Annotated in this window: 55 protein-coding genes, 1 tRNA gene and 1 pseudogene (1 of these 57 running past the window's edge); 34 read left to right on the top strand and 23 right to left on the bottom strand. The window is 63.8% G+C overall.

Annotated features, from left to right (window positions below):
* Positions 1–545: the 3' portion of a class I SAM-dependent methyltransferase gene (locus AC1RRJ_RS18575; RefSeq protein ID WP_493125416.1), read on the top strand. Its footprint begins 520 nt before the window's first position; 545 of the gene's 1,065 nt are visible here — the last part of the coding sequence; its start codon lies off the left edge, out of view; its stop codon occupies positions 543–545.
* Positions 546–564: 19 nt separating this feature from the next.
* On the opposite strand, the gene obgE is transcribed toward AC1RRJ_RS18575, so the two are convergent.
* Together obgE and AC1RRJ_RS18565 are read right to left on the bottom strand one after the other, a co-directional pair.
* On the bottom strand, positions 565–1,617 hold the full coding sequence (gene obgE, locus AC1RRJ_RS18570; RefSeq protein ID WP_493125414.1) for a GTPase ObgE: 1,053 nt from the start codon (positions 1,615–1,617) through the stop codon (positions 565–567).
* A 180-nt stretch (positions 1,618–1,797) separates the two neighbouring features.
* Complete coding sequence (locus tag AC1RRJ_RS18565; RefSeq protein WP_493125733.1) at positions 1,798–2,406, bottom strand: TetR/AcrR family transcriptional regulator; 609 nt, start codon at positions 2,404–2,406, stop codon at positions 1,798–1,800.
* 73 nt (positions 2,407–2,479) lie between these two features.
* Between AC1RRJ_RS18565 and AC1RRJ_RS18560 the strand changes: the two genes are divergently transcribed.
* Together AC1RRJ_RS18560 and AC1RRJ_RS18555 are read left to right on the top strand one after the other, a co-directional pair.
* Positions 2,480–3,376 carry a metal-dependent hydrolase gene (locus tag AC1RRJ_RS18560; protein WP_493125412.1) on the top strand — a complete coding sequence of 299 codons (897 nt, stop codon included), beginning with the start codon at positions 2,480–2,482 and terminating at the stop codon, positions 3,374–3,376.
* A 126-nt stretch (positions 3,377–3,502) separates the two neighbouring features.
* Positions 3,503–4,033, top strand: a complete 531-nt coding sequence (locus AC1RRJ_RS18555) for a GNAT family N-acetyltransferase (protein ID WP_493125410.1) — start codon at positions 3,503–3,505, stop codon at positions 4,031–4,033.
* Here the strand turns inward: AC1RRJ_RS18555 and AC1RRJ_RS18550 are convergent.
* Both AC1RRJ_RS18550 and AC1RRJ_RS18545 read right to left on the bottom strand, forming a co-directional pair.
* Positions 4,030–4,476, bottom strand: a complete 447-nt coding sequence (locus tag AC1RRJ_RS18550; RefSeq protein ID WP_493125408.1) for an NfeD family protein — start codon at positions 4,474–4,476, stop codon at positions 4,030–4,032. The genes AC1RRJ_RS18555 and AC1RRJ_RS18550 overlap by 4 nt on opposite strands.
* A 1-nt stretch (position 4,477) precedes the next feature.
* On the bottom strand, positions 4,478–5,389 hold the full coding sequence (locus AC1RRJ_RS18545) for an SPFH domain-containing protein (RefSeq protein ID WP_088472494.1): 912 nt from the start codon (positions 5,387–5,389) through the stop codon (positions 4,478–4,480).
* An 83-nt stretch (positions 5,390–5,472) separates the two neighbouring features.
* On the opposite strand from AC1RRJ_RS18545, the gene AC1RRJ_RS18540 reads away from it, so the two are divergent.
* Positions 5,473–6,276: an HpcH/HpaI aldolase/citrate lyase family protein gene (locus tag AC1RRJ_RS18540; protein WP_493125406.1), complete on the top strand. Its 804-nt coding sequence runs from the start codon at positions 5,473–5,475 to the stop codon at positions 6,274–6,276.
* A gap of 68 nt (positions 6,277–6,344) precedes the next feature.
* Positions 6,345–7,847 carry a M28 family peptidase gene (locus AC1RRJ_RS18535; RefSeq protein WP_493125404.1) on the top strand — a complete coding sequence of 501 codons (1,503 nt, stop codon included), beginning with the start codon at positions 6,345–6,347 and terminating at the stop codon, positions 7,845–7,847.
* A gap of 57 nt (positions 7,848–7,904) precedes the next feature.
* Here AC1RRJ_RS18535 and AC1RRJ_RS18530 read toward each other — a convergent pair whose 3' ends face one another.
* On the bottom strand, positions 7,905–9,278 hold the full coding sequence (locus AC1RRJ_RS18530; RefSeq protein WP_493125402.1) for a class II 3-deoxy-7-phosphoheptulonate synthase: 1,374 nt from the start codon (positions 9,276–9,278) through the stop codon (positions 7,905–7,907).
* A 274-nt stretch (positions 9,279–9,552) separates the two neighbouring features.
* On the opposite strand from AC1RRJ_RS18530, the gene AC1RRJ_RS18525 reads away from it, so the two are divergent.
* From AC1RRJ_RS18525 to AC1RRJ_RS18480, 10 genes are all read left to right on the top strand, one after another.
* Positions 9,553–10,230 (top strand): Crp/Fnr family transcriptional regulator, encoded by a 678-nt coding sequence (locus AC1RRJ_RS18525; protein WP_493125400.1) that lies wholly within the window; start codon positions 9,553–9,555, stop codon positions 10,228–10,230.
* Between the two features lie 4 nt (positions 10,231–10,234).
* On the top strand, positions 10,235–10,585 hold the full coding sequence (locus AC1RRJ_RS18520) for an ArsC family reductase (protein ID WP_493125398.1): 351 nt from the start codon (positions 10,235–10,237) through the stop codon (positions 10,583–10,585).
* Entirely contained in the window at positions 10,582–11,658 is a 1,077-nt protein-coding gene (locus tag AC1RRJ_RS18515) for a glycerophosphodiester phosphodiesterase (RefSeq protein WP_493125396.1), read from the top strand. Before AC1RRJ_RS18520 ends, AC1RRJ_RS18515 begins: the two co-directional genes overlap by 4 nt.
* Positions 11,655–12,584, top strand: a complete 930-nt coding sequence (locus AC1RRJ_RS18510) for an aldo/keto reductase (RefSeq protein WP_493125394.1) — start codon at positions 11,655–11,657, stop codon at positions 12,582–12,584. The genes AC1RRJ_RS18515 and AC1RRJ_RS18510 overlap by 4 nt, the downstream gene beginning before the upstream one ends.
* 74 nt (positions 12,585–12,658) lie before the next feature.
* Positions 12,659–13,522 (top strand): 3-methyl-2-oxobutanoate hydroxymethyltransferase, encoded by an 864-nt coding sequence (panB, locus tag AC1RRJ_RS18505; RefSeq protein WP_493125392.1) that lies wholly within the window; start codon positions 12,659–12,661, stop codon positions 13,520–13,522.
* A 112-nt stretch (positions 13,523–13,634) separates the two neighbouring features.
* Positions 13,635–14,441 (top strand): tetratricopeptide repeat protein, encoded by an 807-nt coding sequence (locus AC1RRJ_RS18500; RefSeq protein WP_493125390.1) that lies wholly within the window; start codon positions 13,635–13,637, stop codon positions 14,439–14,441.
* A 1-nt stretch (position 14,442) separates the two neighbouring features.
* On the top strand, positions 14,443–15,777 hold the full coding sequence (locus tag AC1RRJ_RS18495) for an outer membrane protein assembly factor BamB family protein (RefSeq protein WP_493125388.1): 1,335 nt from the start codon (positions 14,443–14,445) through the stop codon (positions 15,775–15,777).
* Between the two features lie 45 nt (positions 15,778–15,822).
* Positions 15,823–17,196, top strand: coding sequence for a ribosome biogenesis GTPase Der (gene der, locus AC1RRJ_RS18490; protein ID WP_493125386.1), 1,374 nt, complete (start codon positions 15,823–15,825; stop codon positions 17,194–17,196).
* Positions 17,193–17,426, top strand: a complete 234-nt coding sequence (locus tag AC1RRJ_RS18485; RefSeq protein ID WP_493125384.1) for a sulfurtransferase TusA family protein — start codon at positions 17,193–17,195, stop codon at positions 17,424–17,426. The genes der and AC1RRJ_RS18485 overlap by 4 nt, the downstream gene beginning before the upstream one ends.
* Positions 17,427–17,543: 117 nt before the next feature.
* Positions 17,544–17,948 (top strand): Hpt domain-containing protein, encoded by a 405-nt coding sequence (locus AC1RRJ_RS18480; protein WP_493125382.1) that lies wholly within the window; start codon positions 17,544–17,546, stop codon positions 17,946–17,948.
* Here the strand turns inward: AC1RRJ_RS18480 and AC1RRJ_RS18475 are convergent.
* Positions 17,945–19,195, bottom strand: coding sequence for a DUF418 domain-containing protein (locus AC1RRJ_RS18475; protein ID WP_493125380.1), 1,251 nt, complete (start codon positions 19,193–19,195; stop codon positions 17,945–17,947). The genes AC1RRJ_RS18480 and AC1RRJ_RS18475 overlap by 4 nt on opposite strands.
* A gap of 129 nt (positions 19,196–19,324) precedes the next feature.
* On the opposite strand from AC1RRJ_RS18475, the gene AC1RRJ_RS18470 reads away from it, so the two are divergent.
* Entirely contained in the window at positions 19,325–20,104 is a 780-nt protein-coding gene (locus AC1RRJ_RS18470; protein WP_493125378.1) for a Coq4 family protein, read from the top strand.
* Positions 20,105–20,133: 29 nt separating this feature from the next.
* Here AC1RRJ_RS18470 and AC1RRJ_RS18465 read toward each other — a convergent pair whose 3' ends face one another.
* The 4 genes from AC1RRJ_RS18465 to AC1RRJ_RS18450 form a co-directional block, all read right to left on the bottom strand.
* Positions 20,134–20,871 carry a DUF72 domain-containing protein gene (locus AC1RRJ_RS18465; RefSeq protein ID WP_493125376.1) on the bottom strand — a complete coding sequence of 246 codons (738 nt, stop codon included), beginning with the start codon at positions 20,869–20,871 and terminating at the stop codon, positions 20,134–20,136.
* Between the two features lie 134 nt (positions 20,872–21,005).
* Entirely contained in the window at positions 21,006–23,249 is a 2,244-nt protein-coding gene (gene purL / locus AC1RRJ_RS18460) for a phosphoribosylformylglycinamidine synthase subunit PurL (RefSeq protein WP_493125374.1), read from the bottom strand.
* Positions 23,250–23,337: 88 nt separating this feature from the next.
* Entirely contained in the window at positions 23,338–23,637 is a 300-nt protein-coding gene (locus AC1RRJ_RS18455) for a hypothetical protein (RefSeq protein WP_493125372.1), read from the bottom strand.
* Positions 23,638–23,769: 132 nt separating this feature from the next.
* Positions 23,770–24,432 carry a hypothetical protein gene (locus tag AC1RRJ_RS18450; RefSeq protein WP_493125370.1) on the bottom strand — a complete coding sequence of 221 codons (663 nt, stop codon included), beginning with the start codon at positions 24,430–24,432 and terminating at the stop codon, positions 23,770–23,772.
* A 72-nt stretch (positions 24,433–24,504) separates the two neighbouring features.
* On the opposite strand from AC1RRJ_RS18450, the gene AC1RRJ_RS18445 reads away from it, so the two are divergent.
* The 5 genes from AC1RRJ_RS18445 to queA all read left to right on the top strand — a co-directional run bounded on the left by AC1RRJ_RS18445 (position 24,505) and on the right by queA (position 28,132).
* Positions 24,505–24,768 (top strand): exodeoxyribonuclease VII small subunit, encoded by a 264-nt coding sequence (locus AC1RRJ_RS18445; protein WP_493125368.1) that lies wholly within the window; start codon positions 24,505–24,507, stop codon positions 24,766–24,768.
* A 4-nt stretch (positions 24,769–24,772) separates the two neighbouring features.
* The gene (locus AC1RRJ_RS18440; protein WP_493125366.1) at positions 24,773–25,696 is read left to right on the top strand and encodes a polyprenyl synthetase family protein; all 924 of its coding nucleotides are present in this window, start codon (positions 24,773–24,775) and stop codon (positions 25,694–25,696) included.
* Positions 25,696–26,202, top strand: coding sequence for a pantetheine-phosphate adenylyltransferase (coaD, locus tag AC1RRJ_RS18435; RefSeq protein WP_493125364.1), 507 nt, complete (start codon positions 25,696–25,698; stop codon positions 26,200–26,202). Before AC1RRJ_RS18440 ends, coaD begins: the two co-directional genes overlap by 1 nt.
* Positions 26,203–26,288: 86 nt before the next feature.
* Positions 26,289–27,062, top strand: coding sequence for a peptidylprolyl isomerase (locus AC1RRJ_RS18430; RefSeq protein WP_493125362.1), 774 nt, complete (start codon positions 26,289–26,291; stop codon positions 27,060–27,062).
* Positions 27,063–27,085: 23 nt separating this feature from the next.
* Positions 27,086–28,132, top strand: a complete 1,047-nt coding sequence (queA, locus tag AC1RRJ_RS18425; protein WP_493125360.1) for a tRNA preQ1(34) S-adenosylmethionine ribosyltransferase-isomerase QueA — start codon at positions 27,086–27,088, stop codon at positions 28,130–28,132.
* Here queA and AC1RRJ_RS18420 read toward each other — a convergent pair.
* Positions 28,111–28,863 carry a MerR family transcriptional regulator gene (locus tag AC1RRJ_RS18420; protein WP_493125357.1) on the bottom strand — a complete coding sequence of 251 codons (753 nt, stop codon included), beginning with the start codon at positions 28,861–28,863 and terminating at the stop codon, positions 28,111–28,113. The genes queA and AC1RRJ_RS18420 overlap by 22 nt on opposite strands.
* Positions 28,864–29,115: 252 nt before the next feature.
* Here AC1RRJ_RS18420 and AC1RRJ_RS18415 point away from each other — a divergent pair, with 252 nt between their 5' ends.
* From AC1RRJ_RS18415 to AC1RRJ_RS18405, 3 genes are all read left to right on the top strand, one after another.
* A complete protein-coding gene (locus AC1RRJ_RS18415) occupies positions 29,116–30,051 on the top strand; it encodes an alpha/beta fold hydrolase (protein WP_493125355.1) in 936 nt (311 codons plus the stop codon).
* 153 nt (positions 30,052–30,204) lie between these two features.
* Positions 30,205–31,206, top strand: coding sequence for an NAD(P)H-dependent glycerol-3-phosphate dehydrogenase (locus AC1RRJ_RS18410; RefSeq protein ID WP_493125353.1), 1,002 nt, complete (start codon positions 30,205–30,207; stop codon positions 31,204–31,206).
* Positions 31,207–31,388: 182 nt separating this feature from the next.
* Complete coding sequence (locus tag AC1RRJ_RS18405; protein ID WP_493125351.1) at positions 31,389–31,724, top strand: hypothetical protein; 336 nt, start codon at positions 31,389–31,391, stop codon at positions 31,722–31,724.
* An 808-nt stretch (positions 31,725–32,532) separates the two neighbouring features.
* Here the strand turns inward: AC1RRJ_RS18405 and AC1RRJ_RS18400 are convergent.
* Positions 32,533–33,684 (bottom strand): acyl-CoA dehydrogenase family protein, encoded by a 1,152-nt coding sequence (locus AC1RRJ_RS18400; RefSeq protein WP_493125349.1) that lies wholly within the window; start codon positions 33,682–33,684, stop codon positions 32,533–32,535.
* A 19-nt stretch (positions 33,685–33,703) separates the two neighbouring features.
* Positions 33,704–34,261, bottom strand: coding sequence for a TlpA family protein disulfide reductase (locus AC1RRJ_RS18395; RefSeq protein WP_493125347.1), 558 nt, complete (start codon positions 34,259–34,261; stop codon positions 33,704–33,706).
* Positions 34,262–34,331: 70 nt separating this feature from the next.
* Here AC1RRJ_RS18395 and argH point away from each other — a divergent pair, with 70 nt between their 5' ends.
* From argH to AC1RRJ_RS18375, 4 genes are read left to right on the top strand one after another with little or no spacing between them, the layout of a single operon-like run.
* The gene (gene argH / locus AC1RRJ_RS18390; protein ID WP_493125731.1) at positions 34,332–35,702 is read left to right on the top strand and encodes an argininosuccinate lyase; all 1,371 of its coding nucleotides are present in this window, start codon (positions 34,332–34,334) and stop codon (positions 35,700–35,702) included.
* A 4-nt stretch (positions 35,703–35,706) separates the two neighbouring features.
* A complete protein-coding gene (locus AC1RRJ_RS18385) occupies positions 35,707–35,955 on the top strand; it encodes a hypothetical protein (protein ID WP_493125346.1) in 249 nt (82 codons plus the stop codon).
* Positions 35,956–35,971: 16 nt separating this feature from the next.
* The gene (gene lysA, locus AC1RRJ_RS18380; RefSeq protein ID WP_493125345.1) at positions 35,972–37,231 is read left to right on the top strand and encodes a diaminopimelate decarboxylase; all 1,260 of its coding nucleotides are present in this window, start codon (positions 35,972–35,974) and stop codon (positions 37,229–37,231) included.
* A 2-nt stretch (positions 37,232–37,233) separates the two neighbouring features.
* Positions 37,234–38,010, top strand: coding sequence for a precorrin-2 dehydrogenase/sirohydrochlorin ferrochelatase family protein (locus AC1RRJ_RS18375; RefSeq protein WP_493125344.1), 777 nt, complete (start codon positions 37,234–37,236; stop codon positions 38,008–38,010).
* Between the two features lie 496 nt (positions 38,011–38,506).
* On the opposite strand, the gene AC1RRJ_RS18370 is transcribed toward AC1RRJ_RS18375, so the two are convergent.
* The 4 genes from AC1RRJ_RS18370 to AC1RRJ_RS18355 all read right to left on the bottom strand — a co-directional run bounded on the left by AC1RRJ_RS18370 (position 38,507) and on the right by AC1RRJ_RS18355 (position 41,997).
* Positions 38,507–38,926, bottom strand: a complete 420-nt coding sequence (locus tag AC1RRJ_RS18370; protein ID WP_493125343.1) for an addiction module antidote protein — start codon at positions 38,924–38,926, stop codon at positions 38,507–38,509.
* Positions 38,927–39,225: 299 nt separating this feature from the next.
* On the bottom strand, positions 39,226–40,995 hold the full coding sequence (locus tag AC1RRJ_RS18365) for a sensor domain-containing diguanylate cyclase (protein WP_493125342.1): 1,770 nt from the start codon (positions 40,993–40,995) through the stop codon (positions 39,226–39,228).
* Between the two features lie 245 nt (positions 40,996–41,240).
* Complete coding sequence (gene bfr, locus AC1RRJ_RS18360) at positions 41,241–41,723, bottom strand: bacterioferritin (protein ID WP_493125340.1); 483 nt, start codon at positions 41,721–41,723, stop codon at positions 41,241–41,243.
* Positions 41,724–41,823: 100 nt separating this feature from the next.
* Positions 41,824–41,997 carry a (2Fe-2S)-binding protein gene (locus AC1RRJ_RS18355; protein ID WP_493125338.1) on the bottom strand — a complete coding sequence of 58 codons (174 nt, stop codon included), beginning with the start codon at positions 41,995–41,997 and terminating at the stop codon, positions 41,824–41,826.
* 193 nt (positions 41,998–42,190) lie between these two features.
* Between AC1RRJ_RS18355 and purS the strand changes: the two genes are divergently transcribed.
* Together purS and purQ are read left to right on the top strand one after the other, a co-directional pair.
* Positions 42,191–42,421: a phosphoribosylformylglycinamidine synthase subunit PurS gene (purS, locus tag AC1RRJ_RS18350; RefSeq protein ID WP_493125336.1), complete on the top strand. Its 231-nt coding sequence runs from the start codon at positions 42,191–42,193 to the stop codon at positions 42,419–42,421.
* A gap of 19 nt (positions 42,422–42,440) precedes the next feature.
* Entirely contained in the window at positions 42,441–43,106 is a 666-nt protein-coding gene (purQ, locus tag AC1RRJ_RS18345; protein ID WP_493125334.1) for a phosphoribosylformylglycinamidine synthase subunit PurQ, read from the top strand.
* On the opposite strand, the gene AC1RRJ_RS18340 is transcribed toward purQ, so the two are convergent.
* Together AC1RRJ_RS18340 and AC1RRJ_RS18335 are read right to left on the bottom strand one after the other, a co-directional pair.
* Positions 43,068–43,463 carry a hypothetical protein gene (locus tag AC1RRJ_RS18340; protein ID WP_493125332.1) on the bottom strand — a complete coding sequence of 132 codons (396 nt, stop codon included), beginning with the start codon at positions 43,461–43,463 and terminating at the stop codon, positions 43,068–43,070. The genes purQ and AC1RRJ_RS18340 overlap by 39 nt on opposite strands.
* Positions 43,464–43,467: 4 nt before the next feature.
* Positions 43,468–44,217 (bottom strand): queuosine precursor transporter, encoded by a 750-nt coding sequence (locus AC1RRJ_RS18335; protein WP_493125330.1) that lies wholly within the window; start codon positions 44,215–44,217, stop codon positions 43,468–43,470.
* A gap of 69 nt (positions 44,218–44,286) precedes the next feature.
* Between AC1RRJ_RS18335 and AC1RRJ_RS18330 the strand changes: the two genes are divergently transcribed.
* From AC1RRJ_RS18330 to AC1RRJ_RS18320, 3 genes are all read left to right on the top strand, one after another.
* A tRNA-Arg gene (locus AC1RRJ_RS18330) sits at positions 44,287–44,363 on the top strand.
* A gap of 386 nt (positions 44,364–44,749) precedes the next feature.
* Entirely contained in the window at positions 44,750–47,134 is a 2,385-nt protein-coding gene (locus tag AC1RRJ_RS18325) for a TonB-dependent receptor plug domain-containing protein (protein WP_493125328.1), read from the top strand.
* Between the two features lie 13 nt (positions 47,135–47,147).
* On the top strand, positions 47,148–48,416 hold the full coding sequence (locus AC1RRJ_RS18320; RefSeq protein WP_493125326.1) for an aminotransferase class V-fold PLP-dependent enzyme: 1,269 nt from the start codon (positions 47,148–47,150) through the stop codon (positions 48,414–48,416).
* Positions 48,417–48,755: 339 nt separating this feature from the next.
* On the opposite strand, the gene AC1RRJ_RS18315 is transcribed toward AC1RRJ_RS18320, so the two are convergent.
* From AC1RRJ_RS18315 to AC1RRJ_RS18305, 3 genes are all read right to left on the bottom strand, one after another.
* Complete coding sequence (locus tag AC1RRJ_RS18315) at positions 48,756–50,375, bottom strand: N-acyl-D-amino-acid deacylase family protein (RefSeq protein ID WP_493125324.1); 1,620 nt, start codon at positions 50,373–50,375, stop codon at positions 48,756–48,758.
* 135 nt (positions 50,376–50,510) lie between these two features.
* Positions 50,511–51,680, bottom strand: coding sequence for a YkvI family membrane protein (locus AC1RRJ_RS18310; RefSeq protein ID WP_493125322.1), 1,170 nt, complete (start codon positions 51,678–51,680; stop codon positions 50,511–50,513).
* On the bottom strand, positions 51,677–52,723 hold the full coding sequence (locus tag AC1RRJ_RS18305; protein ID WP_493125320.1) for an N-acetyltransferase DgcN family protein: 1,047 nt from the start codon (positions 52,721–52,723) through the stop codon (positions 51,677–51,679). The genes AC1RRJ_RS18310 and AC1RRJ_RS18305 overlap by 4 nt, the downstream gene beginning before the upstream one ends.
* Before the next feature lie 345 nt (positions 52,724–53,068).
* Here AC1RRJ_RS18305 and AC1RRJ_RS18300 point away from each other — a divergent pair.
* Positions 53,069–53,220, top strand: a pseudogene (locus tag AC1RRJ_RS18300) (IS3 family transposase); the annotation flags it as partial.
* 29 nt (positions 53,221–53,249) lie between these two features.
* Here the strand turns inward: AC1RRJ_RS18300 and AC1RRJ_RS18295 are convergent.
* Positions 53,250–54,311: a pyridoxal-phosphate dependent enzyme gene (locus AC1RRJ_RS18295; RefSeq protein ID WP_493125318.1), complete on the bottom strand. Its 1,062-nt coding sequence runs from the start codon at positions 54,309–54,311 to the stop codon at positions 53,250–53,252.
* Positions 54,312–54,570 lie beyond the last annotated feature (259 nt).

Genomic DNA, 54,570 nt, shown 5'->3' with positions numbered 1-54,570 from the left:
GCAGCGGGGTGAAGGTCGCGGATGTGGGCTGCGGGGTCGGTTTCTCGACGCTGCTGATGGCCGACGCTTATCCCGAAAGCCGGTTCGTCGGTTTTGATTTTCATGGCCCCTCGATCGAGGAGGCGCGGCGCCACGCGGCGGATCATGGCTATGGCGACCGGGTCCGCTTCGAAGTCACGACGGCAAAGGACATCGACGAGGATGAATTCGACCTCATCACCATGTATGATTGCCTGCACGACATGGGCGACCCGCGCGGCTGCGCGGCGCATATGCGGCGGATATTGGCGCCGGACGGCATCTGGATGATCGTCGAGCCGATTGCGGGCGATGCCCCCGCCGACAATATGAACCCGGTCGGGCGGCTCTATTATAACGCGTCGACGATGATCTGCGTGCCGACCTCACTCGATCAGGAGGTCGGCGAAGCCTTGGGCGCGCAGGCGGGCGAGGACCGGCTGGCGCGGATAGTTCGTGAGGGCGGCTTCGAGACCGTGCGGCGCGCGGCCGAAGGGCCGTTCAACATGGTGCTTGAAGCGCGCTGATAGTCGACCAGTTAGTCGATCAGATCGGCGACCAGTCGCTCGCCGTTTCGTCGCTGTCATCTTCGGCATCGGCGCCCGGTTCGGGCATGCCGATGGCCTCGAGCAGTTTGTCGAGCACCGCTTCGACCCCGGCGCCGCTCGCGCCGGACAGCGCCATCACCGGATGGCCGCTCTCTTCGGCGAGTTCGGCCGACAGCGCGGTGATCAGTTCGTCGTCGAGCGTATCGACCTTGTTGAGCGCGACGATCACCTGCTTGTCGACGAGGTCGGCGCCATAGGCCTCGAGCTCGTCGCGGACGATGCGGTAGCTGGTCGCGACATCTTCGTCATTCGCATCGACGAGGTGGAGCAGCACGCGGCAGCGTTCGATATGGCCGAGGAAGCGGTCGCCCACCCCTGCGCCGTCCGCTGCGCCCTCGATCAGGCCGGGAATGTCGGCGACGACAAATTCATTGCCCTTGTGACTGACGACGCCGAGCTGGGGGCGCAGCGTGGTGAAGGCATAGGCGCCGACCTTCGCCTGCGCATTGCTCACTGCGTTGATGAAGGTGGACTTGCCCGCATTGGGCAGACCGACGAGGCCCGCGTCGGCGAGCAGCTTCAGCCGCAGCCACACCCACATTTCCTCGCCCGGCCAACCCGGGCCGTGCTGACGCGGAGCGCGGTTGGTGCTGGTCTTGTAGCTGGCATTGCCGCGGCCGCCGTCGCCGCCGCGCAGGAAGACGAAGCTCTCGCCTTCCATGGTCAGGTCGGCGAGCAGGCTGCGGTCTTCGTCATCGGCGAGGACCTGGGTGCCGATCGGCACCTGAATGACCAGATCGGGGCCGCCCGCGCCGGTGCGGTCGCGACCCGCGCCGGGGGTGCCGCGTTTCGCCTTGAAATGCTGAGTATAGCGAAAGTCGATCAGCGTGTTGAGGCCCGCGACCGCCTTGAAGATGATGTCGCCGCCCTTGCCGCCATTGCCGCCGTCGGGGCCGCCATATTCGACATATTTCTCGCGCCGGAAACTGACGGCGCCGGGGCCGCCGTCGCCGGACTTGATGAAAACCTTGGCTTGATCGAGAAAATGCATGGAGGGGCCTTTGAGGCGAAAGCAGGGAAACTACACACCAACCTCCGTTCGTGTCGAGCGAAGTCGAGAGGCCCGGCAGTCATGCGTGACCGGGGGGCATCTCGACTTCGCTCGATGCGAACGGGTTGGATGGCGAAAGGCGCCTTTAGGGGAAGAACGTCGAAAAGGCTAGTTCTGCCGTTATCCTTGCGGCGCCTCGGCCTGCTCGGCCCAAAATTTGGCGATCCGTCCGGTGATGAGCTCGGTCGCAAGCACCCGCGACGTGTCGCGCGGCAGGTCGAGCGCTTCGGCCATCGGCCCGCCAAGCTGAGCGTCGCCAAGCGCCATCAGCACAAGTGCGAGCGTATCTTCATGCATCAGGCGCTTTTCATGCGCGTCGGGCGCCATGCCGTCGATCAGGCGGTGGATCGCATCGACGATCGGGTCGAGCGCATCGTCATTGCCCGTCGCCGCCATCCAGGTCGCGAGCGCGCCGGCGCCGCCGCTGTTGAAGGCGTCGAAGGTCAGGTCGACGATTTCGCGCACATTGCGTTCGCCCGGCGGCGATTCGGCCATCTTCCTGCCGATCGTCGCGCACACGGTTTCGGCGAGATAGGCGGCGAGCGCCTTTTGCAACCCTGCGGCGCTGCCGAAATGATGCAGCAGATTGGCATGGGTGCGGTCGACCCGCCCGGCCACCGCCTTCAATGTCACCGCCTGCGGTCCCGCCTCGATCAGGATCAGGCGCGCGGCCTCGAGCGCGACGGCGCGGCTCTCCTCCGGGCTCAGGCGCTTCTTTGCAATTGACACCACTGTAAGTAACCTTTAAATCTTGCCCCACGGCGCCCCCGCGCCAACCCCGCTTTCCGACGGTGAGAAACATATGTCCAGCCTTTCCCGCTCCCCGACCCCCAAGGATCTGTCGATCAACCCGCGTGACCGGCGTTTCGGCCGCGAGGACACGCAGGGCCGCTGGTGGCTGAACGGCGATCCGATCGCTTCGGTCTTTCACACTGCGCTGTCGGTAACCTTCCCGAAAGGCGAGGCCATGTTCATCGAGGCGGTGAAGGCGCACCGCGACGGCGTCGATGAAAAGCTCGCCCGCGAAATCCGCGCTTTCACCCAGCAGGAGGTGATCCACAGCCGCGAACATGTCGTCTTCAACAAAAAGGCGATGGAGGCGGGTTACGACCTGTCTGAGCTGGAGGGCGATATCGACGAGGTGATGGAAATCATCAAATCGCGCCCGCCGATCGTCAACCTGATGGCGACGATTGCGCTCGAACATTATACCGCGATGATGGCGTCGGTGATGCTGCGCGACGAGCGGATGTACGAAGGCGGCGAGCCCGAATGGGCCGCGCTTTGGAAATGGCACGCGATCGAGGAAATCGAGCACAAGGGCGTCGCCTATGACACCTGGCTGCACGCGACGAAGGATTGGAGCCGCTGGAAACGCTGGTGGACCAAGTCGGCGATGATGATGCTCGTCACGATGCGCTTCTGGCCGCGGCGCGTGAAGGGGATGAAGGCGCTGCTGCGGCAAGACGGCCTGACCGGCTGGCGCGTTACTGCGCGCATCTGGTGGTATCTGATCGGCACCCCGGGTGTGCTGCGCAAAAGCTTCCTGCCCTGGCTCAGCTATTTCATGCCGGGTTTCCATCCGTGGAACCATGACGACCGCGCTCTGATCAAGAAATATGAAAGCGATTATGCCGACGCGATCATGCCGGCCTATGCGTCGGCGGCGCCCAAGGAATTGGCGGCTGCGGCCGCCTGACCTCTTGTTCCCGTGAAGGCGGCGCGCGGAGCGGCTCTCTCCCTCTCTCCGTTCCCCGATCCCGCCTTCGCGGGGGCGTATGATCGCCAATTGACCTGACCGCCCGGCGTGCGGCATGTCGGCGCGATGTTCACTGCCCCGCCTACGCTTGAAACCGAGCGGCTTCGCCTGCGACCCCACCGCCTGTCGGACAGGGATGTCCATATTGCAATGTGGGCCGACACGCGCGTGACGCGCTTCATCGGTGGCGAGCCGCGTGCGCCCGATGTCAGCTGGGCGAAATATCTGAGCTCGGCCGGGTTATGGCCAGTGATGGGCTTTGGTTATTGGGTGTTCGGCGACAAGGCGACCGACCGGCTGATCGGGCAGGGCGGCCTGTCCTATTTCTGCCGTGGCATCCCCGAACTCGAAGGTCTGCCCGAGGCGGGCTGGGCGTTCGATGCCGATCATTGGGGCTCGGGTCTCGCGACCGAAGCGATGGGCGCGGCGCTCGGCTGGGCCGACGCGAACCTCGACGCGCCGGAGGTGCGCTGCATCATCGATCCCGGCCATGTGGCATCGGAGAAAGTGGCAGCGAAGCTGGGCTTCCGCCGTATCGGCGAGAGCGATGCGCTGGGGAATGTCGTTACGATCTATTCGCGGCCCAAGGGCGGCTAGGCCCGCTCGACCACCAGCATACCGCCCTCAGCGCTGACGACGCGGACCTTCGCGCCCTCGGCCACGTCGGGGCCGCGCACGGGCCATTCGCCGTCGCCGACCTTGGCGCGGCCGCGGCCGTCCTCGATCGCTTGCGTGACCGTCAATACCTCGCCGACCAGTCGACCCGCGCGCTGGTTGAGATGCGGGTCGGTGGTGGTGATCGGATTGGCCTTCAGCCAGCGCCGCGCGCCGTAGAGGGTGACGAACGACAAGACGGCAAAGATGCCGAGCTGCGCCGGGACGGCGAGCGGGACGATCCAGGCGATGACCCCGGTGACGATCGCTGCGGTGCCAAGCCAGATGAGGAAAAAGCCCGGCATGACGATTTCGGCCGCCGCGAGCAGTACGCCGAGCGACAGCCACGCCCAATGCGGTTCCATGTTGGTCAGCCAGTCGGGCATGTCAGCTTCCCTTACGCTCGATCGCGTCGCGCGCGAGTTCGCCGATCCCGCCCAATGTGCCGATCAGCTGCGTCGCCTCGACCGGGAAAAGGATGGTCTTGGCGTTCGGGCTGGTCGCGAACTGGCTGATCGCTTCCACATATTTTTGCGCGATAAAGTAATTGATGGCCTGTGCATTGCCGCCGGCGATCGCGTCCGACACCATCTGGGTAGCTTTCGCTTCGGCCTCGGCTTCGCGCTCGCGGGCTTCGGCGTCGCGGAAGGCGGCTTCGCGGCGGCCCTCGGCCTGCAGGATCTGGCCCTGCTTTTCACCCTCGGCGCGCAGAATTTCGGAGGCGCGCATGCCCTCGGCTTCGAGGATGTTGGCGCGCTTTTCGCGCTCGGCCTTCATCTGCCGCGCCATGGCGTTCGAAATATCGGCGGGCGGGCGAATGTCCTTGATCTCGACGCGGGTGATCTTGACCCCCCAAGGCGAGGTTGCCTCGTCGACGACGACCAGCAGACGCGCGTTGATATGATCGCGCTTCGACAGTGTCTCGTCGAGGTCCATCGACCCCATCACGGTGCGCAGGTTCGTCGTCGTCAGGTTCATGATCGCGAGATAAAGATCGCTGACCTCATAAGCTGCCCGCGCGGCGTCGAGCACCTGAAAGAACACCACGCCGTCGACGGCGACCATCGCATTGTCCTTGGTGATGATTTCCTGGCCCGGAATGTCGAGCACCTGCTCCATCATGTTGACCTTGCGACCGACGCGGTCGACGATCGGCATGATGAAGTTCAGCCCCGGCTGTGCGGTGTGCGTGTAACGCCCGAAGCGTTCGATCGTATAGGCATAGCCCTGCCGCACGGGGGTCAGCGCCCAGACGAGAAACACCAGCGCCAAAACCACCAGTGCGAGTGCGAATTCCATCGATCATCCCCTTGCGCAAATTTCAGGTCGCGAGCCCGTCTTCCTTATTGCGGCAATGGTTTGGCTGCGCCACAGAAAAGCGCATGACCTCTTTTGCCCCCCGTTCGCTGCTCTACGTCCCCGGCTCCAATGCGCGTGCGCTCGAAAAGGCGCAGGGGCTCGGCGCCGACATGCTGATCATCGATCTGGAGGATGCGGTGCCCGCCGATCGCAAGGAGGACGCGCGCGCCGCGATGCGCACGGCGGTGACGGCGGGTTTTCCAGGCAAGCGTGTCGCGGTGCGGATCAATGGCACCGGCAGCGCCGAACAGGCGGCGGATATTGCGGCTCTTGCGGGCCTGACGCTCGATGCGGTCGTTTTGCCAAAGGTCGATGCCTCCGCCGACCTTGGTCCTGCGCGCGGCCTTGGCGCGCCGCTGTTCGCGATGATCGAGACCCCGGTGGCGATCTATGCCGCGCGCGACATTGCCGCCGACCCCGCCGTTGCGGGCCTTATCGCGGGGCTCAACGATCTGGCGCATGAATTGAAACTGCCCGACGGGATGGATCGCGGGGCGATGAGCCATGCGATCCAGGCGATCGTCCTCGCTGCGCGCGCGGGCGGTGTCTGGTGCTTCGACGGGGTTTATAATGCGATCGACGATGCCGCCGGTTTCGCCGCCGAAGCGGGCGAGGGGCGGCGGCTGGGCTTCGATGGCAAGACGTTGATCCACCCGTCGCAGGTGGGGCCGTGCAACAGCGCCTTCGCGCCGTCAGAGCGCGAGATTACCGCTGCCGAAGCGCTCGTCGCCGCCGCGACCGGCGGGGCGCAGCGGCACGAAGGGCGGATGATCGAGGACATGCATGTCGCGGCGGCGCGCGCGCTGCTGGAACGCGCCGGCCGCTAACCTCGTGCTTGCGTCATTCGACGAACGCGCCTTGCCTGCCCGGAACGTCCATGCCATTCGACGGCGCCATGCAGACGATCAAGTTTCATGCCGCGTGCGCGGCCGTCGCCCTGGCTTTTGCCGCACCTGTCACCTTTGCCAAGGACGGCGATGCGCCGGTCACCGAGGCGCAACTCGCCGAGCATATCAAGGTCCTGGCCAGCGATGCCTTTGAAGGCCGCGCGCCGGGGACCGAGGGCGAGGACCGCACGATCGCTTATGTCGTCGGCGAATGGGCGCGGGCGGGGCTGGAGCCAGTGCCGGGCAGCGCGACGCCCTGGTTGCAGCCGGTGCCATTTGTCGAGACGCAGGCGCTGACTGGAACGGCGAAGTTCAAGATCAACGGCAGCGATTTCGCGCCGGGGGAGGATGGCATCATCCTGACCGGCCGCGATGCGTCGGTGGCGCTGGCAAACGTCCCGGCGATCTTCGTTGGCTATGGTGTCGACGGCGCGGGCAAGGTGAACGCCGACGTCAGGGGCAAGCTGGCGATCATGTTGTTCGACAACGCCCCCTTTGGCGAGAAATTGCCGCGCTATCGCGAGCGGCGGCAGATGCTGGCCGATGCCGGCGCGGCGGGCGTTCTGGTGATCGCGACCGACGCGGTGCCGTGGGCGCAGCTGCGCGAATCGCTGGGCAGCAAGGCGATGCGGCTCGCCAGCGCTCCTGTTGGTGCGCCGGTCAGTGGTTTCCTGTCGATTGAGGGCGCCGACGCGCTGCTGAGTAAAGCGGGGCAGGACGGAGGCGCGCTGCGCGACGCGGCAAAGTCGCGCAAGTTCCGCGGCGTCGCCCTTCCGGTGACCGCTGATTTCGCGGCGACATCAGCCACCCGCGCGTTCGCCAGCAACAATATCCTGGCGAAGCTGCCGGGCGCGAAGCCCGACGGCAAGGCGGTGCTGTTCCTTGGCCATTGGGACCATCTGGGCATTTGCGCGCCCGACAGCGCCGAAGATCGTATCTGCAACGGCGCAGTCGACAATGCGAGCGGCATTGCGGTGCTGATCGAGGTTGCCAAGCGGCTGGGCGGCGGCGTGCGGCCCGACCGCGACATTTATTTCCTCGCCACGACGGCGGAGGAAAAAGGGCTGCTCGGCGCGCAATATTTCGCCGACCATCCCGTGGTGCCGCTGGGCGACATCACCGTCGCGCTCAACATCGACACGATCGCGATTTCACCGCGCGGAACGCCGGTTGCGACGATCGGACATGGCAAGCCTGCCTATGATGCGGTGGTGCGCAGCGTTGCGACAAAGCTCGGCCGCAAGCTCGACGAGGATGGCGAGGCAGATGCCTTTGTCCAGCGGCAGGATGGCTGGGCACTGGGTGCCAAGGGCGTGACCTCGTTGATGGTCGGCGGCAGTTTTTCGGACATGCCGCTGCTCGAGAAATTCCTCGAGGGCGATTATCACGGGCCGGGCGACAATTTCTCCGACAAGATTCCGCTGGGCGGTGCCGCCGAGGATGCCGACCTGCATGTCGCGCTGGGGCGGGCGTTTGCCGATACCAAGGCGTGGTCGGGGACCGGCAAGTAAGAAACGATCGTCGCCCCCGTCTTCGCGGGGGCGACGCCATTTTCATGTTGCGGGTGTTTACGCCGCCTGCTTCGCGCGCTCGGTCATTTCCTGATTGAGCATTTCGGCCAGCAGAAAGGCGAGTTCCAGCGACTGGCCCGCGTTCAGGCGCGGGTCGCAGTGGGTGTGATAGCGGTCGGCGAGATCCATCTGGGTCACGTCCATCGCGCCGCCGGTGCATTCGGTGACATTCTGGCCGGTCATTTCGATGTGGATGCCGCCGCCATGCGTGCCTTCGGCGCGGTGGACGGCGAAGAAGCCGCGCACTTCGGCGAGGATGCGCTCGAACGGGCGCGTCTTGTAGCCGTTACCGGTCTTGATGACATTGCCGTGCATCGGGTCGCAGGACCAGACGACGGGGTGGCCCGATTGCTTCACGGCGCGGACGAGGCTGGGCAGGTGCGCCTCGATCTTGTCGTGGCCATAGCGGGTGATCAGCGTCATGCGCCCCGCGACATGATTGGGGTTCAGCGTGTCGAGGAGGCGCAGCAGGGCGTCGGGCTCGAGGCTCGGCCCGCACTTCATGCCGACCGGATTGCCGATGCCGCGCAGATATTCGATATGCGCCGAACCTTCGAAGCGGGTGCGGTCGCCGACCCACAGCATGTGGCCCGAGGTGTCGTACCAGCCGCCGGTCAGACTGTCCTGACGCGTCAGCGCCTGCTCATAGGGGAGCAGCAGCGCTTCGTGGCTGGTGTAGAAGCTCGTGCCCTTGATCTGTGGCACGGTTTCGGGGGTGACGCCGCACGCTTCCATGAAGGCGAGCGCTTCGGAAATCCGCTCGGCGGTTTCCTGATATTTCTTGGCCCACGGGCTGCGGTCCATGAAGTCGTGCGTCCACGCATTGACCTGGTGCAGGTTCGCATAGCCGCCGTTCGCGAAAGCGCGCAGCAGGTTCAGCGTCGCCGCCGACTGGTTATACGCCTTGACCATGCGCTGCGGATCGGGTTCACGGCCCACGGCTTCAAAGCCGATGTCGTTGATGATGTCGCCGCGATAGCTGGGCAGCGACACGCCATCGATATCTTCCATGTCGGCCGAGCGCGGCTTGGCGAACTGGCCCGCCATGCGGCCGAGCTTCACGACCGGCATTTTCGACGCGAAGGTCAGCACCACCGCCATCTGGAGCAGGACGCGGAAGGTGTCGCGGATATTGTTCGGATGGAATTCGGCAAAGCTCTCGGCGCAGTCGCCGCCCTGAAGCAGGAACGCCTTGCCCTCGGCGACGCGGCCGAGTTCGGCGGTCAGGTCGCGCGCTTCGCCCGCGAACACCAGCGGCGGATAATTGCTGAGCTCGCGTTCGGCGGCCGCCAGTGCGGCTTCGTCGGCGTAGGTGGGAAGCTGGCGCGCCTCGTGTGAGCGCCAGCTATGCGGTTGCCATGGTTGCGTCATCTGTCCGTCTTCTATGTTTTCCGTGCGAATCGAGCGCTGCCATGGCGCGAATGCGCCCTGGAAGCAATGTGTGCAGGGTTCGAAGGCGCGAAAATTAGCATTTTCGCCGGTTTTGCGCACCTATGCTTTTCTTGGAGGCCAAAAACTGTTAGTTTCTTACGGTTTTCGGGATGCCTCCTTGAATGTGCGTTCAAGGCGTTCGGCAATCGGTAACGTTCTCCGCCTAGATACACATAGTGATCTAAGGGGTCACGCGACGCGGAACGATCTGGTTATGGCGAATTTCGATCCTTATTGGTTCGGATATGGGGCGTTGCTGCTGTTGCTTGCGGCGAGCTTTGCCGCGCGTCTCGACCATGTTCGGCTGGCGTTGGCGACCGCTGCGTTGCTGGCCTTGCCGGTGGCGATCTTGCACTGGAAAAGCATCGGACTGGCCATATTGCTGGTGGCGATCTTGCTCGCCAATGTTGCTCTGTCGGCGCGGCTGTGGCTGCGCGATGCAAAGATCGTCTTTTCGGCCGAGGAACAGGAATTGCGCCGCCAGCACTTCGACGGTCTGAGCGCTGTCGCAGTGCGGCAGCTAATGGATCAGGGGAACTGGATTTCGGCGCGGCGCGGGGATGTGCTGATCCGCGAGAATCAGGCGGCGCCCAGCCTGTTCTATCTGGCCGAGGGGGAGGCGGTGATCCAGCGTGACGGAGCCGAGGTTGGAATGGTCACGGGCGGCGCACTGATCGGCGAGGCGACGGTTCTCGACGGCGCTCATGCCACCGGCACCGTGACCCTCGTCGGCAATGCGCGGCTATGGTTCGTGCCTGCAGCAGCGTTGCGCGCCTATCTGGCGGCGAACCCCGAAATCGCCGGGGCGCTGCACGAAGGTTTTGCGCGGGCGCTCCGCGGAAAATTGGCGAACGCAAACACTCGCATTGCCGATCGCTCGCCGCTATTGTGATCGCATGGCACTGACACTCTATGGAATTTCGAACTGCGATACGGTGAAGAAAGCGCGCGCCTGGCTCAGCGAGCAGGGCGTCGGCTATCATTTTCATGACGTGCGCAAGGATGGGCTCGACCCGGACCGGCTCAAGGGCTGGGTTGAGGCGCTTGGCTGGGAAAAATTGCTCAACAAGAGCGGGACGACCTTTCGCAAGCTGCCCGACGCGCAGAAGCAGGGGCTCGACGTCGCATCGGCCACCGCATTGATGCTCGATCAACCCGCGATGATCCGGCGCCCCGTCGTCGAATCGGCGGACGGGATTAGCGTCGGATTCTCGGCGGCCGACTGGCAGGCGCGTTTTGCAGCATGATCCGCTGGCTGGCGGCTCCGTTCGCGGTGCTGCTGCTTGCCGGCTGCGCGGTTGAAGAGGTGACGGCGCAGCCGACCCTTGGCGGTCAGTCGCCGATTGTTATCGCCCATCGCGGTGCATCGGGCGAACGGCCCGAGCATACGCTCGCCAGTTATCGACTCGCGATCGAGCAGGGCGCCGATTTCATCGAACCCGACCTGGTGCTCACCAGGGACGGCGTACTGGTGGCGCGGCACGAGAATGAGATTTCGGAAACGACCGACGTTCGCGATCATGCCGAATTCGCCACGCGAAAAACGACCAAGGCGATCGACGGAATTCAGACCACCGGCTGGTTTACCGAGGACTTCACGCTTGCCGAACTGAAAACGCTGCGCGCACGCGAACGCTTGCCGAAACTGCGCGGTACCGAATTTGACGGGCAGTTCGATATTCCGACCTTCGAGGAAATATTGACGCTGCTTGCCGAAGCGAACGAGGGGCGCGCCAAACCCGTCGGCGTTTATCCCGAAACCAAGCATCCCGGCTATTTCGCTTCAATTGGCCTGCCGCACGAGGCGCCCCTGCTAACGACCCTCGATCGTTTCGGCTATCGCGGCCGCAGTGCTCCGGTCTTCATCCAGAGCTTCGAGGTTGGAAACCTCAAGGCGCTGCGCAAGAAGAGCGAGCTGCCGCTGATTCAATTAATGGCAGGCGCAGGCGGTCCTCCCGATATGCCCGGCACCAGCTATGCCGCGATGGCGTCACCTGCGGGGCTCAAGGCCATTGCGGCCTATGCCGACGGCATCGGCCCGGACAAGGCGATGGTCATTCCGCGCGGTGCGCTCGGCGCATTGGGTGATCCGACAAGCCTGGTGCGCGATGCCCATGTGGTGGGGCTGAAGGTTCATCCCTGGACTTTTCGCCGCGAGAATTTCTTCCTGCCGCTCGGTGCCAAGAGCGGCGTCAACCCTGCCGGGCACGGCGATCTGGGCGCCGAGATCGACGCCTATCTGAAGACCGGAATTGACGGGCTGTTCAGCGACAATCCGCGCGAAGCCGTCGCGACGGTGAAGAAAGGGCAATTGCCATGACCGACAAAGCCTTGGGCCAGAGCGGCCTTGCGATCCCGCCGCTGGTGCTGGGCGGCAATGTCTTTGGCTGGACCGCCGACCGCGCGGCGAGTTTTGCCGTGCTCGATCGCTTCGTCGAAGGCGGCGGAACGATGATCGACACCGCTGACGTCTATTCGGCGTGGGTCGATGGCCACAAGGGCGGCGAATCCGAAAGCATGATCGGCGAATGGTTGATGGCCAGCGGCGCCCGCGATCGCGTATTGATCGCGACCAAGGTCGGGATGATGTCGGGCGGGCTCAGCCCCGACGGCGTTCGTGCCGCCGTCGCCGCGTCGCTCGACCGGCTGGGTGTCGACACGATCGACCTGTATTTTGCGCACAAGGACGATCCCGACGTGCCGCTCGATGAAGTGCTGGGCGCGTTCGGCGAGTTGATCGACGCGGGGCAGGTTCGCGCGATTGGCGCGTCCAATTACACGGCCGAACGGCTGGCCGAGGCGCTGCGCGTCGCTGACGCCAAGGGCCTGCCGCGCTTCACGGCAATGCAACCCGAACTCAACCTGCTCGACCGCGATCAATATGAAGGCGCCCTGCAGCAGCTGTGCATCGCGGAGAATATCGGGGTTGTTCCTTATTACAGCCTGGGCTCGGGCTATTTGTCGGGCAAATATCGCAGCACCGACGACCTCGGCAAAAGCCCGCGCAGCTACAAGGCCAAATCCTATATGGAAGGACACGGCCCTGCGGTCCTTGCGGTAATGGACGGGATCGCCGCCGAAACCGGCGCCACCCTGTCGCAAATCGCGCTCGCGTGGGTTGCGCAGCAGCCGGGGGTGACTGCGCCGATCGCCAGCGCGACGACGGTGACCCAGCTCGACGAATTGCTGGGGAGCATGAAACTGGCATTGAGTGCCGACCAGCTCGCAGCGTTGAGCGCGGCCTGATCCGCCGCGCGACAATCGCTGCGCTGCAACAATAGCGGTTTCGCCATGCCATTTTAGCGGCTAAACCCCGCCGCATGTCTACGCTCCCCAAAACGCTCACCTTCGACACGTCGACGAGCCGAGCCAACCCGACCCCGCAGCCGATGAAGCGCCTGACGGTGCCGCGCATCCGCCAGAGCAAGGGCGGCGAGCCGCTTGTGATGCTGACCGCCTATACCGTCCGCATGGCGCAGCTGCTCGACCCGCATTGCGACATGCTGCTCGTGGGCGATTCGCTGGCACAGGTGATCTATGGCCTGCCGCACACGGTCGGGGTGACGATGGAGATGATGGCGCTGCACGGCGCTGCGGTGGTGCGTGGCAGCTATCATGCCGCTGTTATCGTCGACATGCCGTTTGGCAGCTATGAAATGAGCCCCGAACAGGCGTTCAACAATGCGGCGCGCTTGCTCAAGGAAACCGGCGCCGCCGCGGTAAAGGTCGAGGGCGGCAAGGTGCTGGCTCCGACGATCGAGTTCCTGACCCAGCGCGGCATTCCGGTGATGGGTCATGTCGGACTGACGCCGCAGGCGGTCAATATACTGGGCGGCTATGGCGTGCGCGGCAAAAGCGAGGCCGAAGCGCGCTCGATCGTCGAGGATGCCGTTGCGGTTGCGCAGGCGGGCGCTTTTTCGATCGTGATCGAAGGCGTTCTCGAATCGATCGCGATCGAGATTACGAACAAGGTCGAATGCCCGACGATCGGGATTGGCGCATCGGTGCAATGCGATGGGCAGGTGCTGGTAACCGACGATATGCTGGGCATGTTCGAGCGCGTGCCCAAGTTCGTCAAACGCTATCAGGATATGGCGGGCGTCGTCGACGGTGCGGTCAAGGACTATGCCGACGAAGTCAGGTCCCGTTCATTCCCGACCGCCGATCAAATCTACGCTGGTTGACGGTTGCCCACGGTGCCGGCGCCGGTGGCCGAGTGAATCGCTTGGCCTTTTTCGGCACCGTCGCTAAGGAAGCGGCGGGCCCCGGAGCCACGAACGAGTTATGGAGGTTTGATTGGCCCTGAGCCCGACCAACGATGCAGCGCTGTTGCAGGAAGTCGACGAGGCGGTTCGCAAGGATCAGCTCGAGACGATCGTGCAGCGCTATGGGCGCTGGATCATCGGTGGCGCCATCGCGGCGTTGCTGGCGTTCGGCGGCTATCTTTACTGGAGCCACCATCAGGAGAGTCTCCGGGGCGAAAAGGCCGAGGAACTGCTGGCAGCGTTTGAAAAGGCCGCCACGAACCAGCCGACCGCCGCGACGAGCGAACTCAAGACGCTGGAAGCGGGCAACGATGCGACCTATCGCGCCGCCGCGCTGATCCAGCAGGGCAATATGAAGGCCGCGGCTGGTGACCTGAAGGCCGCTTCCGCGATCATGGCCAAGGTCGCCGCCGACACGAAGCTCGACCCGGCGATGCGCGATCTCGCGCTGATCCGCCAGACCGCGCTGGAGTTCGACACGCTGAAGCCCGAAACGGTGATCGCGCGCATGAAGCCGATGGTCGATGCCAAGGATCCGGCGTCCAGCCTGTTCCCCAGCGCCGCCGAGTTGACGGCGATCGCGCATTATCAGCTCGGCCAGTTCGACAAGGCCGGAGCGCTTTACGGTCGTATCGCCAAATTGCCCAAGACGCCGAAATCGCTGCAGTCGCGTGCGGTGCAGATGGCAGGGATGCTGGGCGTCGATGCCGTTGCTGACCGCGCGGCCGAAAGCGCCGAAGCCGACAAGAAAGGCGCGACGCAGGGCGCCGCCGGGGACAAAAAAGGTAATGCTGCGCCGAAGGCAGCGGCAGCCGGAAAAGCTGAGGAAGCCAATTAATATGCGGAAGACGCGTTACGGACTTTATGCGGTGCTGCTGGCGCTGCCGCTCGCCGGTTGCGGTGTGATCAAGGGCGACGGCGGGCCGAAGACTCCGACGGTGGGCGAACGCGTGTCGATCCTGTCCAACGACAATAGCATCAAGATCGATCCGGCAACCGAGGCGGTCGCGGTCGTACTGCCCGAACCGGTGGTCAACGCCGGTTGGACCCAGTCGGGCGGCAATGCTTCGAAATCGATGGGCCATCTGGCGCTCGCCGCGACGCGTAGCCAGATTTGGCAGGCGAATATCGCCGGCGGAACGAACAAGCAGCGGCTCGCCGCATCGCCGGTGATCGCGGACAACCGTCTGTTCGTCGTCGGTACCGACGCGGCTGTGACCGCGCTGGCCGCCGATACCGGCGCGCCGCTGTGGCGGACGCCGATCGGCAGCACCGGCAAGGATTATAAGGATTCGCTGTTCGGCGGCGGCGCCGGGGTCGACGGATCGGTCGTCTATGCGACGAGCGGCGCGGGCGATGTCGCGGCGCTGAACGTCGCCGACGGGTCGGTGATCTGGAAGGTGAAGCCCGCGGGGCCACTGCGCGGCGCACCGACGATCGCTTTCGGCGGCGTCTATGTCATCAGTCAGGACAATCAGATCATCGCGCTCAATAGCGCGAATGGTGCGGTGCTGTGGCAGGCAACAGCGTCGCTGGAAGCCGGGAGCATTTTCGGCGCCGGGTCGCCTGCCGCTGGACAGGGAACGATCGTCGCCGGCTTCTCGTCGGGTGAGGTCCAGGCCTATCGTTACGAAAATGGCCGCGACCTGTGGGAAGATGCACTGGCGCGCACGTCGATGGCCCTGTCGGTGTCGACGCTGACCGACGTCGATGCCGATCCGGTCATCGATCGCGGCCATGTCTTCGCGCTCGGTCAGGGTGGGCGCATGGCGAGCTATGAGCTCGTCACCGGCCAGCGTAGCTGGGAAATCTCGATCGCGGGCATTTCGACGCCCTATGTGGTCGGCGAATGGGTCTATGCGATGACCGATGACGGCAAGCTGCTGTGCGTCGCGCGCGGCTCCGGCAAGGTGCGTTGGCTGCAACAGCTTGCCCGCTTCCGCGTCGAGACCGACAAGAAGAAGAAGGATCCGATCCGCTGGACCGGACCGATTCTGGCTGGCGGGCGGTTGATCGCGGTGAACAGCGAAGGCACGCTGGCCGAATATTCGCCCACCGACGGTTCGCTGCTGGGTTCGACCGATTTCAAGACGCCGCTGTCACAGGCACCGGTGGTCGCGAACAATATTTTGTATATTTTGGCAGACGACGGACGCATCACGGCCTGGCGCTAAGGCGCTCGGGCCGGGGCGGGCCCGGCGCAACACAGGGATAATATCATGTCGCGATCCACGACGATCGCCATTGTCGGTCGGCCGAATGTCGGCAAATCGACTTTGTTCAACCGGCTTGTCGGCAAGCGCCTTGCGCTGGTCGACGATCAGCCCGGGGTGACGCGCGACCGGCGCGAAGGCGACGGGCAATTGCTCGGCCTGACCTTTGGCATTGTCGATACCGCAGGGTTTGAGGATCAGGATGCGGCGACGCTTCCTGGCCGGATGCGCGTACAGACCGAAAAGGCGGTGCGCGAGGCGGATGCCGCGCTGTTCATGATCGACGCGCGCGCCGGGGTGACCCCGCTCGACGAGGAAATCGCGCGCTGGCTGCGCAGCGAAGACACGCCGATCATCCTCGTCGTCAACAAGGCCGAGGGCAAGCAGGGCGAGGCGGGGCTGATGGAGGCCTATTCGCTGGGTTTCGATAATCCGATTGCGCTCAGCGCCGAACATGGCGGGGGAATGGTCGAACTGTTCGATGCTCTGCGCCCGATCGTCGAGCCCGATGGCGAGGTCGAGGAAAAAGAAATCGAGGGCGAAGCGGACGAGGAAAATCTCGGTCCGATGAAGCTCGCGATCGTCGGCCGTCCGAACGCCGGCAAATCGACGCTGATCAACCGCATGATCGGCGAAGACCGGCTGATCACCGGACCCGAGGCCGGGATTACCCGCGATTCGATCCGCGTCGAATGGCAGTGGGAAAATGACGGCGAGGTCCACGAGATTCAGCTGTTCGACACCGCCGGGATGCGCAAGCGCGCCAAGGTGCAGGACAAGCTGGAGAAATTGTCGGTCGCCGACGCGCTCCACGCGGTCGATTTCGCCGAGGTCGTCGTGCTGTTGCTCGATGCCACCAAAGGCCTTGAGTCGCAGGATTTGCACATTGCCGACCGCGTGCTGCAGGAAGGCCGCGCACTGATCGTCGCGCTCAACAAATGGGATATTGCCGAGGATCCGTCGTCGCTGTTCAATGGTGTGCGCACCGCGCTCGAAGACGGGCTTAGCCAGGTCAAGGGCGTGCCCGTGCTCAGCATTTCGGGCGCGACGGGGAAGGGGATCGACACCCTGATCCGCGTCGCCTTCGAACAGCGCGAAATCTGGAACAATCGCGTTTCGACCGCAAAGCTCAACCGCTGGTTCGAAAATGCGGTCGACGCCAACCCGCCGCCCGCTCCCGGCGGCAAGCGGATCAAACTGCGCTATGTCACCCAGGCGCGCACCCGTCCGCCGACCTTTGTCGTGTTCGGCACCCGCACCGACGCGCTGCCGGGCAGCTATACGCGCTATCTGGTCAACGGGCTGCGCAAGGAAATGGGGTTCCAGGGCGTGCCGATCCGGATGAACTTCCGCAACTCGCGCAATCCTTATGACGAATGACGACGTCTGACGCCGCAGGGGCGCTGGTCGTCGATGCGCGCGGGATGCGTTGTCCGTGGCCCGCGCTGCGATTGGCGCGCGCTATGCGCGATGCGCCGTTCGTCCTTCTGATGGCCGATGATCCCCAGGCAGGGCGCGAGGTTGCGGCGCTGGCGACCGAGCATGGCTGGCAGGTGGAGGCCGAACCGGCAGCGGGTGGCGCGGAGCGGTGGCGGGTTCGCCGCGGCTGACCCGAAATGACGCATTTATTTGCGGGTCTGGCTGTGCGGTGTAACGTCTTTTTTACCGTCATTGGCGCAAGGGTGGTCGGGGACCACTGACCAAATTGCACACCAAGGGACGGAACATTGGACGAAATCCTGGTCGATTGGGATGAGTTTCGCGCGACGCGCACCCAATTGGGTGCCGCATTTGTGCGGATTTTGGGCTATTTTCGCGAAGACGGGACCAAGTCGGTTGCCGCCATCGAGGACGCCATGCGCGCCCGCGATGCGCGCGGGCTCGTCATGCCCGCGCACACGCTGAAAAGCGAAGCGCGCCAGTTCGGTGCCGAACGACTGGGTGTGCTCGCTGAAGATATTGAGGTGTTCGCGCGCTATTGCATCGAAAGCCAGACCAGCCCTGAAGAATATTTGCCGCGCGTCGTGACACTGCGTCCGCTGTTTGAGGAAACGCTGGGCGCGCTTGAGCGCGAGGCCAATCCGCTGGTTCAGCGGCGTACCCCCGGTGTCGGTAGCGCCGTCGGCTATTAGGCCGCGCGGCGCATCGTCTGGAGCGATCCGCGCGCGAGACTGCGCCATAGCCATTCGAGTGGACCATAAAGGAAGCGGTCGAGCCAGGGTTTCGACCAGAGCAGCATCGCCGCCGCGCCGCCGATAACGAACAGATAGAGCGTCATCCGGTCGACCGATCCGAACAACCCCAGGCCATAGCCATAGAAGATGCTCGTCATCACGATGCTGGTGCCGATATAGTTGGAAAAGGCCATGCGGCCCGCTGCCGCAATGCGCGCCATGCCCGTGCTGTTGGCGTAGCGTTGGATCAGCAGCACGAACAGTGCAGCATAGCCGATGGTCATCATCAGTCGCGCCGGCTGCGCCCAGGCGAGAAAGACGTTGAGCGCGACGAGCGTGTCGAATTCGGCCTTCCACTGGATCCAGATCAGCAACAGAGTCAGCAGTAGCCCGGGCGGCAGCCAGTGTAGCATCGCCCGACGATAGTCGGTGCCGGGCCGGGCGCCGGTCAGGAAGCCGTTGCGGAACAGCGCCATGCCGATCATCATCAAGGGCAGCGTTTCGAGAAAGCTCATTGCTACCATGATGATCGGGTTCTGCGCATTGTCGAGCCGCTCGGCCAATATGGGGGCATAGCCGCCGCGATAGAGCGCGATCTCCTCGGCGGCTTCATCGGCGAGGCTGGCATATTCGGCGTTGAGCGTACGGCCGGCTTCTACAAGTTCGCCGTGCGCGGAAGGGGAGTCGGCGGTGAGGGACAAAAAGAGTTGCGAGCCGAAGATGAGCGACATGATCGCAACGCCCAACGTGAACAGGCCGATCGCCCATTGAATCAGCCGGCGCGGTGCCCAGTCGCGGAAGCGAAAGGCGACGCAGCCGACAGCGGCGTAGAGAAACAATATGTCGCCCCACCAGATGAAGAAATAATGGCTGAGGCCAAAGATCGCGAGCCACGCCATGCGGCGATAATGGACAGATGCCGGATCCTGGCCCGACGCTTTGGCGCGGTCGATGATGAGCAGCATGCTCGCCCCGAACAGGATCGAAAACAGCCCGCGCATCTTGCCGTCGAACAGGATAAAGCCGAAGGCCCATGCTGCGATATCGGATGCTGTTTCGCCGCCATAGATCCCGGGCGAGAGATAGGCCATTTCGGGCATGGCGAAGGCGACGATGTTCATCGCCAAAATGCCCATCACTGCAAAGCCGCGGAGCGCGTCGAGGGTGACCAGCCGGGGCGCCGTAACTTCTCTGTCTTCGCCCATATCGTTCCTCGCTGTGTTGTGAAGGTATAACGGTGGAGCGATGGTGCGGTCCAGTCCGTTAAATCATTATTGACATTTATGTCAGTAGTGCTAGATCAGCCTTATCGCATGATTCGTCGGAGCCCCCCAATGATCCCCACCATCTTCTCGCACCCCGATCGCAAGCCCCCGAAGTTCCGCCCGTTCAAGGCGTTTGCGCATTTTCGCAAGCTCATCGCGGACAAGGAAGATACCGAACAGGTCTTCCACATCTTCGAGAATTTGCCGCGCAAGGGCTTCGTGGACGACGCGCGCGCTTTCGTCGAAAGCGATTTCGGCAAGAAGTTGATGGAACGCGAGCCCTATCTTCCTGACCTGCTCGACGATCATGCGTGGATCGACCAATTGCCCGAGGGCAGCGTCGGCCATGCTTATGTCACCTTCATGCGCCGCGAAGGCCTGTCGGCGGCGGGCCTTGTTGCCGAGAGCGACAAGATGGGCCGTCCGCAATATGACGATCAGGTGCAGTGGTACAGCAATCGCCTGCGCGACACGCACGACCTGTTCCACATCCTGACCGGCTATGGCCGCGACGCGCTGGGCGAACAGTGCGTGCTCGGCTTCACCTATGGGCAGACGGGCAATTACGGCAATTTCTTCATCGCCTATGCCGGCGGCTATGAGGTGAAGCGCGGGATCAAGAGCGACGCGCCGGTGATGGGCGCGATCCGTCAGGGCCAGCGCAACGGCAAGGCGTCGCAGGCGATCATCGAGCAGGACATTCGCTCGTTGCTCGCCGAACCGCTTGAGGCAGCGCGCGCGCGGCTCGGGATCGCGAAGCCGACGCTCTATGAAGAAGCGCACCGCGCGTATCGCAACCGCGGTATCGATCCGTATAATTTCCTGGCGTCGCAGGCGGTCGCGGCCTGATTGGACCCCGGCTTTCGCCGGGGAACAGTTTAGCTTAGCCGTTCGATCAGCGCTTGCGCGGCTGCGGGGTTGTGAACCTTCGCGCCGGCGATGAAGAAGATATAGGCATCGCGGTCGTCGGCTGCCCAGCCGCGGGCGCGGCCGGCCCAATGGTCCAGCGCCTTGTCGTCATAACCCGTCGTGACATCCTCCTGGCTGCGTTGCAGGCGCGCATAGGTGAAGTCGGCGGTCTGTTCGTCGATGCAGGGGAATTCGTCGCTGTCGGCGAAGACGATAGCCATGTTCCGATCGCGCGCGAGGTCGATGAAGGCCGGGTCGCGGAAGCTTTCGTGGCGCACCTCGAGCGCGTGGCGGAGCGACAGGCCGTCCTGCGTTTCGGGGAGCAGATCGAGGAAGGCGGCGAAATCGTCGCGTTCGAATTTCTTCGTCGCCATGAATTGCCAGAGGATCGGGCCCAGGCGGTCGTCGAGGCGAGTGATTCCCTGCGTCAGGAATTTCTCGATTGATCCGGCGCCGTCGGCCAATATCTTGCGGTTGGTTGCGAAGCGTGAGGCCTTGACGCTGAACCGGAAGCCGTCTGGCACTGCAGCGGCCCAGCTTGCGAAGCTTTCGGGTTTCTGGCTTCCATAATAGGTGCCGTTGATCTCGATACCGGTCAGATGCTGACCGGCATATTCGAGTTCGCGCTTTTGCGGGTGCTTTGGCGGGTAAAAGGTCCCGCGCCAGGGTTCATAGGTCCAGCCGCCGATTCCGACATGGATGCTCATTGGTTCTTCCCCTTGCCGAAGCGACCTCGCCGCTTTTCAAAGGCTAAAGAAAGAACGGCCCTTCGACAAGCTCAGGGCGAACCTGCTGGCTTTACAGCTTGTTCCCCGGCTTTCGCCGGGGAACAAGCGATGGATCAAGCCAGCGCGGCGTCGGCCCCCATCAAGGTCGGGAAGAAGCCTTCGTGCGCGCCGCGCAGTTCCGCAAGCGTCACGCTATGGTCGCTTTCGGGCAGTTCGAAGACGATGCGGTCCTTGATCGTGCGGCCGATCGGATCGACGGGTACGTCGGCGCGGCCGGCGGCGTCGAGGAAGTCGGCGAGGCAGGTGTCGCAGACGGTGACGAGGTAGAGGCCCTGATCTTCGCCGAAAAAGCTCTCCGCGACGCCGAACGGCTGTTCTTCGCTGACCATCACGCCGATGTCCGACTTCAGCGCCATTTCGGCGAGGGTCACCGCGACGCCGCCGTCGGAGACGTCGTGGCAGGCGGTGATCCAGCCGGCGTTGATCGCGTGGCGGATGAAGTCGCCGGTGCGGCGTTCGGCCTTCAGATCGACGGGCGGCGGCGGGCCTTCTTCGCGGCCGTGAATTTCGCGGAGCCACACCGACTGGCCGAGGTGGCCGGCGCGTTCGCCGACCGCGAGGACGATGTCGCCGGTGCGCTTGAAGCCGATGCCGACGGCTTTGCCGAGATCCTCGATCACGCCGACGCCGCCGATCGCGGGGGTGGGCAGGATCGCGCTGCCGCCGCCAGTCGCCTTGCTCTCGTTATAGAGGCTGACGTTGCCCGACACGATCGGATAGTCCAGCGCGATGCACGCCTGCGCCATGCCGTCGAGGCAGCCGACGATCTGGCCCATGATTTCGGGGCGCTGCGGGTTGGCGAAGTTGAGGCAGTTGGTGATCGCGAGCGGGGTCGCGCCGACCGCGCTGATGTTGCGCCAGGTTTCGGCGACCGCCTGCTTGCCGCCCTCGACCGGGTCCGCGTAGCAATAGCGCGGGGTGCAGTCGGTCGACATGGCGAGCGCGCGGTTGGTGCCGTGGATGCGCACGAGCGCGGCGTCACCACCGATCTGCACCGTGTCGCCGCCGACCTGGCTGTCATATTGTTCCCAGATCCAGCGGCGGCTGGCGATGTCGGGGGTGCCCATCAACGTCTTGAGGTCGGCCGCGACGTCGGTGGTTTCGGGAACATTGGTCAGCGCGGGCTGCTTCGGGGTTGGCACATGCGGGCGGTCATAGAGCGGCGCATCGTCGGCGAGCGGGCCGAGCGGAATGTCGCAGACGACCTCGCCATGATGTTCCAGCACCATGCGGCCGGTGTCGGTGACGGTGCCGATGACCGCGAAGTCGAGTTCCCATTTCTCGAAGATCGCCTTGGCAAAATCTTCCTTGCCGGGCTTGAGCACCATCAGCATGCGTTCCTGCGATTCGGACAGCATCATTTCATAGGTGGTCATATTGGCTTCGCGTTGCGGCACATCGTCCATCTTGAGATGGAGGCCGACGCCGCCCTTCGACGCCATTTCGACCGACGAGGAGGTGAGGCCCGCAGCGCCCATGTCCTGAATCGCGACGATCGCGTCGGACGCCATCAGTTCGAGGCATGCCTCGATCAGCAATTTTTCGGTGAAGGGATCGCCGACCTGCACGGTCGGGCGCTTTTCCTCGGCATCCTCGCCGAAGTCGGCCGATGCCATGGTCGCGCCATGGATGCCGTCGCGGCCGGTTTTCGAACCGACATAGACGATCGGATTGCCGATGCCCGATGCGGCCGAATAGAAGATCTTGTCCTGTTCGGCGACGCCGACGGTCATCGCGTTGACGAGGATATTGCCGTCATAGGCCTTGTGGAAATTGACCTCGCCGCCGACCGTCGGAACGCCGACGCAATTGCCGTAGCCGCCGATGCCGTGGACGACGCCCGAGATGAGATGCTTCATCTTCGGATGGTTGGGACGGCCGAAACGCAGCGCGTTGAGGTTGGCGACGGGGCGTGCGCCCATGGTGAAGACGTCGCGCAGGATGCCGCCGACCCCGGTCGCCGCGCCCTGATAGGGTTCGATGTACGAGGGGTGGTTGTGGCTCTCCATCTTGAAGATCGCGGCGAGCTTCTTGCCGTCGGCGCCTTCGCCAATGTCGATCACGCCGGCATTTTCGCCGGGACCGCAGATCACCCAGGGCGCTTCGGTCGGCAATTTCTTCAAATGGAGGCGCGAGCTTTTGTAGCTGCAATGCTCCGACCACATCACCGAGAAGATGCCGAGCTCGACGAGATTGGGTTCGCGCCCGATGGCGTGCAGCACGCGCTCATATTCTTCGGGCGACAGACCGTGCTCGGCGACGATCTCGGGGGTGATGGCGGATGTGTTCTGGGTCATGGCGCGCCTTTAGCCGCGTGCGCGCGATAGGAACAGACCCCATGAAGCCCTTTTTGGGCAATATGGGGTCTGAATCCGGCTTTGGGTGTCAGCGCGCGGCGAGGACCGTCGCGGGGGTGGTGAGCGGTTTGACGTCGCGCAGGGCGAAATCAACCTGTTGGGTGCCGACCGTACCGCGGACGCGGCGTTCGCCGACGCGCAGCCGGAAAGGCTTGCCGGTCCGTTCGTCGATCCCGCTGATCACGCGCGAATCGCCGACCCGGGTGACGGTGTAGCTGTAGATATTGCCGCCATGTTCGAAGCGCCGCGCCGAGCTGTCGTCGGTCTGGGCGATGGCGGGTGCGGCGACGAACAGGGTGAGTGCTGAAAGAAGAAACGCCGTTTTCATGATGCAAGTCCTTGTTTTGAGAACAATACTTGCCTTTAAGCCCTCTCATTATTGTGCGGTGCAGCATGGCTCGCCGATAGCACGCCGACAATTGCAAAAAATGGAAACGCGATTGCGCCGAAGCGATGTCGCTCAGGCCGCTGCAGGAATGATCGGCTGGCGGTTGGCGCCTGCCCACGCCGCCGTTAGTGCGAGCAGGGCATAGGCACCGAGCATCGTCGCCGGGATGGCGGGCGAATAGGCGGGCTGTTTCGGACCGAACCAGTCGATCGCCTGAACCAAGGCGAGCAGCGCGATCAATGTCCAGAGGCGGGCATCGCCGGCCTGGCCCCTTGTTCGCATTTTATAGTAGAAAAGCGCACCGCCGATCAGCGCGACCTCGAGCGGCATCGCGATCGCGGGATGATTCCACAGCCCGAGTCCCAGCTTCGGTGGGGCACCGAACAGAGTAAGGTCGGGGATATGAACGAGCAGGTCGATGAACCAGTGGGAGACGACGACCAGCGCGGCGCCGATCGCGGCGGCGCGCCGCCGGGTTGCGATCCAGACCAGCGCGCCGAACAGCAAGCTCCAGAGCAAGGCACCGGCGAGGCTGTGCGTATAGGGCATGTGGTACAGGTCCATCGGGTTCATCGCGGTGATGCCGGGGACGATCCGCATCGCTTCGACCCCGGGGACCAGCAAAGCCGCAAAACCGATATCGACGAGTTGCGCCGCGACGAACAGCGTTCCGAGCCCCGCCGCGCGGGGATGCGCGGCGGCAACCAGCGCCGGTGCGAAATGGCCGATGAACATGGGCAGAGCCTATCGCTGTGCCAGACGACGTCAAGCTTGACCGCAAGGGGGCGAAAAGGCCAAAGCAGGGGGATGACTGACACCGCCGAAACGCCTGCCGCCCCCGCCATCGCCTCGCTGTCGTTCGAGGCCGCGATGGGCGAGCTCGAATCGATCGTGCGGCGGCTGGAAAGCGGCGACGTCAGCCTCGAGGAATCGGTGGCGCTGTACGAACGCGGCCATGCGCTGCGCGCACATTGCGAGGCGCGGCTTGCCGCGGCGCAGGCGCGCATCGAGCAGGTTAGCCTGAACGCCGACGGCCAGCCGGCGGGAACCACGCCCTTCGGCGAAAGCTGAGCCGGTGGCGGCGTCAGTCGACGGCGATAAGGGAGGCCCCGCGCATCTGCTCGACGCGGCGCAGGCAGAGGTTGCGGACGGCATCGATCGGCTGTTCGAGCAATATCTGACGATCCCTGCCGACCCGCGCGAGCGCCTCTATGAAGCAATGCGCCATGCCGCGATTGCCGGCGGCAAGCGATTGCGTCCTTTGCTCGTTCGCGCCGCGGGCGACTTGTTCCATGTCGATCGCAGCTCGTCGCTGCAGGTCGGGGCGGCGGTCGAGGCGATGCACGTCTATTCGCTGATCCACGACGATCTGCCGTGCATGGACGATGATGATATGCGCCGCGGCAAGCCGACGGTGCACCGCGCCTTTGACGAGGCGACCGCAGTGCTCGCGGGCGATTCGCTCCACGCGCTGGCGTTCGAATGGCTGTGCGACTCCGCGACTCACGGTGATCCGTTTGTGCGCGGCGAGCTGGTGCTTGAACTCGCGCGCGCGGCCGGCCCCGCAGGCATGGCGGGCGGCCAGATGATGGATCTCGCCGCCGAAACATCGCATTTCGACCTGTCCACGGTGACGCGCCTGCAACAACTGAAGACCGGGGCGCTGATCGCCTTTTCGGTCGAGGCGGGAGCGATCCTTGCGCGGATTCCCGCGGAGGGCCGCAGGCCACTGCGCGCCTATGCGCGCGACATCGGCCTCGCGTTTCAGATCGCCGACGACATCATGGATGTCGAGGGCGACGAGGTGCTGGCGGGCAAAGCTCTGCACAAGGATGACGCGGCGGGCAAGGCGACGTTCGTCACCCTGATGGGTCTCGAGCGCGCGCGCGAACAGGCGACCATATTGGTCGAGCAGGCAATCGCGCATCTGGCGGGCTACGGCGAAGAGGCCGCGCTGCTTCGGGCGATCGCTTATTATGTGGTGGAAAGGGACCGTTGATGCGCATTGGGGTTTATCCCGGAACGTTCGACCCGATCACGCTCGGGCATATGGATATCATCCGCCGCGGCGCGAAACTGGTCGACCGGCTGGTGGTCGGGGTCACCACCAACATCACCAAATCGCCGATGTTCGATGACGAGGAACGCATCGCGATGGTGCAGAGCGAAGTTGCCACGATCGACGGCGATATTCGGGTCGTCGGTTTCAACTCGCTATTGATGGATTTCGCCGAGCGCGAGGGCGCGAGCGTTATCGTGCGCGGGCTCCGCGCCGTCGCCGATTTCGAATATGAGTATCAGATGGCGGGGATGAACCAGAAGCTCAACGACCGCATCGAAACCGTCTTCCTGATGGCCGATGTGGGTTTGCAGCCGATCGCGTCGCGGCTGGTCAAGGAAATCGCGATCTTTGGCGGCGATATCCGCAAATTCGTGACCCCGGTCGTGCGCGACGCGGTGGTCGGCCGCATCGCCGAGCGCGGCCTGCTTCAGGGCGAACGTTGACACCAATCATTGAGCGTTCAGCTTTTTCCCGCTAGGTCGCGGCAAATGGGGCGCAAACCAGATTCAATCGCAAAGGCCGATCCAGCATGAAATTCACCTTCCGCCCCTTGATGTTGACGGCGATGGCGTTCGGTCTCGCGGTTTCGGCCGCCGCGCAGGAAGCGCCGCCGCCGCCTGTGTCCGATGTGCCGCCGGTCGAAGCCCCGCCGGTGCCCGTTGACGCCCCGGCGCCAGCCCAGCCCGCGCCTGCGACAACGGAAACGCCCGCCGCGCCGCCGGTGATGACCTTCGACCAGTTCGTGAACAATCCCGAATATATGCTCGACATCGACCTGTCGACGGGCGGCCGGGTCGTGATCCAGCTCTATCCGAATATCGCGCCAAACCATGTCGAGCGGATCAAGCAGCTTGCTCGCGCCGGCTTTTACGATGGGGCGAAATTCCACCGCGTGATTGACGGCTTCATGGCGCAGACGGGCGATCCGACCGCGACGGGGCAGGGCGGCTCGGACCTTCCCGACCTCAAGGCCGAATTCAACGCGGCGCCACACCTGCGCGGAACCCTTTCGATGGCGCGCGCCGAAAGTGAGGACAGCGCCAACAGCCAGTTCTTCATCATGTTTCAGCCGCGCTTCGCGCTCGACCGCCGCTACACCGTCTTCGGTCGCGTGGTGTCGGGGATGCAATATGTCGATGCGATCCAGAAGGGCGAGCCGCCCGCAGTGATGTCGCGCATGGTCCAGGTTTCGGTGGCCGCCGACAAAAAACCTATGCCGCCGGCGTCGATGCTGACCGAAGCGCCGGCCGCGCCCGCGGCTGCCGACGTGAGCATCGACCAACTCAACGCACCGATCCGCTAAGCGCGGGACGCGCCTGAACCCCTATGCGCGTCGACGCCTTCGATTTTGACCTGCCGCCGGAGCGCATCGCGCTGCGTCCCGCGCGCCCGCGCGATAGTGCGCGGATGCTGGTGGTCGATGGCGGGTCGATGACCGACGCCGGGGTCGGCGATCTGCCGTCGTGGCTGCGTCCCGGTGACTGCCTGGTCTTTAACGACACGCGCGTCATACCCGCGCAGCTCGAAGGCAAGCGCGGCGAAGCGCGCATCGGCGCGACCTTGCACAAACGTATCGACCTGCGCCGCTGGCAGGCCTTCATCCGGAACGCCAAGCGCCTGCGCGTCGGCGAGACGGTCGATTTCGGATCGGGGGTTGCCGCGGTCGCCGAAGACCGGCTGGCCGACGGCAGCTTCATCCTCGCCTTTGCCGGTGACGAACCGGTCGAAGTGCTGCTCGAACGCGCAGGTACGATGCCGCTGCCGCCTTATATTGCGGGCAAGCGTGCGACCGATGCGGATGACCGGTCGGATTATCAGACGATGTTCGCGCGCGAAGATGGCGCGGTTGCGGCGCCGACCGCGGCGCTGCATTTTACCCCCGGCCTGCTCGACGCGCTTGCGATGGCCGGCATCGCGACCGAGACGCTGACATTGCACGTCGGGGCCGGAACCTTTCTGCCCGTGAAGGCCGACAACACCGAAGACCATGTGATGCACGCCGAATGGGGGCGCATCGACGCCGACACCGCCGTGCGGCTCAATGCCGTGCGCGCGAAAGGCGGGCGGGTGATTGCGGTCGGCACCACCAGCCTGCGCGTACTCGAAAGCGCGACGGGTGAGGACGGCGTGATCGCGCCTTTTGCCGGCGACACCGCGATCTTCATCACCCCCGGCTACCGCTTTCGCGCGATCGACGGGCTGATGACCAACTTTCACCTGCCCAAATCGACCTTGTTCATGCTTGTCAGCGCGCTGATGGGGCTCGACGTGATGCAGGCGGCCTATGCCCATGCCATTGCCGGCGAATATCGCTTTTACAGCTATGGCGACGCGAGCCTGCTGCTTCCCGGTCAAAGCGACCGGTCGGCGTAGATTGCCATCGCCTCGGCGATGAACTCGGGGCAGCCGGGCAGGTTGCCATCGTCATATGTCCCGCGAAATTCGGGGTTTTCAACATAATATCGGCCGAGCCCCTTGAACGCCGCTGCGTCGGGGCTCCAGCTGTGCGATACCCATCGGTAATGGCGATCGGTGACCGTTTGCACCGCGTCGGAGCCGGGGGCGGCGCCCTCACAAAACAGGCGTATGAAATCGCCCCGGATTTCCTCCATCTCGCGCTGGATCGCCGCCACCTGCTCCTTGCTCAGGGCCTGCGCTTTGGCCTGTGCCGCTGCGACAGCCTCTTTGCCCCAAAAGTCCTCGGCCTCGCTTTCCCAGCGCGCACGGGTTTCGGGCGAAATGCCGGCGTAATATTCATTGTCTTCCATCTCTTCGTCCTTTTCGAGCGACATGATCGTGCGATCAATGGTTCGGATGAGGTCGCGATAATGGTCGATCCGGTCTTTCAGCGCCGTGCGATGTCCGCGTAGCGCCGTTAGCGGATCGAATGCGGGATCGTCGAGAATCGCAGCGATCTCGACGAGCGGCAGCGCCAGCTCGCGGTAAAAGAGAATCTGCTGCAACCTCAGCAGCTCGGTCCTCCCATAATAGCGATAACCGTTGGCACCGACATGATCGGGTTTCAGCAGGCCGACGGCGTCATAGTGGTGAAGCGTCCTGACGCTCACCCCTGCCGCCTTTGCCACCTGCCGAACCGTCCGCATATCCATCGTCTCCTCATCGTGGGACGCCTCTATCGGGGATCACGCAGCGTCAGGGTCAAGGGCTTTTTTCGGATCGAGCATCGAGGCCCGCTTTCGGGTAAGCATCAGACATTATTGTCAGAGCCCTCTTTAATTCGGGCGCCGTTCGTGCTGAATTTGTCGAAGCATCCCCTTCTGTTGAACACCAATCGAAGAAACGCCTTCTTCGATCATTTCGAATCGGGGGGATGAGGTGATAGGAGTCGGTTCGATATGAAAATCCTGCTCGTCCTGATCTTTGCGCCCCTGATCGCGCTGTTCCTGTTCTATTTCCTTTTTCCCGGGCGTCTGGTGGCGATGGGTCGTGCCTTGCTGCGGCGGCGCGGGGGGATGGTGCAGAAGAGCGTGACCGTCGACGGGCGCGTCTGGCCCTATCTGGAGGGCGGCGATCGGACGAAACCGTTGCTGCTGCTCGTCCATGGCTTTGCGGGCGACAAGGATAATTGGTCGATGATCGCGCCGTACCTGACGCGCGACTATCATGTCATTGCCCCCGATCTGCCGGGCTTTGGCGAGAATGAACGCAACCCCGAACTTGCCTATAATATTGAGGCACAGACCCTGCGGCTCAAGGCTTTTGCCGACGCGTTGGGGCTCGACCGCCCGCATCTGGGCGGTAACAGCATGGGCGGGTGGATCGCGCTGCGCTATGCGCTCGATTATCCGGAGGCGTTGGCCAGCCTGATCCTGCTCAACAATGCGGGGGTCAACGGCGCCAACGAAAGCGATCTTCAGAAACAGGCTGCGAATGAGGATTATAATCCGCTGGTTATCGCCAGTCTGGAGGATGCTGACCGGCTCGTGGCGATGGTCGTCCACAAGCCGCCGCATATCCCGGCACGGCTGAAACCGGTCTTTTATGCCGACGCGCTTAAATATCGCGACCTGCTCGACGGCATCTTCTGGGTCATCGCGACTGAAGGCCGCGATCATCCGCTCAACGACCGGCTGGGCGAAGTGAAGGCGCCGACCCTGATCATCTGGGGTCGCCACGACCGGCTGATCGACGTCAGCTGCGTGCCTGTGCTCGAAGCGGGCATTGCGGGCAGCCGGTCGCACATCTTCGAACATGTCGGCCATGTCCCGATGGTCGAGGATCCTAAATCGACTGCGGCGGTGATGAGGGGCTTTCTCGCCAAGCTGCCATAGCCTTCCATCGTCACCCCGGACCTGATCCGGGGGGCCATGCCGTCATCGCCGCAATGGATGCCGGATCAGAACCGGCATGACGAAGAGAGGTGGAAGCCTTTCTTGCCAAGCACCAATTCCCGCGCCACTCTCCCAAAAAACAGGGAGAGAGCGATGCGGTTGAAGGTCGGGCTGCTCGGTGGGGGCAGTTGGGGGACGACAGTGGCCTCGGTGGTGTCGCGCAACGCGCCGATCACGCTGTGGGCGCGCGATGCCGAAACGGTCTCGGATATCAACACGCACCGCGAGAATCGCAAATATCTGCCCGGCATCACACTTCCCCCGGCGCTGCGCGCGACGAACGATATGGCCGAGGTTGTGGCGGGCGCCGACGTTCTCGTCATGGGGGTGCCCTCGCACAGTTTTCGCGGCGTGCTGGAGGAGGCGCGCCAATATCTGCGTCCCTGGGTGCCGGTGATCAGCCTCACCAAGGGGCTTGAGCTGTCGTTGGGCAAGCGGATGACCGAGCTGATCGAGGAGGTGCTGCCCGGCCATCCCGTCGGCGTGCTCACCGGACCCAATCTGGCGCGGGAGATCATGACCGGCCAAGCCGCGGCGAGCGTATTGTCGATGGAGGATGAAATCGTCGTCCGCGCGCTCCAGCCGGTGTTTCACTCGGGATTGTTCCGGGTTTACACCAACACCGACCGGCTGGGCTGCGAGCTGGGCGGAGTGCTCAAGAATATCATCGCGATCGCGGTCGGTATGGGCGACGGGCAGGGCGCAGGCGACAATACGCGTTCGGCGCTGATGACGCGTGGACTTGCCGAAATCACCCGGCTGGGGGTCGCGATGGGCGGCCGCCCCGAAACCTTTGCCGGGTTGACCGGTATGGGCGACCTGATCGCGACCTGCACCAGTCCCCTGTCGCGCAACCGTCATGTCGGGGTCGAGCTGGGCAAGGGGCGCAAGATCGACGAGATTATCGCGGGGATGAACATGGTGGCCGAAGGCGTGAAAAGCGCGCCGACGGTAATTGCGCTCGCCGAACGCCACGGCCTTGTGATGCCGATTGCGCAGGATGTGTTCGATGTGACGCAAGGTATTCGCACCGCGCAGGAGGTGTTTCGTGGCCTGCTGCGCTCGGCGGTGGGGGATGAGGCGCATCCGGGGTAGAGACGGCGCTGCCCGGCTCTGGATTGCCGCGTCGCCTTCGGTTCCTCGCAATGACGAAATGCGATGCAACCGGAAAATCCGCCGTCGTCCGTGCGAATTCACCGATAAGCCGAGGACATATTGGCGCTTTGCTTCGTTTCCTGTCCGACGCCTCGTAACGGGCGCCGATCAGGAGATGGACAATGAAAAAATGGGCCACCCTCGCACTCTTCATGGCTCTCCCCGCCAGCGTTGCCGCCGCGGTGCCTTATGGTTCGATGCCCCCGGGCTTCGACGCGCCGCATATCCGCACCGCCCCGATCGCGGGCGTCGTCAACAAATCCTGGTATAATTATCGCGCCGATATTCTCGAGGCCGAGAAGGAGCTGACGAGCGACCTGCGCCACGCCACCGACCGCGAGGATCGCTGGGATGCATGGGATGAATGGACGGTCGAAGTGACCGATGCCGACAAGGATTACACCAAGGAAATGCGCAAGAAAGGCTATCGCAGCGGCCGCGTGACCGTCGGGGGATAGGCTTGTCTGCGCGTCACCCGGGCCTTGCCCTGGGTCGCAAGGGGAGGGCGGGTGTCATGGGTGCCCGCCCTTTCTTTGTGTCGCCGGGGCATATGTCCGGAATCGACCGGTTGCGGACGTTCCGTCAACGATGGTCTCGTAAATATGCCATGCCGATTATTCGACCTTATTATTTGGTCTAACCTCTGTAAGCAACGTACGAGACCTAAGGTCTCGACTGTCGAAGGCGCACAAGCACGCCGCCAGTTGAGTCCTTCATAGAGTCCGGCAATCCAGCGGGATCGGGATAAGGCGCACAACTCTTTAATTTCGCGACCAATGTTGAAGGGTCGCCGCTATCATCGACAAAAGTAACCGTAGGAGAGGCCGCAAGCCAACCACCTTTACGAAGCGTCAGAGTAACTTCGACTTTCTCCAGCGCGTCCGCCCCGACGCAACGGCGGGAATGTGCTTGTACAGCCAGTGACCAACTCGTCATTTGCTGATGACGGGAAGAAAGGGGAGTGTCCAGTTTTCCTTTTGGGCGGGCGAGCCCGTCACTCTGAGGCACCCCGGCCCACGCGCTGCTGACCGCCATCAGCGCAATTAACAAAAAAGAGCCCCGGCGGGCGAGCTGCGTCATATAATCGAGCTACTCGCCATGACGTCCGCTTTCCACCCCAATTCAGACACTCCCTCTTCCTCTTCGTCATCCCGGACTTGGTCCGGGATTCCTCGCCGACCTGTCGCCTGGAACCCGGATCGGATCCGGGACGAAGAAAGCAAGCGACTGAAGCCAAAATTGTGGCAGCGTCGGCTTTTCGCCGCGTCAATAACTGCGGGGCATTCCCAGCACATGCTCCGCCACATAGGACAGGATCATGTTCGTGCTGATTGGCGCGACCTGATAGAGGCGGGTTTCGCGGAATTTGCGTTCGATGTCATATTCGGCGGCGAAGCCGAAGCCGCCGTGGGTCTGGATGCACGCCTCGCCCGCGGCCCAGCTTGCCTCGGCCGCGAGCATTTTGGCCATATTGGCCTCGGCGCCGGCATTGTCGCCCGCCTCATATTTGGCGATGCCGTCATGGACGAGCAGTTCGGCGGCGCGCATCTGGGCATAGGCGCGGCTGATGGGGAATTGGACGCCCTGATTCTGGCCGATCGGGCGCCCGAACAGCACGCGCTCCTTGGCGTAGCTTGATGCTTTCTCGATGAACCATTTGGCGTCGCCGATGCACTCGGCGGCGATCAGCAGCCGTTCGGCGTTCATGCCCGAGAGAATGTAGCGAAAGCCCTTGCCCTCCTCGCCGATCAGGTTCGCGGCGGGGATGCGCATATTGTCGAAGAAGACCTCGGTCGTCGCATGGTTCATCATCGTGTCGATCGGCCGGATCGTCAGCGATCCCGCGGCGAGTGCTTCCTTCATGTCGACGAGGAACACCGACAGGCCCTCGGTGCGGCTCGCGGCTTCCTCGCGCGGCGTCGTGCGTGCGAGCAGGATCATCAGGTCGCTATGTTCGGCGCGGCTGGTCCACAGCTTCTGGCCGTTGACGATATAATGATCGCCGTCCCGCTTGGCGGTTGTCTTCAGGCTGAGCGTATCGGTGCCGCTCGTCGGTTCGGTGACGCCGAAGGCCTGCAGGCGCAGCTCGCCGGTCGCAACCTTGGGCAAATAGCGCGCCTTTTGCTCCTCCGACCCGTGGCGGAGCACCGTGCCCATCACATACATTTGCGCATGCACCGCACCGCCGTTGCACCCTTGGCGCTGGATTTCCTCGAGGATCGCCGCAGCGCCCGAGAGCGGCAGGCCCGCGCCGCCAAATTCTTCGGGGATCAGGGCCGCGAGATAACCCGCTTCGCCGAGCGCGGCGACGAATTCGGACGGATATTCGCGCGCGCGGTCCTTCGCCTGCCAATAGGAGCCGGGAAAGGCAGCGCAGAGTTTCGCGACCTCTTCGCGGATGGCCGAATAGTCCTGCACTTTTGTCTCCCCCCAAATTCTATTTCGCTTCGGCGAGCAGAGCCTTCGCTTCCTTGCCCTGCCAGTCGATCGCGCCGATGATGCGCCAGATTTCGCGGCCTTCGGCGTCGTAATAGATGCTCGTCGGCAGCGCGCTGTTATAGGCGTCGAGCAGGCCGTTCCGCGGATCGAGATAGGGCTGAAGGTTTTTAAGCCCTGCTTTCTGGAACCAGGGATCGACGATTTCGGCGCCTTGCAGATCCTGCGCGACCGCGATCACCTCCATCCGGTCGCGCCTTTCGCCTGCAAGTGCATCGAGCGTCGGCATTTCGGCGACGCATGGCGCACACCAGGTCGCCCAGAGATTGACGAGCAGCGGCTTTCCGCGAAAATCGGCCAGCGTCACCGCCGCGTCGTCGGGGCCGTGGAATGTCGCGGCGGGCGCAGGCTTGCCCTTTTGGCTACGGTCGAGCTGATACTCGAACTGCTCGAGAGGGGCGCCCGGCTTCGCTTGGCCCGGCGAAATATTTGCTTCGCCCCCTGCCGCTTGCCCGCCCGCCTGCTTTTCCCTATCGCAGCCCGCGATTGATCCGGCCAAGAGTATGGCGAGGATCGTAGCATATAGATTTGGAACGCGGCGGATGACGGATACTCCGGACAGCAACAGCATGTGGGGCGGCCGCTTCGGTGGCGGGCCGGCCGCGATCATGCAAGAGATAAATGCCTCCATCCCCGTCGACAAACGTCTGTGGGAAGAAGATATCGCCGCGAGCCGCGCGCACGCCGCGATGCTTGGCGCGGCGGGAATCATCGCCGCCGCCGATGCGGCGGTGATTGATCGCGGGCTCGCGCAGATCGCCGACGAATTCGCCGCGAACGGCGTTCCGGTCGACCTCGCGCTCGAAGATATTCACATGACGGTCGAATCGCGGCTAAAGGAACTGGTTGGCGAAGCCGCCGGACGCCTCCACACCGCGCGTTCGCGCAACGATCAGGTCGCAACCGACTTCCGCCTGTGGACGCGTACCGCGTGCGAACGCATCGACGTCGGGCTCGCCGCGATGCAGGCGGCGCTGCTGGCGCGTGCTGAGGAACATGCCGACAGCATCATGCCGGGCTTCACGCACCTTCAGGTCGCGCAGCCGGTGACGCTCGGCCATCATCTGCTCGCTTATGTCGAGATGCTGGCGCGCGATCGCGGCCGGTTCCGCGATGCGCGTGCGCGGCTCAACGAATCGCCGCTTGGCGCCGCAGCGCTCGCAGGCACGGGCTTTCCGGTCGACCGCCATGCGACGGCTGCCGCGCTCGGCTTCGAGCGGCCGATGGCGAACAGCATCGATGCGGTGTCCGACCGCGACTTCGCGCTCGAATTCTGCGCCGCCGCTTCTATTTCGGCGATCCATCTGTCTCGGCTTGCCGAGGAAATCGTGATCTGGGCGAGCCAGCCCTTCGGCTTCATCAGCCTGCCCGATGCCTGGTCGACCGGCAGCTCGATCATGCCGCAAAAGCGCAACCCTGACGCCGCCGAACTGGTGCGCGGGCGTGCGGGCCTGCTGCTCGGCGCGTTCCAGCGTCTTGCGGTGATCGTGAAGGGTCTGCCGCTCACCTATTCGAAGGATTTGCAGGACGACAAGGAAACCGTCTTCGGCGCCTTCGACGCGCTTGCGCTGTCGCTCGCGGCGATGACCGGGATGGTCGAAACGCTGACCTTCCGCACCGACCGGATGCGCGCGCTCGCCGCATCGGGCTATTCGACCGCGACCGACCTCGCCGACTGGCTGGTGCGCGAGGCGGGCCTGCCGTTCCGCGAGGCACATCATGTCGTCGGTTCGTGCGTCAAGCGCGCCGAGGAACTGGGCGTCGAGCTGTCGGCGCTGCCTGCCGCCGATGCCGCTGCGATCCACGCCGCGGTCACTCCCGATGTCCTCGCGGCGCTGACGGTCGAAGCTTCGGTCGCAAGCCGCGTCAGCTATGGCGGCACGGCGCCCGAACGGGTAAGGCAGGCCATCGCCGCGGCGCGCGCCGCTTCGAAGGAATAGGTTGATGGCAAAGCGTCACCTCGCCGCAAGTGCTGCCCTGCTGGCCCTTTTGGCCGCTTGCGGCAGCAAGGTAGATTTAAAGCCGGTCGCGGGTCAGCCCGCACCGGCCGTCCCCGTCGGCGCGACCCGCGCCCCGACCACGGAGGAGCTTACGACGCCTGACGCGCAGGCCCGGCCTGCGCGCAGCGACGAACTTCTCAAACGGTCCGAACAACGCCAACCCGACGATTTTGACTTGCCGCCTCCGGGCTGAGCTTAGGACTTCACCAATGAATCATTTCGACTATCGCGACGGCGTTCTCCACGCCGAAGACATTCCCTTGCCGCGCATTGCCGAAGAAATCGGTACCCCCGTTTACGTCTATTCGCGCGCCACGCTCGAACGCCACGCTCAGGCATTCCGCGACGGGCTGAAGGACATCCCGAAGAAGCACATCGCCTTTGCGATCAAGTGCAACCCCAACCTTGGCGTGCTGCGCGTCCTCGCGCGGCAGGGCTATGGCGCCGACGTGGTGTCGGGCGGCGAGATGGAGCGCGCGCTCGCTGCGGGCATGGCGCCGGAGGACATTGTCTTTTCGGGCGTCGGCAAGACCCGCGCCGAGCTGGCGCAGGGGCTCGACCGCGGCATCGGCCAGTTCAATATCGAGCATGAGCCCGAAGGCATCGCGCTCGCCGAAATCGCGCTTGCCAGGGAAATGACGGCGCCTGCGGTGCTGCGCGTCAATCCCGACGTCGACGCGGGCACCCACGCCAAGATTTCGACCGGCAAGGCTGACAACAAGTTCGGTGTCGGCATCGACAGCGCGCCCGCCATCTTCGGTCGCCTCGCGGCGCTCCCGGGCCTTCAGATGCGCGGTGTTGCGGTCCATATCGGCAGCCAGCTCACCAGCCTTGCACCGCTCGAGGCGGCGTTCATCCGCGTTGGCCAGCTCGTCGCGGAGCTTCGCGCCGCCGGACACAGCATCACCCATGTCGATCTGGGCGGCGGGCTTGGCGTGCCGTACAAGGCCGAGGATAATCCGCCGAGCCCCGCCGAATATGGTGCGATGGTCGCGCGGGTGACCAGGGATTGGGACGTCACCTTGATGTTCGAACCCGGCCGCGTGATCGCGGGCAACACCGGCGTACTCCTCACCGAAGTGTTGTGGGTCAAGCCCGGCGCGACCACGCCGTTCGTGATCGTCGATGCGGCGATGAACGACCTTGCGCGCCCGGCGCTCTACGATGCGTACCACGACTTCATCGCGGTCAAGCCGACCGGTGAGACGATGACCGCGTCGATCGTCGGCCCGGTGTGCGAAACCGGCGATACTTTCGCGCGCGACCGCAAGACCGACAAGGTGGAGGCGGGCGACCTCGCGGTTTTCCGCACGGCCGGTGCCTATGGCGCGACTATGGCGTCGACCTACAACAGCCGCAGCCTCGTTCCCGAGGTGCTTGTCGACGGTGACCGCTATGCTGTCGTCGCCGACCGTATTGCGGCGGGCACGATCATGGCCGCCGAGCGCGTTCCCGACTGGATCGACTGACGATGGAGCAGCTTCCCGTCTTCCTCAACCTGCGCGGCCGCACGGTCGTGCTGGTCGGGGAGGGGGAGGCTGCCGACGCCAAGGCGCGGCTGATCGCGCGGGCGGGCGGGCACATCGTTCCGGCGTGGGAGGAGGGCGCGACGATTGCCTTCGTCGCGCTGGCCGATGACGCCGAGGCGCGTGCCGCCGCCGGAGCGCTCCGCGCGCATGGCCTGCTCGTCAACGTCGTCGACCGTCCTGATTTGTGCGATTTTACTACCCCCGCGATCGTCGATCGCGCTCCGGTGACGATCGCGATCGGGACCGGCGGCGCTTCGGCGGGGCTTGCGAAAGCAGTGCGCCAGCGGATCGAGGCGCTGCTGCCCGCGCGGCTGGGCGCGCTGGCGTTGGCACTCCATGCGGTGCGTGCCACGATGAAGGCGCGCTGGCCCGCCGCCGCTGACCGTCGTCGTGCGATCGATGCCGCGCTCGCGAGTGGCGGGGCGCTCGATCCGATTGATGCGGGGGCAGCGGACAAGGTTGATGCGTGGCTGGTCGCCGCGACGGACGCCGCGCCATCGCGCCTCGAAACCATCCCTCTCGCCAGTCCCGACCCCGATGATCTCACGCTGCGCGCTGCGCGCCTGCTGGGCGAGGCCGATCATGTTTTTCACCCGGTGGACACGCCCGCCGCAATCCTCGACCGCGCGCGCGCCGACGCGGTGCGGCATATCGTTGAAACGCCGCCGGTCGATTGGCCTGAAGGTTTGTCGCTGTGGTTGGAATGGGTGGACGATTAGTATCCGAAACCGGATATTCCCGGGCGAAATTGGGGCCAGAGCGGCACCGGCTAACGCCGGTTCCTGAGTTTACCGGACGCCGGCTTTCGTTGGGGAACGGAAATGGTAGCAAGCGATCAATTGCGGGCATGATCGCCTCTGCTAAGATGCCTCCTGTTTGGGGAGGCATTTCATGTCGGCATCACTGGTTGAGATTGTGACAAGCGCTCTCGCCAATATGCTTGTGTTCGGCGCGATACTCTGGGGGGCATTGAGGCCTTCCGTTGGAGACACAAATAGAATTTGCGCGGTCATCCTCTGGCCCGCAGCCTTCAACGTCCTTGTCTGCATTTTCAAATCTGAACTTGATTACCAGCAAAGAGTCGTCGGCCTACTGATCACCGCCTCTGTTGTTGGCGCCTATTTCGGGATATGGCGGCGGGGCTGGCTACCTCTTTCCTCTCAGTCAAACTAGGGTAGCTCCCCACCCGAAAGCCGACGCCCCCCGTCGCCCTCGCTAGACCCGTCCCGGCGCCCGGGCGCGGATGAAATTTTCCAGCGCGACGAACAGCATCTCGCGTGCGTCGCCCCCCAGCATCTCGGCGGTCAGCCAGTCGAACTGGGCGCGGTTGCGCGCCGTCGCGGCACCGACCATCGCGGCGAGAAGTGCCTCGTCAAAGCTGATGCGCGGGCAGCAGGGCGGGGCGACGGCAAAGGGGTCGGGCCAGACATGGCCGATCGCCTCGACCACGAGGCGATAGCGCCGCGCGGCGAGGATATTGCCCCAGCGGCGTTCGAGCTCGGGCATCGGGTCGCGTTCGTTGCGGCGGCAGAGGATGCAGTAGCGCAGCGCCAGCACCGCTTGCGCCGCATCGACCGACAATTCGCGGATCAGCGGCTGCTCGGTGAATTGGCGGATCAGGTTGCTGCTCTGCATCTTCTATCCCCCTGTATCCCGTTTTCGGGCCGGTCTGGTTTGCGGCAATCCCGCGCCCGCCTTCTTAAAAAGATGCCGGCTGCCGCATGAGGCAGCAGCCGGCAGGAGGGGACTGCCCGACTGTGCTATTGAGAATTATTCGCAAGTGCAAGGAAAAAATGAGACATGCAACAATGCCCGTGAAAATCGTCTGTTTTCTGCGGTTTCATCGTCACCGCGTGCGAGGAAGCGTGGCGTTATGACAAATGGGTAACGGGTCTGGCCGGGATGGGCGCCGTGCTGGCCGCACAATTCCGCGCTCAGCGCGGTGCCAATTGCCCTTGCCGGCGAAAGGCCGGTTCCACACGGAACCGGCAGGGAGCAGCCTCGTCCGGAGATCGTTCGTGTCCGATATTCGTCTTCGCGCGGTTGCGGCCCGCAAGCTTGGCTTCGTACAGCAGCTTGTCGGCGCGTTCGTAGAGCGCCATGAAAGTGTCATCGACGGAGCCGTGCGCCGGAAGGCCGGTGACTCCCATGCTGGCGGTGACGGGGCCGGCGAGACCCGGAACGGCATGCGCGACGATGGCGGAGATTCCCTGACGTGCGTGTTCGGCGCGGGGACAGGCGTCGTTGCCGCGTATCAAAAGCACGAACTCCTCGCCGCCGATGCGAAAGGCGCGCATGTCCCGGTCTTGCCGAAGCGCTTCTGCGGCCGCCCTTAGTACTGCATCGCCGACGCCGTGACCGCAGGCGTCGTTGATCCCTTTGAAGTGGTCGAGGTCGAGCACGGCCAGCGTATCGAAGCCCTCGGACCGGTAACGGTCGAAGTGCCTTTCGATCGCCCGCCGGTTGAACAGTCCGGTGAGCGTGTCGGTTTCGGCCAGGCGTTCGAGCCATTCCGCTTCGGTTCGTGCCCGGTCGCGCTGATGCTTGATCACCATGAAGCGATCGGCCACCCCCATCGTCGTGAACAATACCTCCCAAGCGCAGCCGAGGTAGAAGAGGGGCATGGCGTCATTGCTTTGCAGCGAGGGGAATACGCCCGTGATCAGGCGGATTAGTCCGACGAGGATCATCGGCGCATATCCGATGGCCTGAAATTTGGCGGCGCGACTTCCGCGCCGCAACGCGTCGATCATCGACCAGATAAAAATGGCGATCACCGGCGCAAAGGCTGCCGTATAGACGCTCGACTGCACCGGACGGGCAACGAACGGAAAGGCGGCATGCAGCACGCTGGATGCGATGGCCCATGCCGCGCACCAGGGCAGGGCGCGGCGCAGCAGCGGGTGCAGGCGTTCCGGTTCGATAAAGCTATAAGTAAACATCATGCCGGATGCGATGGTCAGCCCGAAAATCAGCGTCACCATCCAACTCAGCGTCATGGCCGGAAGATCGAATAGCTCCGCTGCCAGGCCCGATGACAGCATGATGGTCATGACCAGCGCAAAGGCCAGCGCGGAATGCCAGAGGACGAAGGACTCGCGCAGAATGCGATAGAAGGCTGCGTTGAAGATAATCGGCATTGCAACCATGCCGCACAGCACCGCCAACAGAATGAGGACACGGACATGCTGCGGCCTTTCCGCCTTGCCGGAGGAAGTGAGGCGCGCATGCTCCAGCGTCATTTGATGGCTTGGCTGGTCGATCGCGACGACGATCTGCCGGGTCGTGGGCTTCACTTCTGGCAATGGTGCTTTGAAATATCCGCCGGAGCGCGCGTTGAGCAGGGTTGCCGCCGGGAAGGAGGTGCGGCGGACCGAGCCGTCCGAATCGATCGCGAATAGATGGACCGCCTCGAGGGCGGCGCTCCTCGAAAGGAAATAGCGCGGGCGCGCGTTGTCAGCCCCTATGTCGAAGCGAAGCAAAACCCGTTCGCCATCGAGCGAATAATTCCGGTCGCCGCAGCGCCAGCGGTGGGCTGAGTGGGCCGCAACCGACCAGCCTTCCGAAAGCGTTTGAGCCGCCCAGCAGTTGCTGCGGATGTCGCCCGGGCCGGGCATGTCGGTCGCGGCCGCGCGTGGAGGCACCAGCAGCGCAAGCAGCAACAGCGCTGCTGTCCAGATTGGCTGAATGAAACCCCGAGACATCGGCGCGTCATGACTCGCAAATATTGTAATGCTGTTAACCGAATGGCTTGGGCGAAAGCCCGGGTATCGGATGTGCGCAGGACGCCGGGTGCATGCACCCGGCGCCCTGCGCTTATTCTTGATACTGGCGGCATTGCCCATATGGCAGGCAAGCCGTGGCGCGATAGCTTCATCCGCAGCCTAAAGTCAGCCGGGATAGAATGTCGCTGTGCCCCCCTGCGCGGCCATGGCGCCGGTCAAGGACCTCAATCGTCGCCGGCGGGCTTCGACTGGAGCTGGATGTAATTTTCGATACCCATGCGCTCGATCATCTCGAACTGCTTTTCCAGTTCGTCGACATGATGCTCTTCGCTCTCGAGAATGTGGCCGAAGAGGTCGCGGCTGACATAATCGCGCACGCTTTCGCAATGTGCCATTGCGTCGCGCAGCAACGGAATCGCTTCTTCCTCGAGCGCGAGATCGGCCTTCAGCACTTCCTCGACGGTCTCGCCGACGCGCAGGCGCCCGAGCATCTGGAAATTGGGCAGGCCGCCCAGGAAGAGGATGCGATCGGCGAGCTGATCGGCATGCTTCATCTCGTCGATCGATTCTTCGCGCTCGAACTTGGCGAGCCGCGCGACGCCCCAATTGTCGAGCATGCGATAGTGCAGCCAATATTGGTTGATCGCGGTCAGCTCGTTTTTGAGCGCCTCGTTCAGGAAATCGATGACTTTTACGTCGCCCTTCATTTTCGTCCTGCCATTCATTTTACGGGAATTGGAATGGCGGCATTATAAGCCCCCAGACCCATGCAGGCCAAGGTCGAAAATGGCGGATTTTCAAGAAAAATCAGGCGGTCGTGGCGACGTCACTGATGATATTGCGAGCGAATGACAGGCATTGTCCACACTTGGGTTTGCGACCCAATTGCGCATAGGCGGCCTTGGCACACCGCAATTGGCCACTCCGCGCGACATCGCGCAGCTGGCTTTCATTTATTGCGTTGCAGACACAGACGACCATATGCGAATCCTTCTCAACAAGGCTGATGTAGGGATAGTGCGAGGGATTCGCAACAGGAAAGTTGCGACTGGTTCGCAGTCCTGAGAGGCGCAATTTCCTGCCGCCCGCCGCGTGCCCGCCCCTTGCCCCCGGCGCGATTCGCGGGCATAGGCGCGCCCATCCTCAACAGCCCCCATCCGCAAAGGTTCGCCCCATGAAAGTTCAGGTCTATGTGACGCTCAAGCCCGGCGTGCTCGACCCGCAGGGCAAGGCGATCCACCATGCGCTCGAAGGTCTGGGCTTTGCCGGGGTCGACGATGTGCGCGCCGGCCGCTTCATCGAGCTTGAAGTCGCCGACAGCGTGTCGGACGCCGATCTCGACGCGATGTGCGCCAGGCTGCTCGCCAACACCGTCATCGAAAATTACCGGATCGAACGCGCCTGAGGCGCGAAGGAGCATATTCATGAAGACCGCGGTCATCGTCTTTCCCGGCTCCAACTGCGACCGCGACATGGCCGTCGCGCTCGAAACCGTCACCGGCCGCGCCCCCGCGATGGTGTGGCACCGTGACACCGAGCTGCCCGATGGCACTGACTTTATCGCGCTGCCGGGCGGCTTCTCTTATGGTGACTATCTGCGCTCGGGCGCGATGGCTGCCCGCTCGCCGATCCTGCGCGCGGTTGCCGACGCCGCGGCGCGCGGTGTTCCCCTGCTTGGCGTGTGCAACGGGTTTCAGGTGCTGACCGAGGCGCAATTGCTCCCCGGCGCGCTGATGCGCAACGCGGGGCTGAACTTCGTCTGCCGCACCGTGCCGCTGACCGTCGCGAACAGCCAGTCGATGTTCACCGCATCCTATGGTGCCGACGAGACGCTCAGCATCCCGGTCGCCCATCATGACGGAAATTATTTCGCCGATACCGACACGCTGGACCGCATCGAGGGCGAGGGGCGCGTTGCGTTCCGCTACGCCGATAGCGTCAACGGCTCGGCGCGTGACATTGCGGGCGTCCTCAATGACGCGGGCAATGTGCTGGGCATGATGCCGCACCCCGAACGCGCGATCGATCGCGCGCACGGCGGCACCGACGGGCTACGCTTGTTCGAGGCCGCGCTCGGCGTTCTCGCCTGACAGCGCTTCCGGCGCGGGCCAGTCGGCTCGCGCTGCCGGTTGCAACCAGCGCCCGACGGCCAGCAGGACCGTCGGCCAGAACAGCGTGTTCCAGATGTCGTGCCAATGCGCGGCGTCGGGCTGGATCGCCGCGCGGCTGGCTTCGGCGGTCATGTCGAGAAACTCGCCGCCGCACGCCATGATGAGGACCGCGAACCACGCCGCGAGCCACCCGCCGCGCCAGCGCCAGATCAATCGCACGGTGAGGAACAGCGCCAGCCCGAAATAGATATGCAACGCGTCCTTGCTGAGGTCGGCGGTCGTGACGAGCCAGGATTTATGCTCTTCGAACATCGCTGCAAGCTCGATCAATGTCATGACGTCAAACCTTGGCGCCGAAGGGGTTGAAGTCGGTGCCTTCGTCGAACACGTCGACACCTTCGCGCCGTTTTAGCGTTCCGACCACGACATAGGTGACGGGGGTAAGTACGGCCTCCCACAAGGTCTTGATCAGCCACTGCGACAGCACGACCTGCATCAACTGTTCGGGTGGCCACCCGACAAGCCCGTAGAAGGCGAGCGGGTAGAAAATCAGGCTGTCCAGCCCCTGGCCGACAATCGTCGACCCGATCGTGCGCATCCACAGAAAACGGCCGCCGGTCCAAAGTTTCATCCGCGCGAGCACATAAGAGTTGGCGAACTCGCCGGCCCAAAAAGCGCACATCGACGCGATCACGATGCGCCAGCTGTTGCCGAAGACGAATTCATAGGAGGACTGGCCCGGCCATCCGTCGGCGGGCGGCAGTGCCACGACCACCCACGCCATGAAAGCCATGAAGGCGAGTGCGGCGAAGCCGGTCCAGATCACCCGCCGTGCTCGCGCATAGCCGTACACTTCGGTCAGTACGTCACCAATGATATAGCTGATCGGGAAAAACATCACCCCCGCGCCAAAGGCCCACTGGCTGCCGTCGGGCATGGGGATGTAGCTCGGTTTCGACGCGCCGATGATGTTCGACAGCAGCAAAATCGCCACAAAGGCGGCCATCACCAGGTCATAATAACGAAAATGCCTGACGCTCGCGGCGTTGACGGCAGCGGGCTGAGCCGGGGGCGGGGCGGATTCGGACATCGGTGATTGCTTAACCCGCTTTGCGGCCAACGCAAACCGCGCTATCGCCGCGACGCACAGCCGTGCCGCGCGCCCGTAGCTCAGCTGGATAGAGCACCCGCCTTCTAAGCGGGTGGTCGCAGGTTCGAATCCTGCCGGGCGCGCCATTTCTGTTTCTTGAGATGTTGTTGGGACAACTTTACCCTGCCTTTGGGGGCCGTTCTCAGCCAGGCTTTTGCGAAAGCCACCGGCCGGCATTGTGCCTCAACCAACCCGCAGATCACCGTGAAACGACTTCCCGAAACCTGCGATTCGTTGACGACGGGAAGAGTGTCGTCTTCGCGCCCGGGTCGATCATCGAAAACCTCAAAGCTTTTTTCAAAAGCGACCGGTCGTTGCTGGAAACTGCCAGCAGCTCCGGATGCAATTTTTGCATCGCTGCGCACATTGTGCGGTTCGATGGCCATGATGGACGCATGATTGTCACACTCAATTCCTAGGGCGCGGCGGCAACAAGAACATAACTCTCCCCGTCGCGTTCCAAGGAGCCTCTATGAAAAGCCTGACCGCCTGCGCGCTTGTCGCGCTGCAATTTGTCGCGCCCTCGATGGCTATGGCCGAAGAGGTCGCCCCGACGAGCGCAGAGGGCGCCGAGGGTGACATGATCATCGTCACCGGCACGCGCGACGCGCGGCGGACGCAGTTCGACACGCTGGCACCGATCGACGTTCTGTCGTCGAAATCGATCGATAACAGCGTGTCCAACGATTTGGCGGACACGCTTGCCCAGCTTCTGCCTTCGTTTAATGTCCAGCGCCTTCCCGCCGCCGATGGTCAGGCCTTTGTCCGCCCGGCAACGCTGCGCGGGCTGTCGCCCGATCAGACGCTCGTTCTCGTCAACGGCAAGCGCTATCATCGCTCGGCGCTGCTCGGCACGCGCGGCGCGCAGGCGGCCGACCTTGCCACCATCCCCAATCTGGCGATCAAACGGATCGAGGTGTTGCGCGACGGCGCGTCGGCGCAATATGGTTCGGACGCGATTGCGGGCGTCATCAATATCATCCTTGACGACCAGCCCGGCATGGACGCCTTCGGCCAATATTCGAGCTATTATGAAGGCGACGGCAAAAGCTATCAGACCGGCGGGCAGGGTGGTGTCGCGCTCGGCGACCGTGGTGTCCTGGTTTTCACCGGCGAATTTTCAAAGTCGGACGCGACCTCGCGCACCCGGCAGCGTCCCGATGCGGCGGCGTTCCAGGCAGCGAATCCCGGCCTCAACGTGCCCAACCCGGTGCAGCGTTGGGGCCAGCCCGATCTCAAGTCGGTGCGCGGCGCGGTGAATGCCGACTATGAGATTGTCGACGGCGCGACCCTCTATGCGTTTGGCACCGTGGCGAGCGGCGAGGGCGTTACCGACTTCAACTGGCGCAATCCCGCCGGCACGGCGAATGTCTATAATCCGAGCACGGCCTTCCCGGGCTTCAGCTTCAGGAACCTCTATCCCGCCGGGTTCACCCCGCGCTTCGGTACGAAATATGACGATTTCCAGACCGCGGGCGGCCTACGCGGCGGGCTCGGCGATCGGTTCACCTATGATCTCAGCGCGTCTACCGGGCGCAGCCGCATCAACTATAGCCTCGAAGAATCGCTCAATGCCTCGCTCGGTCCCGCAAGCCCGACCAGCTTTTACCTCGGGCGTCTGCGGCAGAGCGAATTCAACCTGAACGCCGATTTCGTCTATCGCCTGCCGCTCGGCATGGCGGAGCCCGCAAATATCGCCTTCGGCGCCGAGCGGCGCAAGGAAACTTACGCCATCCGCCCCGGCGATCCCGCATCCTATGCGATCGGTCCCGGCGCCGCGACCGGGCTGGCCCCGAACAGCAACGGCTTTCCGGGCTTCAGCCCCTTGAGCGCGGGCGAATGGTCGCAGACGAGCTACGCCGGCTATGTCGATGTCGAGGTCCGGCCGGTCGAGATGCTGACGCTCGGTGCAGCGGGCCGTTACGAGGATTTCTCGGCTTTTGGCGACACGTTCAATTACAAGCTGTCGGCGCGGCTCGAACCGGTCAGCGGAGTTGCGCTGCGCGGCACCTATTCGACGGGCTTTCGTGCGCCGACCCCGGCTCAGCTCAATGCGCTCACGACCAGCCAAGGTCTCGATACGAGCACGATGCAGATATTCAATACCGGCCGTCTGGCGCCGAACGATCCGATCGCGATCGCACTCGGCGCCAAGCCGCTGACCCCCGAGAAATCGCGCACCATGACTGCAGGCCTGACCTTCCAGTCGGATTTCGGCCTGACGGCGAGCATCGACATCTACCAGATCAAACTGCGCGATCGTTTCAGCCAGTCGAGAACCTTCGGAGCAGCCGCGATCCCGGCCAACCTCCCCAATCCGCAGCGCTTCACCGGTATCACATATTTCACCAATGACTTCGACACGCGCACCCGCGGGATCGACGTGGTGCTGGCCTATGCGCGAGAGGTCGGTCCGGGAAAAGCCGACATCAGTCTCGCGTATAACTATAACCAGACCAAGGTGACGAGCGGGACAAGCGCCGCGATCGGGAATGAAACGCAACGGATATTGTTCGAGGATCGGCTGCCCAGGCACAATGGCACCGCCTCGATCGGCTATACCCTCGGCCGCTTCGGGGTGCAGGGGCGCGCGCGCTATTATGGCGCATGGACCGACGTCAGCGGCAACGCGACGGGCGAGGTATTTCAGCGCTTTGGATCGATGATCATGTTCGACCTGTCCGCCAGCGTCCAGCTGAACGATCATCTGTCGATCCGCGCCGGGGCCGAGAATATCTTCGACACCTATCCCGACGAAGCGACGAACCAGGCGGTGCGCGGTCTGATCTACTCGCGCAACGCGCCCTATGACACCGACGGCGGACAATATTATGTGCGTCTGGGCATCACATTCTGACAAAGGGGCCAGCGTGGATATCAGTCGCAGACAGATATTGATGGCGGCCGCAGCGGCGCCGGTGGCGGGGCGGCTCGAAGCCGCACCGCTGCCGGCGGGCGCCCGGCCCGATGACGAAAATCATTGGGCCGGCGTCGCGGCGCAATATGACGTCATCGACGACATCATCCAGCTCGAGAATGGCAATTGGGGCATGATGGCGCGGCCCGTGCTGGAACAATATGAAGCCGCCGTTCGGCGCGTGAACCGCGCGACCAGCTATTATGCCCGGCGCGGACTTTTCCCCGATCTGGTCGCGGTGCGCGCCCGCGTTGCGGCGAAGCTGGGCGTTGCGCCCGAAGAAATCGCCTTCACCCGCAATGCGACCGAGGCGCTAAAGGCGTTGATCGGTGGCTATAACCGGCTGCGCGCTGGCGACGGGGTTCTCTATGCCGACCTCGATTATGACAGCATGCAGGCGTGCTGCGACTCCCTGAAGAAAAGCCGCGGCGTCGATGTGGTGCGCATTGCGCTTCCCGAGCCGGCCACGCATCTGGGGCTGATCGATTGCTATGAGGCGGCGCTCAGGGCCAATCCGCGCATTCGGCTGATTCTGCTGACCCACCTCAGTCATCGGACCGGTCTGGTCATTCCCGTCCGCGAAATCGTCGCCATGGCGCGCGCGCGCGGCGTCGATGCGATCGTCGATGCCGCACACAGCTGGGGGCAGCTCGACTTTTCATTGCGCGATCTCGATGCCGATTTTGTTGGCCTGAACCTGCACAAATGGATGGGCGCCCCGCTGGGGGTCGGCGCGCTCTATATCCGCAAGACGAAGGTCGAACTGATCGATCCCGACACCGCCAACGCGCCGCCCTTTGCCGCCACCAGTCAGGCACGCGTGCACACCGGCACTGTCGATTTCGCGGCGCAGCTCACCGTGCCCGCGGCGCTCGATTTTCAGGACGCCATAGGCGATGCGGCTCGCGCAGGCCGCCTGCGCTATTTGCGCGACCGCTGGGCGGAAACCCTGCGCGGCACGCCGGGCATCGAGATTTTGACCCCCGACGATGCGCGGCTGCACGGCGGCATCACCTCCTTCCGCTTCACCGGTCGCACCAGCGAGGCGGACAACGCCGCGATCGCAAAGCGCCTGCTTGACGAGCATCGAATATTCTCGGTTCAGCGTTCGGGGCCGGCGCGCGGCGCCTGTGTCCGTATCACGCCGGCTCTCTTTAACAGTTCCGCCGACATGGACATGCTCGTTGGGGCGGTAAAGGAGCTGCTTAACTCTTCGGGTTGAGTCTCAATTGTGGGATCGTGTCTCAACGGCACCGACAACCTGTCGCCGCCCTGCATTCAACGGCCGGTCAACGGATCTTCGCGCGATGGAGCGCATTGGGGTCGCGGGCCGACTAGCCCCTTTTGCTTGGCGCCCGATTCAGGTCGTAGCCGCCAGCCGCGAGACTGCTGACCGAAACCTGCCGTTTGCGATTGTGAGAACGGGGTGGGAGCAGCGCCCACCCCCCCCAAATAACTTGTCGTTGAAGGCTTGGGTTCCAGGTCCCGTAACTTGCCATAACTCAGGTTTCAGGTGAGGTTGCAGCGACGGCGAAACTGATCAGGGTCGTCTTTCCTCGCTTCAAACACCGCAGCTATGGCGCAGCACTGCGCCAGCCTTGGCGCCGGTGTGTTTGCCGCCGGCAATAGTGACGACGCCGTTGACGATCACCGTGTCGATACCCGTGGGCGACGCGGTGGGTTTGTCCCAGCTCGCGATGTCGTCGAGCTTGTCGAGGTCGAACACGACGATATCGGCGCGCATCCCGTCGCGGATCAACCCGCGGTCGGTCAGGCCCATCCGCTGTGCCGGCCAAGCGGTCATCTTGCGCACCGCGTCCTCAAGCGACAGCACCGGACGGCGCTTCACATATTCGGCGATGATACGCGGGAAGGTGCCATAGGCGCGCGGGTGCGGAAGACCCAGTGCATCCATTTCGCCCGCTTTCTCCGACGCTGCCGCATCGCTCCCGATGCTCACCCAGGGTTGCTTCAGCGCCGTCTCGATGTCTTGCTCGCTCATCATGAAATAAAGCGCCATCGCCCGGTCGGGTAGTCCTTCCAGTGCGATATCCCACGCGGCATCGGCCGGATCGATCTTCAACGCCGCGCCGATTTCCGCAAGGCTCTTGCCATGAAAGCGCTCATATTTCTTGCTGAAACCATTGGCGAGCCGCACATTGGCAAAGCCGCCCGAGGCGTGGACCAGGTTCGACCAGCCGGGCATCGATCCCGCGGCGACTTCCTTCTTCATCCGCTCGCGCACCTTGGGATCGCGCAGCCGCTCAATCCCCTTCTTGACGCCGTCGGCCCACACCCAGCTGGGGGCGATGATTTCAAGGCCGGTGCCGCCGGCAGTATAGGGATACATATCCGCCGCGACGTCGACCCCGCGCGCGCGCGCTGCGTTGATCGTTGCCACCGCCTGCGGCATCAGCTTGCCCCAGCCGGGAGCGAAGGCCGCTTTCAGGTGGAAAATTTCGACCTTCACGCCGCCTTTCTCGCCGATCTCGATCGCTTCCTCGATCGCCTTGACGAGGCCTTCGCTTTCGTCGCGCATATGCGTCGCGTAAAAGCCGTCGCATTGCGCCGCGACCTTGGCCAGCGTGACGAGCTCAGAGGTGCTCTGGAAGCTGCTCGGCGCATAGATCAGCGCGCTGGAAATGCCGAATGCGCCATTCTCCATCGCGATCCTGACCTCGCGGCCCATTGCGTCGAGCTGCGCGGCGGTCGGCGTTCCCGCGCCGTCGCCCATCACCTTCACCCGCGCCTGCGTCGCCGAATAATAGGTGCCGTAGTTGACCGAAATGCCCTGCTGTTCCAGCGTCTTGAAATGAGCCGGAATCTCCGCTGCAGCGGCCGGCGGCCCGTCTTCGCCGGCGATGACCGTGGTCACCCCCATCAGCAGCTTATTTTCGGCCGCGCCATTCTTGAGCAGCACCTCGCCCGACTGGTCCATCATGTCGATGAAGCCGGGCGACACATAGCGGCCCTTGGCGTCGATTTCCTTCGTTCCGCGGCCCAAAACCCGTCCGATACGAACGACCTTGCCGTCCTTGACGGCGACATCGGCGCTGACCCACGGATTGCCCGCACCATCGAGCACGCGCCCGCCGCGGATCACGATGTCATATTCGGGCGCCGGAGCGTTGGCGACGAGCAGCATCGACAAGGCACCAAAGAGGATCTTGCGTTTCATCATTCATCTCCCTGTCGGCAGCCGGGGCTGACGACTTTTGTTGTTATTTTTTTGGCGGCCTGCCGTCGGCGCGCCGTATCGACGACCTCGCGAACCGCGGCTATCAGCGCCGAAACCGCGCCCAATCAGTCGCCTTCGTCATTTCGCTTTTCCCTGAGCTGTGGGTTGAAGCTCCAGCGCTTCGCGGCTGACGCGACCGCGAACCAGGCGCACCAATCCGACGGTCAACAGCGGTGCGACATAGACGGCGAGAAAGATCCAGGAGAGAAAGCGGTAACCACTGGCGATCAGCGTCACGAGGCCGAAGCGATCGGCGAGGAACATGCACCCGATCAGCAGCGCCGCGGCGATGCCGGCCCGCGCCCGTTTGCCGAGCGGCGCATGTCCATGTGTCCGGCGCGCAGCATCGACGCGCTCGTTGATCGCATGCACCGATCCGGCGCCGCTTTCGAGCAACGCGGCGAAGATCATGAACTGGAACAGCAGGTGAAACAGCGGCATCTCAAGTTGCCGCAGCATGAAATCCGACGGCAGCGTCTCGCCCATGATGCCGGGATAGAAGGCGATCATCGCGACGAAGAAGAGGATGGCGGGGGCCATCGCAAGCGGTCCCGCGATCAGGCCTGCGACCACTGCGTCGCGCTGGCTGGTCAGATGGCGGATCACCGGCAGGACCACCACCGCGCCGATGACGTTATAACCGGTATAGGTCAGCCCGCCGAGAATCCAGCCGTCCGACGGCGCGGGAATGGCAAAGCGCGCCGCAATTTCGTCGCCGAAACTGCCGAGAGCGAAGACCATGAACAGCGCGTAGACGCCATAGAGCATGAAGGAGACATATTTGAACAGGCCCTCGATCGAGGCGTTGCCGAAGGTCACGAACAGCGCGATCGAGGCCGCGAGGAATGCGGTCCCCGCAAGCGGGGGCCAGCCGAAGATGGACGCGCCGATCTCTCCCGCCGCCGCGCCGAACACCGCAAGCACCAGCGTCACGAGGAGGACATAGCCGATTTCGAACAGGATCCAGCCACGGCCGAGCAGTTTTTCGAAGAAGCTGCGATAGTCGAAGGCGCCGACCGCCCGCGCGAACGCGAAAGTCGTGGCACAGATAATGCTCCAAAGCAGCATCGCGAGCAGCATCGCGGCCAGTCCGCCCCACGGCCCGCTCGGCAGGAAGAATTCCGCGAGTTCACGCCCGGTAGCGTAGCCGCCCCCGATCACGACTGCCTTGAAAGCGAACCCCGGCAGCAGGAAGCGCTGGAACCAGGAGGAACCCGTCACGGTTGCCGTGGTAGCTGCCGCGCTCATGCGAGGCAGCTACCCACCAGACGGGCGAAAGCGTCGCCTCCGCGGATCGGGTCGGCGACCGGCAGCCCCAGCTTGCGGCTCTCTTCGGCCATCAGCGCGAACGCCTCGTCTTCCCTCATATGCGAAGTGTTGAATGAGAGGCCAGCGCAACGGACAGCGGGATTGGTGCGCGAAGCGAGCCGCAGGTTGAGGCTGATCGTTTCCTCTATGCCCGGCACCGTATAGCCCGGCACTCCGAGCATTTCTTCGCGGCCGGGCTGGTGGCAAACGACGATGATATCGGGCTGACTGCCGTGCAGCAGACCGAGCGACACCGCCGCATAGGCGGGATGCATCAACGACCCTTGCCCCTCGATCACGTCCCAGTGGCCGGGCGCGGCATCGGGGCTGAGCGTTTCGGCCGCGCCCGCCTCGAAATCGGACACTACCGCGTCCATCGGGATGCCGCCGCCCGCAATCATGATGCCGGTTTGACCGCTCGCTCGAAAATCGGCATCGATTCCCTGCTCGGAAAAGGCCCGCGCGATTGCCAGCGCGGTGTATTTCTTGCCCAGCGCGCAATCGGTTCCGACCGTGAGAAGCCGCTTCCCCGACCGCTTGCGCCCCGTGCCGACAGGAAGGCCGCGCGGGGGATGTCGCACGTCGATCAGCTGGCGGCCAAGCCGCTCGGCAGCCTCCGCAAGCTCGGGAAGGTCAGAAAGGCGGGCGTGCATCCCGCTGACGATATCGAGACCTGCTTCGAGCGCCGCGAGCAGTGCGGGGATCCAGTTCGGGGTGATGACACCGCCGCGGTTGGCGATACCTATCAGCAGCGAACGGGCGCCGCAGGCGGATGCCTCGGCGGGCGTCAGCGCGGGCAAGCCGGTGCTGACGGTCGCGGCAGGGAGCGCATATTCGCCGACGCATTTCTCCGGCGCCCAATCGCGCAGGCCATAGGCCGTTTTGGCGAAGACGGCTTCGGTTACATCGCCGAGAAACAGCAGATAGGGCTGGGGCAATTGCAATGCGCCGGCGGCGGTATCGAAGGAGGTTTGAATGTTCACGTCTCTCACCAGAATCGGGAAGGAGTGCCAAACGCGACGCCGTTGCGGCACCGGTTCTACATCTTTCCTCTGTTAACCTAAATGGGACTTTATTCTCTAATCAGGATTGAATCAATGAAAATAGAAAAATTTCTTTTGCGGCGTGAACCGCACGGCGAGGGTTGCCTGCCTCCGATCAGAATGCGCTCCGAAGCCCGACAGATGGATTCAGGAACGAGCAGTGTCTTCACGCGAGCGCTCGCGAAACCGAGGTAGAACGGTGGCTTATGAAGGGCTGTCCGCATGCAGACATTGTTGATCAAGCGCACCGTCAAGGCGCTCCCTCGCGGCAGCGCATAGGTGGCAAGGGCGGAAGGCCATGGATGCAGCTGTCGCCGTGTCGAACGGCGTATGCCCGACACGGCGTTCGTGCGCTCGCCGGTCGTCGGTTCCGGCCATGCATAACCGACAGTCGTCACTATCTGCCAATCGCGCCTGACCTGCCGGCGCAGCGTTTCTGTATCTTGATCACGCTCCATTTGCATGGTCATGGCGCGTCGAAACCGACTCCCTCGGTCGCGATTAACAACACTATGCTGTCGGCTGCGAGTCGATGATGCGCGCGCAAGGCCGGAAACGAAGCCACATGCAACAGCCCCGCCAGTCCGGTCGCGCCCGATGGAGTGGTCTGGGGACCGCCCGCCGCTGACAGGGCAGTAACAGCCTCGGCGATCAAATCTTCATCAATGGCGACCCACTGCGCGCGGTATCGCAAAAGAACATCGAGCGCAGGCGCCGATACCAGGCCGCAGCGTAGCATATCCGCCGACGTATGGAGGTCGCCGACAATCTGTACGGGATGACCGGCAGCCAGCGCCGCTCCAACACAGGCGGCATTTTTGGGCTCGACTACCGTGATCGCCGCGGGGCCCTGGAGGATGGTTTGCAGCCCCTCTGCCATCGCCGCTGCAAGACCGCCCACACCGGCCTGCACGAATATATGACTGGGTCGATCGGCCACGTTGAAACGAAATTGGTCGACAAGCTCTGCGGCGAGAAATGCATATCCAGCCATGACGTCCCTCACAACCAGATCGTCTGAATCAGGACTGGTGTCGGATATCAGCAGTCCATCTCCGCGCGCGGCAGCGCCAGCGGCGCTTTCGACCGCGTCATCATAAGTACCTTCGATCCAAATGATTTCCCCGCCAAGAGCCTCGATCCGCTCGGCGCGGGTCCGGCTAACCGCCGTCGGAAGATAAATGGTGGCACCAGTACCCGCGAGTTGGGCCGCCGCAGCGACGGCAAGACCATGATTGCCATCGCTGGCACAGATCAGCCGGGGAGGAGATTTGTTCCCTTCTTCGTGAGGCTCCTCCGCGCCTGCCAGTCTGTATTCTGCGGCTCTAGCGAGCGCGCGCTGCCCTGCCAGCATGCCGCCAAGCGATTTAAAGCTGCCAAGCGGGCGGTCGCCTTCCACCTTGACAAAAACGCGACTGACGCCGGCGCGGCGCGCCAGTTCGCCGCATTCGATGAGCGGCGTAGGGTGATGGGCGGCCATAGCCTCTGCAAGAGTTGCGGCTGTTTCGGGAAGGTGTGTTTTGGTCATGTCACAGATATAGCAATACTCTGCGGCGCCACCCTGCAAAGAGCGCCATCTGAACGCTGCCAGACGGCACGGATGACGGGGCATAATATGGCGCAGCGTCCGGTCTTGGGCGCGCAGTTTGCAACTTGTACCAGGGACTATCTCTCAAGGCCTGCCGAGCCAGCTGAATGGCTGACTGCGCACGGGAGATTAGCCGCATGGCCGCCTCCGGTGACACGTGGCCGATGGCCGGCTCTTGTCACGAGCAGTGGCTCAAAGG

The organism is Sphingopyxis sp. GW821-FHT12C06 (assembly GCF_058807415.1).
The sequence above is the reverse complement of the archived record's forward strand: the minus strand, read 5'-3'. Positions and strand labels throughout refer to the sequence as shown.

What these genes read in the sequence shown, in the direction of transcription:
- AC1RRJ_RS18445 (WP_493125368.1), top strand. Translation starts at nt 24,505, where the DNA reads ATGACTGACACCGCCGAAACGCCTGCCGCCCCCGCCATCGCCTCGCTG.
- AC1RRJ_RS18510 (WP_493125394.1), top strand. Translation starts at nt 11,655, where the DNA reads ATGACCGACAAAGCCTTGGGCCAGAGCGGCCTTGCGATCCCGCCGCTG.
- queA (WP_493125360.1), top strand. Translation starts at nt 27,086, where the DNA reads ATGCGCGTCGACGCCTTCGATTTTGACCTGCCGCCGGAGCGCATCGCG.
- AC1RRJ_RS18375 (WP_493125344.1), top strand. Translation starts at nt 37,234, where the DNA reads ATGGAGCAGCTTCCCGTCTTCCTCAACCTGCGCGGCCGCACGGTCGTG.
- obgE (WP_493125414.1), bottom strand. Translation starts at nt 1,617, where the DNA reads ATGCATTTTCTCGATCAAGCCAAGGTTTTCATCAAGTCCGGCGACGGC.
- AC1RRJ_RS18355 (WP_493125338.1), bottom strand. Translation starts at nt 41,997, where the DNA reads ATGGTCGTCTGTGTCTGCAACGCAATAAATGAAAGCCAGCTGCGCGAT.
- der (WP_493125386.1), top strand. Translation starts at nt 15,823, where the DNA reads ATGTCGCGATCCACGACGATCGCCATTGTCGGTCGGCCGAATGTCGGC.
- AC1RRJ_RS18405 (WP_493125351.1), top strand. Translation starts at nt 31,389, where the DNA reads ATGAAAAAATGGGCCACCCTCGCACTCTTCATGGCTCTCCCCGCCAGC.
- purQ (WP_493125334.1), top strand. Translation starts at nt 42,441, where the DNA reads ATGAAGACCGCGGTCATCGTCTTTCCCGGCTCCAACTGCGACCGCGAC.
- AC1RRJ_RS18470 (WP_493125378.1), top strand. Translation starts at nt 19,325, where the DNA reads ATGATCCCCACCATCTTCTCGCACCCCGATCGCAAGCCCCCGAAGTTC.
- AC1RRJ_RS18430 (WP_493125362.1), top strand. Translation starts at nt 26,289, where the DNA reads ATGAAATTCACCTTCCGCCCCTTGATGTTGACGGCGATGGCGTTCGGT.
- AC1RRJ_RS18525 (WP_493125400.1), top strand. Translation starts at nt 9,553, where the DNA reads ATGGCGAATTTCGATCCTTATTGGTTCGGATATGGGGCGTTGCTGCTG.
- AC1RRJ_RS18295 (WP_493125318.1), bottom strand. Translation starts at nt 54,311, where the DNA reads ATGACCAAAACACACCTTCCCGAAACAGCCGCAACTCTTGCAGAGGCT.
- AC1RRJ_RS18385 (WP_493125346.1), top strand. Translation starts at nt 35,707, where the DNA reads ATGGCAAAGCGTCACCTCGCCGCAAGTGCTGCCCTGCTGGCCCTTTTG.
- AC1RRJ_RS18495 (WP_493125388.1), top strand. Translation starts at nt 14,443, where the DNA reads ATGCGGAAGACGCGTTACGGACTTTATGCGGTGCTGCTGGCGCTGCCG.
- bfr (WP_493125340.1), bottom strand. Translation starts at nt 41,723, where the DNA reads ATGAAGGGCGACGTAAAAGTCATCGATTTCCTGAACGAGGCGCTCAAA.
- AC1RRJ_RS18465 (WP_493125376.1), bottom strand. Translation starts at nt 20,871, where the DNA reads ATGAGCATCCATGTCGGAATCGGCGGCTGGACCTATGAACCCTGGCGC.
- AC1RRJ_RS18450 (WP_493125370.1), bottom strand. Translation starts at nt 24,432, where the DNA reads ATGTTCATCGGCCATTTCGCACCGGCGCTGGTTGCCGCCGCGCATCCC.
- panB (WP_493125392.1), top strand. Translation starts at nt 12,659, where the DNA reads ATGTCTACGCTCCCCAAAACGCTCACCTTCGACACGTCGACGAGCCGA.
- AC1RRJ_RS18550 (WP_493125408.1), bottom strand. Translation starts at nt 4,476, where the DNA reads ATGCCCGACTGGCTGACCAACATGGAACCGCATTGGGCGTGGCTGTCG.
- AC1RRJ_RS18485 (WP_493125384.1), top strand. Translation starts at nt 17,193, where the DNA reads ATGACGACGTCTGACGCCGCAGGGGCGCTGGTCGTCGATGCGCGCGGG.
- purL (WP_493125374.1), bottom strand. Translation starts at nt 23,249, where the DNA reads ATGACCCAGAACACATCCGCCATCACCCCCGAGATCGTCGCCGAGCAC.
- AC1RRJ_RS18520 (WP_493125398.1), top strand. Translation starts at nt 10,235, where the DNA reads ATGGCACTGACACTCTATGGAATTTCGAACTGCGATACGGTGAAGAAA.
- AC1RRJ_RS18315 (WP_493125324.1), bottom strand. Translation starts at nt 50,375, where the DNA reads ATGATGAAACGCAAGATCCTCTTTGGTGCCTTGTCGATGCTGCTCGTC.
- AC1RRJ_RS18455 (WP_493125372.1), bottom strand. Translation starts at nt 23,637, where the DNA reads ATGAAAACGGCGTTTCTTCTTTCAGCACTCACCCTGTTCGTCGCCGCA.
- AC1RRJ_RS18545 (WP_088472494.1), bottom strand. Translation starts at nt 5,389, where the DNA reads ATGGAATTCGCACTCGCACTGGTGGTTTTGGCGCTGGTGTTTCTCGTC.
- AC1RRJ_RS18325 (WP_493125328.1), top strand. Translation starts at nt 44,750, where the DNA reads ATGAAAAGCCTGACCGCCTGCGCGCTTGTCGCGCTGCAATTTGTCGCG.
- AC1RRJ_RS18340 (WP_493125332.1), bottom strand. Translation starts at nt 43,463, where the DNA reads ATGACATTGATCGAGCTTGCAGCGATGTTCGAAGAGCATAAATCCTGG.
- lysA (WP_493125345.1), top strand. Translation starts at nt 35,972, where the DNA reads ATGAATCATTTCGACTATCGCGACGGCGTTCTCCACGCCGAAGACATT.
- AC1RRJ_RS18365 (WP_493125342.1), bottom strand. Translation starts at nt 40,995, where the DNA reads ATGTCTCGGGGTTTCATTCAGCCAATCTGGACAGCAGCGCTGTTGCTG.
- AC1RRJ_RS18410 (WP_493125353.1), top strand. Translation starts at nt 30,205, where the DNA reads ATGCGGTTGAAGGTCGGGCTGCTCGGTGGGGGCAGTTGGGGGACGACA.
- AC1RRJ_RS18560 (WP_493125412.1), top strand. Translation starts at nt 2,480, where the DNA reads ATGTCCAGCCTTTCCCGCTCCCCGACCCCCAAGGATCTGTCGATCAAC.
- AC1RRJ_RS18370 (WP_493125343.1), bottom strand. Translation starts at nt 38,926, where the DNA reads ATGCAGAGCAGCAACCTGATCCGCCAATTCACCGAGCAGCCGCTGATC.
- purS (WP_493125336.1), top strand. Translation starts at nt 42,191, where the DNA reads ATGAAAGTTCAGGTCTATGTGACGCTCAAGCCCGGCGTGCTCGACCCG.
- AC1RRJ_RS18515 (WP_493125396.1), top strand. Translation starts at nt 10,582, where the DNA reads ATGATCCGCTGGCTGGCGGCTCCGTTCGCGGTGCTGCTGCTTGCCGGC.
- AC1RRJ_RS18540 (WP_493125406.1), top strand. Translation starts at nt 5,473, where the DNA reads ATGACCTCTTTTGCCCCCCGTTCGCTGCTCTACGTCCCCGGCTCCAAT.
- AC1RRJ_RS18420 (WP_493125357.1), bottom strand. Translation starts at nt 28,863, where the DNA reads ATGCGGACGGTTCGGCAGGTGGCAAAGGCGGCAGGGGTGAGCGTCAGG.
- AC1RRJ_RS18535 (WP_493125404.1), top strand. Translation starts at nt 6,345, where the DNA reads ATGCAGACGATCAAGTTTCATGCCGCGTGCGCGGCCGTCGCCCTGGCT.
- AC1RRJ_RS18335 (WP_493125330.1), bottom strand. Translation starts at nt 44,217, where the DNA reads ATGTCCGAATCCGCCCCGCCCCCGGCTCAGCCCGCTGCCGTCAACGCC.
- AC1RRJ_RS18475 (WP_493125380.1), bottom strand. Translation starts at nt 19,195, where the DNA reads ATGGGCGAAGACAGAGAAGTTACGGCGCCCCGGCTGGTCACCCTCGAC.
- AC1RRJ_RS18415 (WP_493125355.1), top strand. Translation starts at nt 29,116, where the DNA reads ATGAAAATCCTGCTCGTCCTGATCTTTGCGCCCCTGATCGCGCTGTTC.
- AC1RRJ_RS18530 (WP_493125402.1), bottom strand. Translation starts at nt 9,278, where the DNA reads ATGACGCAACCATGGCAACCGCATAGCTGGCGCTCACACGAGGCGCGC.
- AC1RRJ_RS18310 (WP_493125322.1), bottom strand. Translation starts at nt 51,680, where the DNA reads ATGAGCGCGGCAGCTACCACGGCAACCGTGACGGGTTCCTCCTGGTTC.
- AC1RRJ_RS18555 (WP_493125410.1), top strand. Translation starts at nt 3,503, where the DNA reads ATGTTCACTGCCCCGCCTACGCTTGAAACCGAGCGGCTTCGCCTGCGA.
- coaD (WP_493125364.1), top strand. Translation starts at nt 25,696, where the DNA reads ATGCGCATTGGGGTTTATCCCGGAACGTTCGACCCGATCACGCTCGGG.
- argH (WP_493125731.1), top strand. Translation starts at nt 34,332, where the DNA reads ATGTGGGGCGGCCGCTTCGGTGGCGGGCCGGCCGCGATCATGCAAGAG.